This window comes from Streptomyces sp. A3M-1-3 (genome assembly GCF_024213665.1).
Classification (GTDB): Bacteria; Actinomycetota; Actinomycetes; order Streptomycetales; family Streptomycetaceae; genus Streptomyces.
This window is the reverse complement of the sequence record NZ_JANAVP010000025.1, coordinates 1-55,212: the sequence shown is the minus strand read 5'-3', so window position 1 is coordinate 55,212 and position 55,212 is coordinate 1. Positions and strand designations below refer to the sequence as shown.

Sequence of the window (55,212 nt, the reverse complement as noted above, 5' to 3'; positions counted from 1 at the left end):
TGCTCTGGCTGGCGGAGTACGACGGCGTGGACGCCGAGGACGCGGCCGAGGTGCTGACCCGGGAGGAGTCCACCTGGCTCTGGGTGGACACCGCCGCGGCCGTCGCCGACCACGGCGAGACCGAACTGCTGGTCCGCCACCTCGACTCCGCGGTGCAGGGCACGGTGCCCGCCCTGCTCGAGGAGGTACGGGCCATCGGCCACCCCCGCACGGTGCAGGTCCTGGTAGCCCTGGCCGCCGCCCACCCCGACCCGGCCCTGGCCAAGGCGGTCCGCCGGGCAGCATTCCAAGTCCACACCGGAGGAGCCTGACCCCCGCCGCCCCCGCCCGGTCCGCGCCGGTCCCGACCCGAAGCGCCCGGCTCCACGGGCCACGGCCTACCCGCCCCCGCCCCGGTCCCGCCTGCGTGGGTCCCGCCCGGTCCGCGCCGGCCCCGGCCCGAAGCGCCCCGGACTCCACCGGCCCGCCCGGAACCCGCCCGGCCCCGACCCGTCCCGTCCCGGCCCGCCCCGGCCGGTCTACGCCGCGCCCGGTGCGTATGTTCCGAAGCTCCAGATGTTGCCCTCCGGGTCCCGGCTCATGTAGTCCCGCGAGCCGTAGTCCTGGTCGGTGGGCTCCATCAGGATCTCCACTCCGTGCTCGACGGCCCGCTTGTGGTGCGCGTCGACGTCCTCCACCACCACGTACACCCCCGCCGGTCCGGCGTCCGCCATCGCCGTGTCGAAGACCCCGCCCTTGCCCTTGCTGCCCAGCATGACCATCCCGTTGCCGTAGGCCAGCTCGGCATGCAGCACGCTGCCGTCCTCGCCCTCGTACACCGCGACCTCGGTGAAGCCGAACGCCTCCGTCAACAGCTTGATCGCCGCCTTCGCGTCCGTGTAGACCAGTGTCGGACAGATGCTCGGTGCGCCTGCCATGTCGGTCACTCCCTCTCGTTTCGGACGTACGGATGTGATCCAGCACACAGTCTGGCAGGTGGGTCTGACAGTCACCGGAACGTGTCGCACTGCGCCATGTCACCCGTGCGGTAGCCGGTGTAGAACCACTGCTGGCGCTGCTGCGCCGAGCCGTGCGTCCAGTTCTCGGGCGTCACCCGGCCCTGGTACCTCTCCTGGATCCGGTCGTCGCCGACCGCGGCCGCCGCATCGAGTCCGTCCCGGATGTCGGCGTCCGTGAGCTGGGTGATCAGCGGCCGCCCGGACTCGTCCGGGGTGCGCGTCGCGTTGTGCGCCCAGACCCCGGCGTAGCAGTCCGCCTGCAGCTCCACCCGTACCGCGTTGCTGTACGCGCCCTGCCGCCCGTCCTGCGCCCTGCGGAGCGTGCCCATCAGGTTCTGCACATGGTGCCCGTACTCATGGGCCACCACATACGCCTGCGCGAACGGGCCGCCGCTCGAACCGAACTTGGTGCGCAGGTCGTTGAAGAACCCCAGGTCCAGATAGACCTTCCGGTCAACCGGGCAGTAGAAGGGGCCGACGGCCGAGGTGGCGGGGCCGCAGGCCGTGCCGACCCGGTCGGTGAAGAAGACCGTCTGCGCGCCGCTGTACTGCCCGTCGCGCCGGGCGAACTCCTGCCGCCAGTAGTCCTGCGCGCTGTTGACCACCCCGACGAGCCGGCAGTCTTCCCTGATGTTCGCGTCCTGCCCGGTACGGCATGCCTGCTGCACCTGGGCCGCGGAGGACGCGCTGGCATCCGGGTCGGAGTCGTCCGAGGACAGCCCGAGCTGTTCGGGGCCCACTCCGAAGAACAGGCCCAGGACGAGCGCGATGAGTCCGGCGATCCCGCCGCCGATGGTGGCCCGGCCGCCGGGGACGCGGCTGCCCCGCACATCCTGGACCTCGGAGGTGTCCAGGTTGGCGTCGTCGTCGAACTGCATGGCCCGCACCACCCTCGTGTTTCACTGCGGCGGCTACCCGCCATCCTCCGCCGAGTATCAACCTATTCATCCCGCTACGCCCTTGGGCTGGGGAGCGCCGGGCAGCGCCGGCCAGGGCTGAACGGGGGACGCGGCCGGCCGCGCCACGTGTCGGCACAGCTCCCCACCGCCGCCCCGGGCGGCCGCGGCTACGCTCTGCGCCTGATCCGTGGACCCGGCACCGAAAGGGGGAGCCTTGGCCGCTCTGCCGACCCCTCTGCCGACCGATGCGCCGGACAGCAGGACCCGGCGCGGGGCCCGTCTCGTCCTCTCCCTGGCGGCCGCCCTCCTCGCGCTCCCATTGGTGACCGCCGCCCACCACTCCCGCCCGGCGCCGTACGGCGACCACCTCACCGCGCACGGGCCGTCCGCCCGCGCGGCCGGCGAACCGCTGCTCCGCGCCGCGGGCGGCGCCGTCCAGGCGTACGGCCCGCACTCCGGGGCGCCCCGCTGGACGTACACCCGCGAGGGCCGCCGCCCGCTCGGCCTGCGGGCGGCCCCCGGCCACGCCTTCACCCTGTGGGACGACGGCATGGTCACCGACAGCGCCCGGGCCGGCGGCGGCGCGGTCCGCTGGCACCGCGCCGTCCCGACGAGCGCCCGCCGGCCGGCCGAAGCGCCCGCCCGGGCGGCCGACGCCCTCCAGCCGCTCGACCCGGCGTACCGGATGCTCGCCGTCGTCACCCCGCAGCGCATCGCCGCCTACCGCACCGCGGACGGCGATCTGCGCTGGGTGCTGCCGGCCCGGCGCGGCTGCGCCTTCGACCCGCACCGCTTCGCCCGCGCGGGAGGAGCGCTGCTGATCGCCCAGCCCTGCCGGGCGCAGGGCGTGCCCTGGACATCCGAGCTGGTCGCGCGGTGGACGACCTCGGCCGGATCACCCCGGACCGCAGACCACTGGGCAACGAGCTCCCCGGCCGCGCCACGAAAGCAGTTGCGAGCCCCCGGTAGACTGAGCCGTATGGCAAATCTCCTTGTGCATTAGCGGCGTCGAAGAATCTCCGCCCGCTCCCTTCCGCCGCCCATACCGCCCTGGAGTATTTCCGTGATCACCGCCACCGGCATCGAGCTGCGCGCCGGCGCCCGAATCCTGATCGAGTCCGCTTCCTTCCGTATCGCCAAGGGCGACCGCATCGGCCTCGTCGGCCGCAACGGAGCCGGCAAGACCACCCTCACCAAGTGCCTCGCGGGCGAGGGCATCCCCGCCGCCGGGGCCATCACCCGCTCCGGCGAGGTGGGGTATCTGCCGCAGGACCCGCGCACCGGGGACCTCGACACCCTCGCGCGTGACCGCATCCTCTCCGCCCGCGACCTGGACTCCGTCCTGCGCAAGATGCGCGAGAACGAGGAGCGGATGGCGAACGGCAAGGGCGCCACCCGCGAGCGGGCGATGAAGAAGTACGAGCGCCTGGAGACGGAGTTCCTGACCAAGGGCGGGTACTCCGCCGAGGCCGAGGCCGCCACCATCGCCGCCGCGCTCGGACTGCCCGACCGGGTGCTCGGACAGCCGCTCCATACGCTCTCCGGTGGTCAGCGCCGCCGCGTCGAGCTGGCCCGGATCCTCTTCTCGGACGCCGACACCCTGCTGCTCGACGAGCCGACCAACCACCTCGACGCCGACTCGATCGTCTGGCTGCGCGACTATCTGAAGAGCTACCGCGGCGGCTTCATCGTGATCTCCCACGATGTCGACCTCGTCGAGACCGTCGTCAACAAGGTCTTCTACCTGGACGCGAACCGGTCGCAGATCGACGTCTACAACATGGGCTGGAAGCTCTACCAGCAGCAGCGCGAGGCCGACGAGAAGCGGCGCAAGCGCGAGCGGCAGAACGCCGAGAAGAAGGCCGCCGCCCTCAACTCGCAGGCCGACAAGATGCGCGCCAAGGCGACCAAGACCGTCGCCGCGCAGAACATGGCCAAGCGGGCCGAGCGGCTGTTGTCCGGCCTGGATGCGGTACGGGTCTCCGACAAGGTCGCCAAGCTGCGCTTCCCCGAGCCCGCGCCCTGCGGCAAGACGCCGCTCACCGCCGAGGGCCTGTCGAAGTCGTACGGCTCGCTCGAAATCTTCACCGATGTGGATCTCGCCATCGACAAGGGCTCCCGCGTCGTCATCCTCGGCCTCAACGGCGCCGGCAAGACCACCCTGCTGCGACTGCTCGCGGGGGTCGAGAAGCCGGACACCGGTGAGGTGAGCCCGGGCCACGGGCTCAAGCTCGGTTACTACGCGCAGGAGCACGAGACGCTCGACCCGGACCGCACGGTCCTGGAGAACATGCGCTCCTCCGCGCCCGACCTCGACCTCGTCGAGGTCCGCAAGACGCTGGGCTCCTTCCTGTTCTCCGGCGACGACGTCGACAAGCCGGCGGGCGTGCTCTCCGGTGGTGAGAAGACCCGGCTGGCGCTGGCCACCCTGGTCGTCTCGTCCGCCAACGTGCTGCTGCTCGACGAGCCCACCAACAACCTCGACCCGGCCAGCCGCGAGGAGATCCTCGGCGCACTGCGCACCTACAAGGGCGCGGTCATCCTCGTCACCCACGACGAGGGCGCGGTCGAGGCGCTGGAGCCGGAACGGATCATCCTGCTGCCGGACGGGGTCGAGGACCTCTGGGGCGCCGACTACCGGGATCTGGTGGCCCTGGCCTGAGGCTCTTCGCCCCCGGTCCCTGCTCCCCCTGTTCCGCCCTGATCCATATCCCGCTGGATCATTCGGCTTATGCGTGATCCTTCATCTGAGTGAGTGTGTCTCGTACCACGGTGTGGCATACACCGATTCCGGCGTAGGCGGTGGCCGGGCGGCCCGGGCCGCCCGGCTGATCGTTTTGCCGGGCTGACCAGCCGATTCGTTCATGAACCCGACCTCCAGCGGTGTCGGACCTGGGCGGAATGGATGGTTCCGCTCGTGAGGGCCGGTCGCCCTCCGGCAAACCTTGTGGGACGGACCTTGCCGAATGGGTGGCCAGGAAGCCCGGGAGGGGTGATCATGAGAAGTCCAGAGCGCACTTCCCATGAGGAGGCACGGGTGGCCGAGACTCTGAAGAAGGGCAGCCGGGTGACCGGCGCCGCGCGCGACAAGCTCGCGGCAGACCTGAAGAAGAAGTACGACTCCGGGGCAAGTATCCGGGCACTGGCCGAGGAAACCGGCCGCTCGTATGGCTTCGTCCACCGGATGCTCAGTGAGTCCGGAGTCGCGCTGCGGGGACGCGGCGGTGCGACACGCGGCAAGAAGACAGTCACGGCCTGACCCCAGGTCGTCTTCCGTCGTTCCACCGGTTCGGTGGCCCCCGGTCGGTCGTGAGGTCGACCGGGTGGTTACTGTTGAGTAGCTTGAGTAGCTGACTGCTCTGAACCGGAGGCGCACATGGCTTCGCCCGACCACGTCCTCGTCCTCGACAAGGATGGCGTACAGCTCACCGTCGACGACTCCGTCGCCACGGTGACCCTGACCAACCCGGCCAAGCGCAACGCCCAGTCCCCCGCTCTCTGGCGGGCGTTGGCGGAAGCCGGGCGGGCGTTGCCGGGCAGCGTCCGGGTGGTCGTGCTGCGCGGAGAAGGCCAGTCCTTCTCCGCCGGACTCGACCGGCAGGCGTTCACGCCCGAGGGCTTCGACGGCGAGCCGTCGTTCCTCGACCTGGCGCGCGGCGCCGACGCTGAACTCGACGCGGTCATCGCCGAGTACCAGGAGGCGTTCACCTGGTGGCGGCGCAACGACCTCATCACCATCGCCGCCGTACAAGGGCACGCCATCGGCGCGGGCTTCCAGCTCGCCCTCGCCTGCGACCTGCGGGTCGTCGCCGAGGACGTGCAGTTCGCCATGCGTGAGACCAGCCTCGGCCTGGTCCCCGACCTCACCGGGACGCACCCCCTGCTGTCCCTGGTGGGGTACGCCTGCGCCCTGGAGATCTGCGCCACCGGCCGCTTCGTCCACGCGGCGGAGGCCGAGCGGATCGGCCTCGCCAACCTGGTCGTCCCCGTTACCGAACTCGACGGCGCGGTGCAGGACCTGACGTCGGCGCTGCTGGCCGCGCCGCGTGACGCGGTCGTCGAGACGAAGGCGCTGCTGCGCGGAGCGTCCGGCCGTACGTACGAGGACCAGCGCATCGCGGAGCGCGCCGCGCAGGCCCGCCGCCTCCGCGACCTCGCCGGCATCGCGGACTGAACGGCTCGCGACGCCGCACCACCGCTCTGCATCAACGCCCTACAGCAACGCGTTACACCACCGCCGTCACACCACCGCCGTGATGACGACCGTGACGGTCGGCCGGTCCTGCCGGTCGGCCGTCACCGCTGTGCGGACCGCCCTCGCCACGTCCAGCGCGCGGTGCTCCCGGGCCGTCGCCAGCTCGATGCGGATGTGCCCGCCCTCGTCATGGACGGGAGCGCCCAGTACGCCGGTCAGGGCGACCACGCCAGGGACCTGTGCCGCCGCCGTCGCGACGGCTCCTGCCGGCGGAAGGCCGGCAGCCTGCTCCTCCGGCGGCGGCACGGCTGCCGGTGCCTGATCCAGCAGCGCCGTCACCCGCAGGTCCACCTCCGTCACCACCAGCCCCAGGGCCTCCCGCGCCGCCGTGAACAGCGCCGCGCGCAGGGCGGCTGCCGTGACCGGCAACGGCGCGTCCGCCGTGGCCGCGAGCGCCGCCTCGATCCGCAGCGGACCGGGCGGGAGCGCGCCGGGCGGGGCCGGCACCGCGGGCTCACCCGCCCGGTCCGGATCGGCCAGGGCGATGCGCAGGGTGACCGGTCCGACCGCCGCTACCGAGGCGGCGGCCCGCCGCAGTACGGCGCCCGCCGCCCGTTCCGCCAGCCAGGCACCGTCCGCCGCCTCACCCAGGGGCAGCAGCCTGCCCAGGCCGAGACGCTCCCGCACTGCCCTTGCCCATCGGTCGGCCGTCATTGCTCCAGCTTGCCGTATCCCCGGCGCGCTGGCGGGCACGCGCGATTAACGTGGGCAATGGAGCCCATTCGTGCTTGGAAGGGACGAATAGCGATGACGGAAAGCGGACAGTCCGGCGGGGAGATCAAGAAGGCCGGCACCGGCACTACCCGAAGGGGCGGCGGAGATCCGGCGAGCCGCGGCCGTACCACCATCGCCGACGGCGTGGTGGAGAAGATCGCCGGCCTCGCAGCCCGGGAGGTCCTCGGGGTCCATGCGATGGGCAGCGGCATCTCCCGTACGTTCGGCGCGGTACGCGACCGGGTGCCCGGCGGGGCCAAGTCGGTCTCCCGAGGGGTGAAGGCCGAAGTCGGCGAGGTGCAGACGGCGCTCGACATCGAAATCGTCGTCGACTACGGCGTGGCGATCGCGGATGTCGCCCGTGCGGTACGTGAGAACGTCATCTCGGCGGTCGAGCGCATGACGGAACTCGAGGTCGTCGAGGTCAACATCGCGGTCAGCGATGTGAAGCTGCCGGACGAGGAAGAGGAAGAGCCGGAAACACGGCTGCAGTAGGACGGTGGATCGCTGGATCGCTAGATCCGTAGAGGAGCTCAGCATGAGCATGGCGGTGGTCGGCCTGGTGGCCGGCATGGCGCTCGGGTTCGCCGGATACTTCGGCGGCTTCGGGGCCTTTCTGCTGGTGGCGGCGCTCGGAGCCGTCGGCTTTGTCGTGGGCAGGTTCCTGGACGGGGACCTGGAACCCGGCGACTTCTTTCGCCCCCGCGAGCGTGACGACCGGCGGCGGTGACCCGCGTGACATCCTCGGGGCCGGTCGAGGCGGCTGAACGCGGGGCCACCCGGATCGCCGACCGGGTCGTCGCCAAGATCGCCGCGCAGGCGGCGCGGGAGGCGTTGGAGGCCGTTCCGGCGGAGGGCAGCCGGCCGCATGCGTCCGTCACCGTGCACCACGACATCGCCCGGGTGCGGATCAGTCTCGATCTCGACTACCCGTCCGACATCGGCGGCCAGTGCGCCTCGGTGCGTCGCCAAGTCTCCCAGCGGGTAAATGCGTTGGCGGGAATGGAGGTGCCCGAAGTGGCCGTCCAGGTAGAACGGCTGCACTCGGTGCACTCACGGGGCGCGGCCAAGGGGAGGATCCGATGAGTGCTCGATCGCCGGAGCTGGATCAGTCGGCCTCCGCCGCGGCGTACGACCCGGTGCCGGCTCCGGCCGAGGCCGGGGATGCCGACAAGGCGGGCCGGTTCTGGTCGGGGCGCAGGCTACCGGCCGGGCTGACCGCTCTGGTGGCGCTGGGCGCCGCGGGCCTGCTGCTCTACGACCTCGCGGCGGTACGGGCCGACCGCCCCGCGATGCGGTGGCGCCGGGTCCTCGCCCAGGAGCTCGCGGAGCGCCCGTTGGACGACGTCTGGGTGCTGGCGGGCGCGGCGGCGGCCGTCGCGCTCGGGGTGTGGCTGCTGGTGCTGGCGGTCACTGCGGGGCTGCGCCGCATCCTCCCGATGCGGCGCCGCAACGCCGACGTACGGGCCGGGCTGGACCGGGACGCGGCAGCAATGGTGCTGCGCGACCGGGCGATGGAGGTGTCCGGCGTCCAGGCGGTACGGGTACGGGTGCGGCGCTCGAAGGCAGCGGTCCGTGCCGTGTCCCACTTCCGTGAACTCGACGACGTACGCGCCGATCTGGACACGGTACTGGCCGCCGGCATCAGGGAACTCGGGCTCGCCCACCCCCCGGGGCTGTCCGTCCATGTCGGCCGGCCGGCGAAGAAGAGGTGATGCGGCGGTGCTGAGTACGGTCAACCGGGTGCTGCTCGGGCTGGTGGGACTGGTACTGATCGCGGTCGGCGGCGCGGTGCTGGCCGCCGGGTTCGGCCTCGGTGTGCCGTCCTGGTGGCCGTTCGACGGGCGCGACGACGTACTGCTGAGCCGCGCGGACCGGAACCGGTGGCGCGACGAAGGCTGGTGGTGGCCCGTGGTCCTGGCGGCCCTGGCCGTCTGCGTACTGCTTGCCCTGTGGTGGCTGCTGGCCCAGTTCCGGCGGTCGCGGCTGGCCGAGGTGCTGGTCGACAGCGGCGACGGGGAGGCGGCCCTGCTGCGGGGACGGGCACTGGAGGGCGTAGTGGCGAGCGAGGCGGAGGCGATGGACGGGGTGTCGCGCGCCCACGTCCATCTGCAGGGCCGCCGGAACGCGCCCACGACCCGGGTGAACCTCCTGCTCGAGCCCCACGCGGCCCCGGCGGAGACCCTGTCGAGCCTCACGGACGAGGCACTGGCCCACGCCCGGGACTCGGCGGGCCTGGCGGCCCTGCCGTCGGAGGTCCGCCTGAGGGCGGTAAAACACCGAGCGGAACGCGTGTCCTGACGGCGTTCGGCCGTCCCGGCCGAGGAGAGGTCCGCATCCCACCGGCCGCCGTCCGGCAATGCCTGCCTCGCCGTACACCCGCGGGCGTACTCGCGTCCCTGCCCGCCCCGGCGGGAAGCCCGCTCCAGCTCGGCAAGGCCCGGGGCTGGGCCACCTACGTCTCGCCGGTACGCCCGCCGGTGTGCCCGACTCTGCTCCGCGATGCCGGGGCCGGGCCAAGTGGGTCTCGTCGGCACGCGCGCCTGCGTGCCTGCTCCCGGCCGCAGGCCCTGGGGCTGCGTTTCTTCGGCGTCGAAGGTGGGCGTGCGGCGTTCGGGGCACGCCTGGCGGACGACTGATCCAGGGCCGCGGGCGGTGGCCTACGAGGGCCGACGCGGGGTCAGAAGCCGTGGCGGGCGCCGCCGTCCACCGGGAGCATGACTCCCGTCAGGTAGGACGCCGCCGGCGAGAGCAGGAACGCCGCCGTCCTGCCGAACTCCTCCGGGGTTCCGTACCGGCGCAGCGGGATGCGGGACTCGTTCGCCGCCCGGGCCGACTCCGCGTCGCCCGACAGCGCGTCGAGTTCCCGGACCCGGTCCGTGTCGATCCGGGCCGGCAGCAGACCGATCACCCGGACGCCGCGCGGGCCCAGCTCGTCCGCGAGCGACTTCGCGAAGCCGGCGAGACCCGGGCGCAGGCCGTTCGAGATGGTCAGGCCCGGGATGGGCTCGTGGACGGAGCCGGAGAGTACGAAGCCGATGACCCCGCCCTCGCCCAGCTCCGCCGCGGCCGCGCGGGCCAGCCGTACCGCGCCCAGGAACACCGACTCGAACGCCGCCTGCCACTGCTCGTCCGTGTTGTCGGCGGCGAAGCCGGGCGCCGGGCCGCCGACGCTGATGAGGATGCCGTCGAAGCGGCCGAACCGCTCGCGCGCGGTGCTGATCAGCCGTTGCGCGATCGCCGGGTCGGCGTTGTCGGCGGCCACGCCCAGCGCGCCCGGGCCGAGCCCGGCGGCGGCCTCCGCGGCGCCCTTCTCGTCCCGGCCGGTGATGATCACCTTCGCGCCCTCGGCGGCGAGCGCGGTCGCCGAGGCGTGGCCCAGCCCGCGGGTGGCTCCGGTGACGACGTAGACGCGGTCCCTCAGTCCAAGATCCATGGCCCTATCCTGCCGTCTCCTCCCGGTCGAGAGCGAGGGCGGTCCCCACCAGACCGATGTGGCTGAAGGCTTGCGGGTAGTTTCCGAGCTGCCGCCCCGAGAGCGGGTCGTACTCCTCGGCCAGCAGCCCGACATCGTTGCGCAGCGACAGCAGCCGCTCGAACACCTCGCGGGCCTCCTTCACCCGGCCGGTCATGCGCAGCGCGTCGGCCAGCCAGAACGAGCAGGCCAGAAAGGTGCCCTCGTCACCCGGCAGCCCGTCAACCGGCCTGCCCTCCGTGCTGTAGCGGCGGACGAGGCCGCCGTGGCCGAGTTCGTCGCGCACCGCGTCGATGGTCCCGATGACCCGCGGATCGTCCGGCGGCAGGAACCCGACCCGGGGGATGAGGAGGGTCGCCGCGTCCAGTTCCTCGGAGCCGTAGAACTGCGTAAAGGTGTTGCGGACCGGGTCGTAGCCCTTCTCGCACACCTCCCGGTGGACCTCGTCCCGCATCGCGCGCCACCGCCCGAGGCTGCCGCTGAGGCTCGGCTCGGCCTCCAGGGTGCGTACCGCGCGGTCCGCCGCCACCCACGCCATCACCTTGGAGTGCACGAAGTGGCGGCGCGGGCCTCGTACTTCCCACAGTCCCTCGTCCGGCTCGCGCCAGCTGTTCTCCAGGAAGCCGAGCAGGCTGACTTGCAGGTGCCAGGCATTCTTCTCCGCCACCAGGCCCGCACAGCGCGCCAGATGAAGGGAGTCGATGACCTCCCCGTACACGTCGAGCTGGAGCTGGTTGACGGCGGCGTTGCCGATCCGTACGGGGGCGGACGACTCGTACCCGCGCAGCCAGGGCAGCTCCGTCTCCGGCAGCCGCCGTTCGCCCGCGAGCCCGTACATGATCTGCAGGTCGGCGGGGTCGCCGGCGACCGCGCGCAGCAGCCAGTCCCGCCAGGCCGCGGCCTCGTCGAGATAGCCGGCGGAGAGCAGAGAGCCGAGGGTGAGGGTGGCGTCGCGCAGCCAGCAGTACCGGTAGTCCCAGTTGCGTACGCCGCCGATCTCCTCGGGCAGCGAGGTGGTGGGGGCGGCGACGATGCCGCCGGTGGGGGCGTACGTCAGGGCCTTGAGGGTGATCAGCGAGCGGAGGACGGCTTCGCGGTACGGACCCTGGTACCGGCATCGCCCGGACCACTCCTGCCAGTCCTCCAGGCTGTGCTGCAGCGCCTCGAAGGGGTCGACCAGGGCAGGGCGCGGCTCGTGAGAGGGGTGCCAGGTCAGGACGAACGCGACCCGCTCGCCCTCGGCGACGGTGAACGTGGAGTAGGTGGCGTTCCGCTTGCCCCAGGTCTTCACGGCCGGCTCGCTGCGCAGCCATACGGAGTCGGGTCCGGCGATCGCCACCCGGTGCCCGTCGGAGCGGCGCATCCACGGCACGATGCTGCCGTAGTCGAAGCGCAGCCGGAGCGTGCTGCGCATGGCGACCTCTCCGGAGAGTCCCTCGATGATCCGGACCACGTCGGGTGCGACGTCGCGCTGCGGCATGAGGTCGCTGACCTTGACGGCGCCGTGCTCGGTCTCCCAGATCGACTCCAGGACGAGTGAGTCGTCGGCGTACCCGCGACGGGTGCAGTTGCCCGCACCCTCCGGTGCGATCCGCCAGTGGCCGTTCTCCTGGTCGCCGAGCAGCGCGGCGAAGCAGGCGGCCGAGTCGAACCGGGGCAGGCACAGCCAGTCGACGGAACCGTCCCGGCCGACCAGGGCGGCGGTCTGGAGATCGCCGATCAGGGCGTAGTCCTCGATGCGTTGGGTCACGCGATCCGTGTTCCCGCAAGGCCGAGGGGCCAATCAGTCCGGCAGATCAGGCGGTGGCGGCGACCTCGGCCGGGTCGGCCGATTCGTCCGGGGTACCGGCGGCGGCGGCCCCGTCCTGCTTCTCGCGGCGGACCAGGATCAGCCAGCCGACGGGCACTCCGGCGGCGAAGAGCCACCACTGCACGGCGTATGCCATGTGGGCGCCGATGGAGTCGTGGTCGGGGGCCGGGACCGGTTCGGGGGAGTCTCCGGCGGGCTCGGGAGCGGTCTGCTCGAGGTAGCCGCCGAGCACCGGCCGGGACAGGGCCTTCGCCTGCTGCTCGCTGTTGATCAGCATGACCTGGCGGTCCGGCAGCCCCTTGAGGTCCTTGATTCCGCTGGCGCCCGTCGTCTCGTCGGCCTTCAGCCGGCCGGTCACCGTCAACTCGCCCCGCGGGGTGGGCGGCACCTCGGGGAACGCCTGCTGGTCGGAGGCGAACGGGATCCAGCCGCGGTTGACGAGGACCGCGCGACCGTCCTTCATCACCAGCGGCGTCAGGACATGGAAGCCGACCCGGTCGTCGGCGGAGGTCCGGCGGCGGACGACCACCTCGTGCGCGGTGTCGTACGTACCGGTGACGGTCACCCGGCGCCAGTAGTCGGCACGCGGAACGGTGTGGCCCGGGGAGGTCAGCTCGCCGGCCGGGACCGGCTTCGCGGCCAGATTGGCGGCGATCAGCTGGTTCTGTGCGACCCGGTGCTCGTGGCGGTGGAACTGCCAGAAGCCCAGCTCGACCATCACGGGGATGAGGACGAGTGCCAGGAGGGTGAGGATCACCCACTGCCGGGTCAACAGGAAGCGGTACACCCCATGACCGTACAACTCGGTCATGGGGTGCCCGGACGGAGGGGGTGGATCCGCGGTTTCAGACTTTGTCGACGATGCCCACCCTCCCCTCGGCGCGGGCGCAGTGGGCACCGCAGTAGAAGTGGCCCTCGGCCTCGACGCCCTGGCCGATGATCTGGACCTTGCAGTGCTCACACAGGGGCGCCATGCGGTGAATGGCGCAGGAGAAGCAGTCGAAGACGTGCACCGCGCCCTGCGCGTGCACCTCGAAGGACATGCCGTAGTCGTTTCCGCATACCTCGCAACGTGCCATGCGCCACAGGGTGCGGCGCACGGCGGCGGCGGGGCGAGCGGGTGGCTGGCGAGTCGTCGGGCAATCACCCGTCTGCCGGGGCCACGTCCCGCAGCAGCTGGGTGAAGGCCGCCTCGTCGACCACCGGGGTGGCGTACGACCTGGCCTTGACCGTCTTGGAGGTCGCGGAGCCGGGGTCGTTCGTGACCAGCAGACTGGTGAGCCGGGACACACTCGTGGCGATGTGCAGCCCCGCCTCGACCGCCCGGTCCTCCAGCAGCTCGCGGTCGACGGATGTGTCGCCGGAGAACGCCACCCGCATGCCCTGCTTCAGCGGCCTGCCCACCTCGTACCGCCCGGGGTTCGGGTAGGGGCAGGCCGGCCGCCTGCGGGAGGGTCGCCAGCTCATCGGCCGGTACGAGGCCTGGTATCCGACCCGGGGTGCGGCGGGCGCGTCCGACCACTCCGTCAGCGGCCGGCATTCCAGCAGCGGCAGCCGCACCCCGTCCCGCACAGCCGCGTGCAGGCTGGGCCGGAACGCCTCGGCGAGCACGCGCGCGTCGTCGAGGGCGTGGTGCGCGCGCTGCTGTACGACACCGAAGTGCGCGGCGAGCGACTCCAGCTTGTGGTTGGGCAGCGGCAGCCTGAGCTCCTTGGAGAGCGCGATCGTGCACAGCCGCTGCCGGACGGGGGCGGTCCGCTCGGCCCGTGCGTACTCCCGGGCGATCATCGACCAGTCGAACATGGCGTTGTGCGCGACGAGCACCCGGTCCGCGAGCCGCGTCGAGAACTCGTACGCGATGTCCTGGAAGAGCGGGGCGCCTTCGAGTACGTCGCTGGTGAGCCCGTGAATCCACACGGGACCCGGATCCCGCTCCGGGTTGACGAGCGTGTACCAGTGGTCCTCGACGTTGCCCTGCGCGTCGAGCCGGTAGACGGCAGCGGACACTATCCGGTCGTCGCGGGCGAGTCCGGTGGTCTCCACGTCAACGACCGCGTACCCCTGGGGGTACGCGGCCGGCCACGCTGCTGCGGTCGTACGGTCGTCGAGCATGGTCACAGAGAATACGGGCTGCGACTGACAGCCCAGGATCGGCCCGGGATCTCGCCGGCGATCGGCCGGCGATTCGGCCACGCCAGGGATGCCGGAAATGTCAGGGCGTCAGCAGCGAAGCCACCAACGCCCGTACGGAGAGGACGCGTCCCACAGTTCGCTCTCGCCCGGGGACTGGACGGGGGAGCGCTCGCGGTTCCGTTCGACCAGGATGAAACCGACAATCTGGAACTGGACGGCGCGTACGGCCTCGGCGGCGCGCGCCCCGCGCAGACCGGCGGCATGCACTTCGTGGACGAGCGCCTGCTGGGCCGGCAGGGCGCACCGAGGCCCGACGGTGGCGGAGATCGCCGAGCCGCTGACGGAGGTCCCGGCGGCCGCGACGAGCCCGGCGTTCGCCCCGGGGGGTTCGTCCGGGTGCGGTGACAGGTCCTGGCGGGGCGGCTGCGGGTCAGGCGAACGTGAGCCGCTCCGGCGGGATCAGCTCTGCGCCCTGCACGTTTGTGCCGCGTGAGATCTCTATCGTGAGCTGGTCCAATTCAGCCAAGGGGGACAGATCGAGGGGACCGCTGCAGTCGCTGAGATCAAGGCGGGTGAGCGCCGGCAGCGACCGAAGTGGGCCGAGTCCCCCGGTGAGCCTGCACCTGGTCAGGTAGATCCCGGTGACCTCCTGGTGGAGGAGCAGTGAATCGGGACGGAGAGCCGATTGATCGAGCAGCTGCAGCATTTTGAGCGGCGGCAGCGGCCTCTGCCGGGCCAGTTGCGCGTTCTGTTCGTCCCCGGTAATCGACAAGGTGGTGAGGTCAGGCCAGCGTTCGAGTCCGTCCAGGTCGATGAAACGAGCCCGTTGCCCCAAGCCAAGTGACGTCAGGCCCGCGTGTGCGGGAATGTCACCGACGCACCTGATGTCGGCCGCGAAGTCGATGGTCAGGCCTCTGAGCGTCGCGATCTCCGAGAGCGGGCTGAGGGACAGGCCGTCCCGTACGCGGGAGAGGTACAGGGAGCGCAGGGGAAGCGATGTCAATGGCCGGATGCCGCTCACCTCTGGGCAGTCGAAAATACCGAGGTGCGTCAGCCGTTGGAGTACCGCGAGCGGGGTCAGGTCGACGAGCCGCTTGTTCCTGTACAGCGTCAGCCGCTGCAAGTCCCGTTGCCTGGTGAGGCTGGGTGGAATCCCGTCTTCCCACGTGAGGTGCACGCCCTTGATGGCTCTGAGCTTGGTGAGAGAGCTGAGCTGTTCGGACGTGTGAATATGCAGGAACGCCTCACCCAGCGACGCTCCGGACAGCACAGCATCCGCGTACTCCGCCGTATCGAATCTGCCCCAGCCGTCGGACAGCTGGTAGCAGACCGGGAAACGCGTGTCCTCGCGGAAGCGGGCGATGACCGCCAGCGCCCGTGGACCACCGACCAGCGCCGCCGTCCGGACCGTGGCCGCCGCCTCGGCCTCCGGCAGGTCGGCCGGCTCTGGCAGTAGTTCGAGGACCAGCTCACCCACCTGGGCCAGATCCTCCGCCTGCGCGAGACTCCGTGGCGGCAGCAGTTCCGCCGTCCGGGCCTCCACCTCCGTCCGGATGGACGGATCCAGCTCCGGTGCGTGCTCCAGACACGCCGCGGCCAGCAGCACCAGGCGGTGGCGGTGGGTCTTGACCCGGTCCGCGCGACGCAGCAGCTGCTTGAGCAGCCGGGCTCGTTCATCCGGCCGCGCATGGCCGACCGCCATACGGACCACGTCGTCCCACTGGTCGTCGTGCGCGTTGCGGACCAGTACCCCGAAGTCCCGTGCCTCGACCGCCGCCTTGGCGCCGAGGTAGTCCTGGAACGTGCGGTGTACGAAGTTCACCGCGCCCCGGACGGGTTCGCGCAGCAGTCCGCTGCGGATCAGCAGATGCGAGAGGACCTGCCTCGCGCTGCCCTGTGCTCGCACCTGCGGCATCGCGTCGAGCCACTCGTCCACCATCTCGACGACATCCTCCCGGGCCGCCTCCGTCTGGCCGTTGCGGATCAGCCAGTACGCGAGGCGCTGCAGCAGCAGGGTCTGTTCGTCGCGGGTGAGGTAGACGCCTTCCACCCCGGTGATCTCCCGTTCCGTGTCCCGCCGTACGAGCAGCAGGTCGAGCGCGGCGTCGTACAGCTCCTTGCGCGCCCGCGGAAGCTGCATCCGCCGGTCGCGGTTCAGGGCGCACAGCAGCGCGCACATCAAGGGGTTGGTGGCGATCCGGCCGAGGTCCCGCCGGGACGTGACGGCCCGGGTGAGGGACGTTTGGTAGGTGTCGAGCTGTTCCCGTTCGGCCGGGGACAGGCACTCCCCGCGCGCCGTGTCGTGCCAGTGCGCGATGAACGCGCGGATGTCGTCCCGCTCCATCGGAAGTAAGGAGTGCGCGCCGAATCCCAGGCCCGCCAGCCACTCCTCCGGGACGGCCGACGGCCGGGTCGTGACCACGTAACGCGCCTTGGGGAAAGCGGTGATCAGGGACCGCAGCCACGCCTCGGTCCGGTTGCGCAACCGCTGTGGGACCTCGTCCACGCCATCGACGAGAACCAGGGCCCGGCCGCTGCTCAGCAGGCTCTCGGCCCAGCCGGCGGGCGCCGATCCGTGCAGCGGGACCCTGGCCGCCCGGAGGAAGTCCTCCGGCATCGGCAGCGCGTCGGGGGAGTTGAAGGAGCGCAGCCGCAGGACGAAGGGGACGCACAGGTTCCAGTCGGCCAGGTCCGGGCCGAAGCTGCGCCGGGCCGCGTTGAGCGCGATCCACTGCACGAGCGTGCTCTTGCCCGACCCCGCCGGACCGCGCAGCAGCAGCCGGCCGGCACCCGACAGCGCCTGCTCGGCCTTCACGGCGACCGTTCCGGTACGGGGGACGCCCATGCCCTCCTGGTGCGCACCGTCATCGCGGTCGCTGCTGACGGCGAGGCTTATGTACGCCGTGTCCAGCGGCCACTCGTTGCGTTCCCGGTTCAGCGTCAGCCCGAACAGCTCGAGGCGACCGTACGTCGCGGCGACGAAGTCCGCGTACTGCTGCTCGAAGCGCGCGGCCACCGACCCGGTCGGCGGTCCCAGCCGGTCCCGTACGTCCTCCAGCGCCCGCCCCAACTCCCCGGTCCGGCGTACGACTTCGACGTCCGCCCGGGCCGAGAACCCGGGCAGCGTCGTCACGTACTCCACGACGTGGCGGCAGCACAGCCCGGCCAGCTCCTCGAAGAGGGCCGTCCCGGCGTCGCTGAGACCGGCTGCCCTCGGGGCGCGGGCCAGCACCGCCGATGTCAGCCGGTCCGGGTCGAGGTCCTGGGCGAACAGGGCTTCCTGGTCCAGCACCCCGGTCGCCGTGAACGCGTCCCGTACCGCGTCGGCCGCCGCCAGCCGCTCGTACTCCGGCAGCCCGTCGGCCGCCACCGCCAGGCGGGCGGCGAGCCCCTCGGTCAGCCGGCCGAGCTCCTTGTCCCCCAGCTCCACCGGGCGCCGCCAGCGCGGCGCGGGGCGCTCCGGGTTCGCGACGAGTCCCGCGCCCGGCTGCCGGCTCAGCATCGGCTTGACCAGTGCGCCGACGACCGTCCCCGCGAGCCTCAGCAGAACCGCCTCGAACCCCTGCATCCGTATACCTCCCCCATCTGGACCCGACCGCCCAGTATCGGCGTCTCTCGCCGCCCATGCAGGCATAACCTCGGGTAACACTTCCCCGTACCGATAGGTAACAACCCCTGGCGCAGCCCCGGTCGCGCCCCTATGGTGCGGGCATGCCGAACCTGCCCGACGCCGTGCTGTGGTCGATACCGGCCTTCATCCTGCTCACCGTCCTGGAGATGGTGAGCTACCGGCTGTATCCCGACGAGGACGCCGCCGGATACGAGACGAAGGACGCCGCGACGAGCGTCGGCATGGGCCTCGGCAGTCTCGCCTTCGATCTGCTGTGGAAGATCCCGGTCGTCGCGATCTACACGGCGATCTACCAGCTCACCCCGCTGCGGGTCCCCGTCCTGTGGTGGACAATCCCGCTGATGCTGCTCGCGCAGGACTTCTTCTACTACTGGTCCCACCGCGGCCACCACGTCATCCGTGTCCTGTGGGCCTGCCACGTCGTCCACCATTCCAGCCAGAAGTTCAACCTCACCACCGCGCTCCGCCAGCCCTGGACCTCCCTGACCTCCTGGCCGTTCTACGTCCCGCTGATCGCGCTGGGCGTGCATCCGGCCGCGCTCGCGTTCTGCTCGTCCGTGAACCTCGTCTACCAGTTCTGGATCCACACCGAGCGGATCGACAAACTGCCGCGCCCCTTCGAGTACGTGCTGAACACCCCCTCCCACCACCGGGTCCACCACGCCTCCCAAGGCGGCTACCTGGACCGGAACTTCGGCGGGATCCTGATCCTCTGGGACCGGCTCTTCCGGTCCTTCGTCGCCGAGACCGAGCGGCCGGTCTTCGGCCTGACGAAGAACATCGGCACGTACAACCCGCTGCGCGTGGCCACCCACGAGTACGCCGCGATCGCCCGGGACGTACGGGCCGCCCGCAGCTGGCGCGAGCGCGCGGGCCGTGTCTTCGGCGGCCCCGGCTGGCCGCCGGCACCCCCGACGCCGCCCATGCCGCAACCCGCGCACGCGCCGCAGCCGGCAACGGAGAGCGCCGCATGACCGCGCACCAGCGGTAGCCGCCGGGTACCGGCCGGGGCGCACTGGCAGGGGCGGACGCGCAGGACAGGGGCAGCCGGGCGTACCGTATGCAGGTCACAAACGCCTAGCACCAAGGACCGCAACCATGCGCGCCACCGTCATCCACGCCCCGCACGACATCCGCGTGGAGGAGGTGCCGGATCCGAAGATCCAGCTGCCGACCGATGCGGTCCTCCGGGTCCTGCGCGCCTGCATCTGCGGCAGCGACCTCTGGGCGTACCGCGGCGAGGCCGCCCGGCAGCCCGGTCAGCGCATCGGGCACGAGTTCCTCGGCGTGATCGAGGAGACCGGTTCCGCGGTGTCCGGCTTCGCCGCCGGTGACCTGGTCGTCGCGCCGTTCATGTGGTCCGACGGCGTCTGCGACTTCTGCTCCGAGGGGCTCACCACGTCCTGCGAGCACGGTGGCTTCTGGGGCTCGGTCGGCTCCGACGGCGGCCAGGGCGAGGCCGTCCGCGTACCGCACGCCGACGGGACCCTGGTGAAGCTGCCCGCCGAGGCGGCCTCCGACGACCACCTGCTGACCGCCCTGCTCACCCTCTCCGACGTGATGGGCACCGGCCACCACGCGGCGCTCGGCGCGGGCGCCCGCCCCGGCGCCACGGTCGCCGTCGTCGGCGACGGCGCGGTCGGACTGTGCGGCGTACTGGCCGCCAAGCGGCTCGGCGCCGAGCGGATCATCGCGCTGGGCCGCCACCAGGTACGTACGGACATCGCCCGGCGCTTCGGCGCCACGGACGTCGTCGCCGAGCGCGGCGAGGCCGCGGTCGCCGTCGTCCGCGAGCTGACCGGCGGTCAGGGCGCGCACGCCGTCATCGAGGCGGTCGGCACCGAGCAGTCGATGCGTACGGCCGTCGAGATCACCCGCGACGGCGGGGCGATCGGCTTCGTCGGCGTGCCGCACGGCAGCGGCACCGGCCTCGACCTCGGCGTGATGTTCGACCGGAACATCGCCCTGCGCGGCGGGGTCGCACCCGTCCGCACCTACATCCCGCAGCTGCTGCCCGACATCCTGGACGGCCGCATCGACCCTTCGCCCGTGTTCGACCTCACCGTCGGCCTCGAAGGGGTGCCGGACGGCTACAAGGCCATGGACGAGCGCACCGCCCTGAAGGTCCTCGTCCAGCCGTGACAACTGGCGTAGCCAGCAGAAGGGGCCGGGCCGGGAAGACCCGCCCGGCCCCTGCGTACGCGCTACTTCAACGAGGTGGGCTCTACTACTTGACGGCGTCCAGGGCGTTGACGATGCCGTAGCCGTAGAAACCGTTGACGCGCTTGGGTCCCTCGCAGGTGGCGTCCTCGACGCCGTTGCCGTCCGGGTCGTACAGCTCGGTCGGGCAACCGGGGTTGTCCGCCTGTGCCTTGAGCAGTGCCTGCAGCGCCTCGGGACCGGCCCACGGGTGGGTGCTCTTGAGGAGCGCCGCGACGCCGGCGGCGTGCGGGCTCGCCATCGAGGTGCCCTGCAGGTACGCGTAGGCGTTGTTGGGCATGGTGGACAGGATGCGCCCGTTCTTCGCCGGGGTGTCCGGGATCTGGTACTTGTCTCCGCCGGGTGCGGCAATGTCGGCGACACCGCGGCCGTAGCTGGAGTAGTACGACTTCAGGTTCTGCACGCCGGTCGCGGTGACCGTGACCACGCCGGGCAGCTGCGTCGGGATGTCCCAGCACTCCGAGGGGTCGATCGTGCGCTCGACCGGGGTGGTGTCGTCGGGGCTGGAGTCGTCGACGATCGCGTCCGAGGCCAGGTCGTGGTTGGAGTTGCCGGCCGACGCGAGGTGCAGAGTGCCCTTGCGCTGCGCGTACTTCGAGGCCCGGTTGACCGCGTCGACAATGGCTGCCTGGTCGGGGTCGTCGAGGCAGTTGTAGAGCCAGGGGTCGATGTAGTAGCTGTTGTTCGTGATCTCGACGCCGTGGTCGGCGGCGAAGACGAACGCGCAGACCACGCTCTCCGGGAAGAAGAGGCTCGTCTCCGGGTCGCTCACCTTGATCGAGGAGACCTGGACCCCGGGAGCCACACCGGCCACGCCGACACCGTTGCGGGCGGCAGCGATCTCGCCCGCGACATGCGTGCCGTGGTAGTCGCCGGTGGTGTACGGGCGCCAGGCACCCTCACTCGTATCCGCGACGCCGCCCACACAGTTGGCCGACTGGCTCTTGGAGAAGTTGGCCGTGAGGTCCGGGTGCGTGTCGTCGACGCCGGTGTCGATCACGGCGACGGTGACGTTCTTGCTGCCCGGGTTGATCTTGGCGGCCTTGTCCGCGCCGATGGCGCGCAGGTCCCACTGGTCCGCCTCGAGCGGCTCGGTGTCCGGCGCGGCGGCGGTGGTGGTGGCCGTGGTGGCCTTGCCACCGTCGACGTACTCCGGAGCGCCCATCTCGGTGGTGCCCGCGGCCTTGAGCGGCGCGGTACGGGTCGCACCCGCGGTCTGCACACCCCGGACGGTGCGTATCTGCTGGGCGAAGGCGGGGTTCGTCGAGTGGACGACGATCACGCCGATCTTTTCGTGGGCGACGACGACGGTGCCGCCGGCCTTGGCTATCGCCTTCTTGACGGACGCGATCGTGCGGTGGTCCGTCTTGGTGTTGACCACGTACGAGAGCTTGGGACCGTCCGTGGCCACCGCCGCAGGGGTGTCCTGCGTTTCGGCCGATGCGGTGCCCGGAAGGAAACCGAGCGACGCGGTCAGCGCCAGGCCGACCGGTACCGCGAGGGCACGACGGCGTCTGGTGCGTGGCTGAGCCATAGGTTCTCCACATCATCGGTGACAGCCGTCCACACACGGTTGCGCATGGACGGGTACATGACGAGTGAAGCTAGCGCCGATCTTCCCGCAGCAGCAACGAATTCCGAAAGAAAAATCGGTTGTTGAACCGTCCCGTGATCCGGCCCGTGCCGTTGACAGGGGGAGTTGCACCATCACACCCCCGACGGAGGTCGACTTGTCCCGTCCCACAGCACCCGCGTCGCAAGGAGAGCCCGTGGCCACCGATGCAGCGCCGCCGCCCGTAGGCGGTACGGCCATCAGTCCCGCAGCACCCACGACGGCACAGTTCGTCGAGATGCAGGAGAGCGCGGAGTTCGGCGAACTGCGCCGCTCCTACCGCTCCTTCGCCTTCCCCCTGACCGTGGCCTTTATCACCTGGTATCTGCTGTATGTCCTGCTGTCCAACTACGCGGGCGGCTTCATGGGCACCAAACTCTTCGGCAACATCAACGTCGCGCTGGTCTTCGGTCTGGCCCAGTTCGCCACCACGTTCCTCATCGCGTGGTTCTACGCGCGGCATGCTGCCGCGAAGCTCGACCCGAAGGCCGAAGCGATCAAGTCCCGTATGGAGGCCGGAGAATGAGCGCTACGTTCCACCTCGCCGCGGCGGGCGCCGGCGAGCACCGGCCGCTGATCATCACCCTCTTCGGGCTGTTCGTCGTCGCGACCCTCATCATCACCGTATGGGCCGGCCGGCAGACCAAGGACGCCGCCGACTTCTACGCCGGCGGCCGCCAGTTCACCGGCTTCCAGAACGGTCTCGCGATCTCCGGCGACTACATGTCCGCCGCGTCCTTCCTCGGTATCGCCGGAGCCATCGCCCTCTTCGGCTACGACGGCTTCCTCTACTCCATCGGCTTCCTGGTCGCCTGGCTGGTCGCCCTGCTGCTCGTCGCCGAACCGCTGCGCAACTCCGGCCGGTACACGATGGGTGACGTCCTCGCGTACCGGATGCGGCAGCGCCCCGTCCGTACCGCGGCGGGCACCTCCACCATCGTGGTGTCGATCTTCTACCTGCTCGCGCAGATGGCGGGCGCAGGCGTACTGGTCTCCCTGCTGCTGGGCATCACCAGCGACGGCGGCAAGGTCGCCATCGTCGCCCTGGTCGGCGTCCTGATGATTCTCTACGTGACCATCGGCGGTATGAAGGGCACCACTTGGGTCCAGATGGTCAAGGCCGTGCTCCTTATCGCGGGCACGCTGCTCATCACCATCCTGGTGCTGCTGAAGTTCAACTTCAACGTCTCCGACCTGCTGGGCAAGGCGGCGGAGAACAGCGGCGCGGGCGCGTCGTTCCTCGAGCCCGGCCTCAAGTACGGCGTCAGCGCGACCTCGAAGCTGGACTTCATCTCCCTCGGCATCGCCCTCGTACTGGGCACCGCGGGCCTCCCGCACATCCTCATCCGCTTCTACACCGTCCCCACGGCCAAGGCCGCCCGTAAGTCGGTGAACTGGGCGATCGGCATCATCGGTGCCTTCTACCTGATGACCATCGCGCTCGGCTTCGGCGCCGCCGCGCTGCTGAACCGCGAGGACATCATCGCCTCCAACAAGGCGGGCAACACCGCGGCCCCGCTGCTCGCCCAGGCCATCGGCGGCGGCCCCGACTCCGCGGGCGGCGCGATCCTGCTCGCCGTCATCTCCGCGGTCGCCTTCGCCACCATCCTCGCGGTGGTCGCCGGCCTGACCCTGGCCTCCTCGTCGTCGTTCGCCCACGACCTGTACGTCAACGTCATCCGCAGGGGCAAGACCACGACCGAGCAGGAAGAGGTCCGCGCGGCCCGTTGGGCCACGGTCTTCATCGGCGCCGCCGCCATCGCACTGGGCGCCCTCGCCCGCGACCTCAACGTCGCCGGCCTGGTTGCCCTCGCCTTCGCGGTGGCCGCCTCGGCGAACCTGCCGACGATCCTCTACAGCCTGTTCTGGAAGAAGTTCACGACCCAGGGCGCGCTGTGGTCCATCTACGGCGGCCTGATCTCGTCCGTGGTGCTGGTGCTCTTCTCGCCGGTCGTCTCCGGCAAGCCCACCTCGATGTTCAAGGACGCCGACTTCTACTGGTTCCCGCTGGAGAACCCGGGGCTCGTCTCCATCCCGCTGGGCTTCCTGCTCGGCTGGTTGGGCACCGTCCTCACCAAGGAGGAGGCCGACAAGGGGAAATACGCGGAGCTGGAGGTCCGCTCCCTCACCGGAACGGGAGCCCACTGAGCCTACTGAGCCCACTGATCCCGCACAGGCGTATGCGGTGCGTGACCGCTGTCGGCCGCGTCGTAGAGTCCTACGACGCGGCCGCGTCGCGTCTCGTTCTTTCCGGGACCCCTTCATGTCACAGGCGTCGCGTAGGCTCGAAATCAACTTTCGCAAGACTACTGATCCGGACAGGGGAGGGGGCCCTCAGTGCTCATCGACACCTACGGCCGAGTGGCCACTGACCTGCGAGTGTCGCTCACGGACCGCTGCAATCTGCGGTGCACGTACTGCATGCCGGAAGAGGGCCTGCAGTGGCTCGCGAAGCCGGATCTGCTCACCGACGACGAGATGGTCCGCCTCATCCGCATCGCCGTGACCGACCTCGGGGTCGACGAGGTCCGCTTCACCGGCGGTGAGCCGCTGCTGCGTCCCGGTCTGGTCGGCATCGTCGAGCGGTGCGCCGCGCTGGAGCCGCGCCCCCAGATGTCGCTGACCACCAACGGCATTGGGCTCAAGCGCACCGCGACCGCCCTGAAGGCCGCCGGCCTGGACCGGGTCAATGTCTCGCTGGACACGCTGCGCCCCGACGTCTTCAAGACGCTGACCCGCCGCGACCGGCACCACGACGTCCTGGACGGGATGGCGGCGGCCCGCGAGGCCGGCCTCAGCCCGGTCAAGGTCAATGCGGTACTCATGCCCGGCCTCAACGACGACGAGGCCCCCGACCTGCTCGCCTGGGCCGTCGAGAACGACTACGAGATGCGCTTCATCGAGCAGATGCCGCTCGACGCGCAGCACGGCTGGAAGCGCGACGGCATGATCACCGCCGGTGACATCCTGGAATCGCTGCGCACCCGTTTCGCGCTCACCCCCGAAGGCGACGACGAGCGCGGTTCCGCGCCGGCCGAGCGCTGGCTCGTCGACGGCGGCCCGCACCGCGTCGGTGTCATCGCCTCGGTCACCCGGCCGTTCTGCCGGGCCTGCGACCGGACCCGCCTCACCGCCGACGGGCAGGTGCGTACGTGCCTGTTCGCCCGGGAGGAGTCCGACCTGCGCGGCGCGCTGCGCTCCGGCGCCCCCGACGAGGAGATCGCCCGCCTCTGGAAGCTGGCGATGTGGGGCAAGAAGGCCGGATCCGGTCTGGACGACCCGTCCTTCCTGCAGCCCGACCGCCCGATGTCGGCGATCGGCGGCTAGGGGGCCCTAGCGATCGGCGGCTGACGCCTCCCATTCCTCGAGCGTCACCACGTCCTTCAGGAATCCGCGCAGCCCGAGGAACTGCGACAGGTACTCGCGGTGCTCCTCGCAGGCCAGCCAGGTCTTGCGGCGTTCCGGCGTGTGCAGCTTCGGGTTGTTCCAGGCGAGCACCCAGACGGCGTAGGCGCGGCAGCCCTTGGCGGAGCACATCGTGGGGGCTTCGGGGGAGGGTCCAGGGGAGTTCACGGTCTCAACCCTAGGTCAGACAAAGGCGACGCCGAGCAGCCACGGGGGGAGCTGCCCGGCGTCGGTCCGTCGCTCCGACGGGGGATGCGGAGCGCGTACGAAGTATGTCACGCAGGACCGGGTCGAGTGCACTGGAACTGCATGATTGATCTGAGCTTTTCTTGAGCTTTGCGGACGGTGGCGAATCAGTTCCGGTCGCGTGACCGGTTCTCCCCGTCCGCCGCCCCGGCTTCCGCCGCCCCGGCTTCCGCCGGAGGTTCCGGCTCGCCCACCGGAGCCGGTCCCAGCGCCGGATGCACCGGCGGCGGGATGAAGGTTGACGGCAGCGAGGGTGCGTTCTCGCGGCCGGCGTTGGCGATCACGACAGCGATGTACGGGAGGACGAGGCCGATCACCAGGGCCACGACCGCCACATGCCGTTCCACGTTCCACAGCACCGCCGCGAGGACGACCGACACCGTCCGTACGGACATGGAAATCACATACCGGCGCTGCCGGCCGCGCACATCGTCGACAAGACCCTGCCGCGCACCGGTGATCCGGAAGACCTCGGCATCGTTATGCTTCCGCATCACGTTCCACCACCCGATTTCCGCGCCGGACGCTCCCCGGTCCGGACCCGTTCCACGGTACGCCTCGCCTCCGCCGCATTCGAGAGCGGGGCCCGCCTCACCTGGGCCGACCGGACCGGCCGTACCGCTTATGGAGCCGTCCGACATGCGACGTACGCGCTGTCGGCCGAAACTGGGCGCACATGCGCAGATCGCGCCGCGTCAGGAGGCGACATGAGTTGGTTGTGGGCCATCATCGTGGGTCTGGTACTCGGACTGATAGCCAAGGCCATCCTTCCGGGCAAGCAGCAGATCCCCCTCTGGCTGACGGTGATCTTCGGAATTCTGGGCAGCATCCTCGGCAATGCCGTCGCCGCCTGGATCGGGGTGGCAGACACCAAGGGCATCGACTGGATTCGCCACCTTCTGCAGCTGGCCGGAGCCGTGGCCATCGTCGCGGTCGGCGACATGCTCTGGGCCTCGATGAAGGGGCGCAGGAGAACAAGAGCCTGAACCGCGGAAGCGGCCGGTACGCAGTCGTACCGGCCGCTTCGCTGTGCCCAGAGCCCGGGCTACTGCGCGGACTGCCCGGCGACCTCGATCGCGGCAAGGTTCTTCTTGCCCCGGCGGAGCACCAGCCAGCGCCCGTGCAGCAGGTCCTCCTGGACCGGCACGGCGTCCTCGTCGGTCACCTTCACGTTGTTCACGTAGGCGCCGCCCTCCTTCACGGTCCGGCGGGCCGCGGACTTGCTGGGCGTCAGGCCGACCTCGGCGAACAGGTCCACCACGGAAGCCAGTCCGCCGACCGTGGCGTGCGGCAGCTCGGCGAGTGCCGCGCGCAGCGTCGGCTCATCGAGCCCGGACAGCTCACCCTGGCCGAAGAGAGCCTTCGAGGCGGCGACGACCGCCTCGCACTGCTCGGCGCCGTGCACCAGCGTCGTCAGCTCCTCGGCCAGCGCCCGCTGTGCGGCGCGGGCCTGCGGACGCTCCTCGGTCAGCTTCTCCAGCTCCTCGATCTCCTCGCGCGACTTGAAGCTGAGGATGCGCGTGTACGTGGAGATGTCCCGGTCGTCCACGTTCAGCCAGAACTGGTAGAACGCGTACGGCGTGGTCATCTCAGGGTCGAGCCAGACCGCCCCGCCCTCGGTCTTGCCGAACTTGGTGCCGTCCGCCTTGACCATCAGCGGCGTCGCGAGCGCGTGCACGTTCGCGTGCGGCTCCAGGCGGTGGATCAGGTCCATACCCGCGGTGAGGTTGCCCCACTGGTCGCTGCCGCCCTGCTGCAAAGTGCAGTCGTACCGCCGGTACAGCTCCAGGAAGTCCATGCCCTGCAGCAGCTGGTAGCTGAACTCGGTGTAGCTGATGCCCTGGTCGGACTCCAGCCGGCGGGCGACCGAGTCCTTGGTCAGCATCTTGTTCACGCGGAAGTGCTTGCCGATGTCCCGCAGGAACTCGATGGCGGACATCCCCGCCGTCCAGTCCAGGTTGTTGACCATCACGGCCGCGTTCTCGCCCTCGAAGGACAGGAACGGCTCGATCTGGGCCCGCAGCCGCTGGACCCAGCCGGCCACCGTCTCGGGGTCGTTCAGCGTGCGCTCGGCGGTCGGCCGGGGGTCACCGATCTGGCCGGTCGCACCGCCCACCAGCGCGAGCGGCCGGTGACCGGCCTGCTGAAGCCGACGGACGGTAAGAACCTGCACCAGATGCCCCACGTGCAGGCTGGCCGCCGTGGGGTCGAAGCCGCAATAGAACGTGACGGGACCGTCCGCGAGAGCCTTGCGCAATGCGTCCTCGTCAGTGGACAGGGCGAACAGCCCGCGCCACTTCAGCTCGTCGACGATGTCCGTCACGGTCCTGGGTCTCCTTGAACGAAATGAACGATATGAGCGATGTGAACGATGTCGGTTGATCCCCGTCAGTCTAGGCGGGTCACACCCCCTGGCTGACCGAGCTCATATTGAAGTCCGGGATGCGCAGCGCGGGCATCGCGGCCCGGGTGAACCAGTCGCTCCACTCGCGCGGCAGCGTCCTCTCGGTACGGCCGGCCTCCGAGGCCCGCGACAGCAGGTCGACGGGCGACTCGTTGAACCGGAAGTTGTTCACCTCGCCGACGACCTCGCCGTTCTCGACGAGATAGACGCCGTCCCGGGTCAGTCCGGTGAGCAGCAGCGTGGCCGGGTCCACCTCGCGGATGTACCAGAGGCAGGTCAGCAGCAAGCCGCGCTCGGTGCCGGAGACCATCTCCTCGGTCGAACGCTCGCCGCCCGCGTCCAGCACCAGATTCCCGATCGAGGGCGCCACCGGCAGCCCGGTCAGGCCGGCGCTGTGCCGGGTGGTGAGCAGGTGCGTGAGCTTGCCGTCCCGTACCCAGTCGGTCGCCGACAAGGGCAGGCCGTTGTCGAACACCGACGCGTCGTCTCCCGAGCTGTGCGCGATCACGAACGGCGCGGACTCCAGGCCCGGCTCGTTCGGGTCACTGCGCAGCGTCAGCGGCAGCTCCGACAGGGTCTCGCCGACCCGTGTGCCGCCGCCGGGCTTGGAGAAGACGGTACGGCCCTCGGCGGCGTCCCGGGCCGCGGACGACCACAGCTGGTAGATCAGCAGGTCGGCCACGGCGGTCGGCGGCAGCAGCGTCTCGTACCGGCCGGCGGGCAGGTCGATCCGGCGCTCGGCCCAGCGCAGTCGCTGCGCCAGCTCCGCGTCCAGCGCCGCCGGGTCGACGTCCTTGAAGTCGCGGGTGGAGCGGCCGGCCCAGGCCGAGCGCGTGCGGTCCGGTGACTTGGCGTTGAGCTCCAGGGTCCCGGTCGGCTGGTCGTGCCGCAGTCGCAGCCCGGTGGACGTACCGAGGTAGGTCGACACGAGCTCGTGGTTGGCGAAGCCGTACAGCTCACGTCCGCCCTCGCGGGCCCGGGCGAACGATTCGCCGAGCGCCGGCGCGAAGTCCGCGAAGACCGCGGAGGAGGTCTCGGCGGGGGCGTCGGTGAAATCGGGCGCGGCGGGTACCCCGGTGACCAGCGGCTGGGCGTCCTCGGCCGGACCAGCCCCACGGGCGGCGGCCTCGGCCGCCCGGACCAGCGGCTCCAGGTCGCCGGCGGTGACGGCCGACCGGGAGACGACCCCGGAGGCGGTGCCCTCCTTGCCGTCGACGGTCGCGATGACGGTGAGGGTGCGGCCGCGCGTAACTCCGTTGGTGGTCAGGGCGTTGCCCGCCCAGCGCAGATTGGCGGTGGAGTGCTCGTCGGCGATGACGACACAGCCATCGGCGCGGGACAGCGCAAGGGCCCGCTCGACGACCTCGTGCGGCTTGGTCGTTCGGCTCATCGTCCGGCCTCCTGCGTGGTGTTGAGGCTGTGCTGTCCCGGGTGTCGGCCCCCGGACCCCCGGCCGGGGGCCGTGGTCGCTGAGCTGGTCTGCGAGGTCGCCGCGCTCATCGTCCCGCCTCCTGCGTGGTGTTGAGGATGTTGACGCCGCGGAACAGGGCCGACGGGCAGCCGTGGGAGACCGAGGCCACCTGGCCCGGCTGCGCCTTGCCGCAGTTGAAGGCTCCGCCCAGGACGTACGTCTGCGGCCCGCCGACCGACTCCATCGAGCCCCAGAAGTCGGTGGTCGTCGCCTGGTACGCCACATCGCGCAGCTGGCCGGCCAGCCTGCCGTTCTCGATCCGGAAGAAGCGCTGCCCGGTGAACTGGAAGTTGTAGCGCTGCATGTCGATCGACCAGGACCGGTCGCCCACCACATAGATGCCGCGCTCGACACCCCCGATCAGATCCTCCGTGGACAGCCCGCCCGGATCCGGCCGCAACGACACGTTCGCCATCCGCTGCACCGGCACATGGCCCGGCGAGTCCGCGTAGGCGCAGCCGTTCGACCGGCCCAGGCCCGTCAGCTTCGCGATCCGCCGGTCCAGCTGGTAGCCGACGAGCGTGCCGTCCTTGACCAGGTCCCAGGACTGCGCCTGGACGCCCTCGTCGTCGTACCCGACCGTCGCCAGCCCGTGTTCCGCAGTCCGGTCACCCGTCACGTTCATGATCGACGAGCCGTACGCCAGCTTGCCGAGCTGATCGAAGGTCGCGAAGGAGGTCCCGGCGTACGCCGCCTCGTAGCCCAGCGCCCGGTCCAGCTCGGTCGCGTGGCCGATCGACTCATGGATGGTGAGCCAGAGGTTCGACGGGTCGACGACCAGGTCGTACGTACCGGACTCGACGCTCGGCGCGCGCATCTTCTCCGCCAGCAGGGACGGGATCTGCTCCAGTTCCGCGTCCCAGTCCCAGCCGGTGCCGGTCAGGTACTCCCAGCCGCGCCCGGCCGGCGGCGCGAGGGTCCGCATGGAGTCGAACTCGCCCGAGTTCGCGTCCACCGCGACCGCGGTGAGCTGGGGATTCAGCCGTACGCGCTGCTGTGTGGTGACGGTGCCGGCCGTGTCCGCGTAGAACTTGTTCTCGTGGACGGTCATCAGCGAGGCGTCGACGTGCGCCACCCCCTCCGCCGCCAGCAGCCGCGCGCTCCAGTCCGTGAGCAGCGCCGACTTCTCCTCGTCCGGCACCTCGAACGGGTTGATCTCGTACGCGGAGATCCAGGTCTGCTCCGCGTGCACGGGCTCGTCCGCGAGCTCGACCCGCTCGTCGGAGCCCGCCGCGGCGATCACCTTCGCCGAGAGCTTGGCCATCGCCACCGCCTGGCCCGCCACCCGGGCCGCCGCGTCCATCGTCAGGTCCACGCCGGAGGCGAACCCCCAGCTCCCGCCGTGCACCACACGCACCGCATACCCGAGATCGGTCGTGTCCGAGGAGCCCGAAGGCTTGGCGTCGCGCAGCCGCCACGAGGCACTGCGGACCCGTTCGAGGCGGAAGTCGGCATGCTCGGCGCCCAGCGCGCGGGCGCGGGCGAGCGCCGCGTCGGCGAGCGCCCGCAGCGGCAGCGCCGTGAACGCTTCGTCGATGGAATGAGGCACGGATGTCTCCCTGTCGTCGAGACCGGTCGCCCCGATCATGTCGCGCCGGAGCGCTGCTTGCCTACACGTTTCTGTAGGGATCCGACAGTGACCGTCGCAAGGCGCTGTCAGGGGTGGATTCTCCGTAAGGCGGACAGGACCGATAGGTTTTCCGTGAACCAGACCGCTATGGAAAGGGTGATCCGTTGAGCCGCTCGGTTCTCGTCACCGGAGGTAACCGGGGCATCGGCCTCGCCATCGCCCGCGCTTTCGCCGACGCCGGCGACAAGGTCGCGATCACGTACCGGTCCGGCGAGCCGCCGGCAGGCTTCCTCGCGGTCAAGTGCGACATCACCGACTCCGAGCAGGTGGAACAGGCCTACAAGGAGATCGAGGAGAAGCACGGTCCGGTGGAGGTGCTGGTCGCCAACGCCGGCGTCACCAGGGACCAGTTGCTGATGCGGATGTCCGAGGAGGACTTCACCGCGGTCCTGGACACCAACCTCACGGGCACCTTCCGGGTCGTCAAGCGCGCCAACCGCGGCATGCTGCGCGCCAAGAAGGGCCGCGTCGTCCTCATCTCCTCGGTGGTCGGCCTGCTCGGCTCGGCGGGCCAGGCGAACTACGCCGCGTCCAAGGCGGGTCTGGTCGGGTTCGCGCGCTCCCTCGCCCGTGAGCTCGGCTCGCGCAACATCACCTTCAACGTCGTGGCACCCGGCTTTGTCGACACCGACATGACGAAGGTGCTCACCGACGAGCAGCGCGCGGGCATCGTCGCCAACGTGCCGCTCGGTCGTTACGCGCAGCCGGAGGAGATCGCCGCCACGGTGCGGTTCCTCGCCTCCGACGACGCCTCGTACATCACCGGAGCCGTCATTCCCGTTGACGGCGGATTGGGCATGGGTCACTGAACGCCATGAGCGGAATTCTCGACGGCAAGCGCATCTTGATCACGGGTGTGCTGATGGAGTCCTCCATTGCCTTCCACACCGCCAAGCTGGCCCAGGAACAGGGCGCCGAGGTCATCCTGACCGCGTTCCCCCGGCCCACGCTGACCGAGCGCATCGCCAGGAAGCTCCCCAAGCCGGCCAAGGTCATCGAGCTGGACGTCACGAACGCCGAGCACCTGGACCGGCTGGCGGACCTGGTCCGTGAGGAGCTCGGCAGCCTGGACGGCGTCGTCCACTCCATCGGCTTCGCCCCGCAGGACGCGCTCGGCGGCAACTTCCTCAACACGCCGTTCGAGTCGGTCTCCACGGCGATGCACGTCTCGGCGTTCTCGCTGAAGTCGCTCACGATGGCCTGCCTGCCGCTGATGCAGGAGGGCGGCGCGGTGGTCGGCCTGACCTTCGACGCGCAGTTCGCGTGGCCGCAGTACGACTGGATGGGCCCGGCCAAGGCCGCGCTGGAGGCCACCTCCCGGTACCTCGCCCGCGACCTCGGCAAGCAGAACATCCGCTGCAACCTGGTCTCGGCCGGCCCGATCGGCTCCATGGCCGCCAAGTCCATTCCGGGCTTCTCGGAGCTCGCGGACGTGTGGAACCACCGCTCCCCGCTGGAGTGGAACATGGCCGACCCGGACCCGGCCGGCCGCGGAGTGGTGGCCCTGCTCTCGGACTGGTTCCCGAAGACGACGGGCGAGATCGTCCACGTCGACGGCGGCGTACACATGATGGGCGCCTAGCCACCCACTCGCCGGACGGAGTCCGGCGCAGCCGTCTCGAAGCCCGGGAGGCCCCTCGGGGCCGAGCGGTGCGAGGGCGGCGTCGGGAAGTGGTCGGCGGCGTGCACATGATGGGCCTAGCCACCCACTCGCCGGACGGACCCGTACCCACCTCAGCGGCCGCGTGCTGTCAGCCTTCGGGCGGACGGTGCGCGGCCGCTGTGCGTGCGTTCCCCGAGTCGAAAAGCCCGGCAACTCCCTGCAAACTGGTCGAACCGGGGTCTTCCCGGCGTCCTGCGGGGAGGAGGTGCGGGTGTGCGCCCGAGGCGGAGCCGAGCGGCATACCTGCTGCTGACCTCAGTCGTCCTGTCCGGTCTCCTGGTACCGGCCACCACCACCGCGCAAGCCGATCCCACCGCAGAATCCCGCGGCGCCGCTCCCGCTCCTGCCCCCGCACCCGCCCCCGAGCCGCCACGCTTCGGCGCCGAATGCCGTACGACGATCGACGGCTCACACGTCAGCGCCTTCTGCCACAACCCCTACCCCGAGACCGACCTCGTCCGGCTGCACGTCGAATGCGACCGCTGGTGGGACATCGACGGGGACAGCGCACCCGTGACCGTCGGCCCGGCCGGCTACGCCGAGCTGTCCGACCGCTGCTGGAAAGAGGTCCGCGCGGTGTGGATCAGTCACCAGCACCCTGAGGCGCCCTCAGGCACATGAACGGATAGCCCGCGGCCTCGCTCGCGGCGGTGTCCGCGTCGCCGCGCCGGATCGCTTCCACCAGCCGGGAGTGGTCCATATGGGCCTCCGGGCGCAGATCCTGGCCGACGTCCTCCCGCAGCCACTCGCGCATCAGGTCGCCCAGGTCGGCGTAGAGCTCGGTCAGCACCTCGTTGTGCGAGGCGGCCACCACCGCCAGGTGCAGCGTCGCGTCCGCCGCCACGAACAGCTCCGCGTCACCCGTGGCCCACGCCGCCTCGCGGCGCGCGAGCAGCGTGTCCAGCTGCTTCAGGTCCTTCTCGGTACGCCGCTGGGCCGCCAGCCGGGCCGCCGAGGACTCCAGCGTGGCGCGCAGCTCGGCGATGTGACGCGGGTCCGCGCCGGCGAACCGGCGGTGCATCACCCCGGCCAGCTCACTGGTGGCGATGACGTACGTGCCCGAGCCCTGCCGGATGTCCAGCAGCCCGTTGTGCGCGAGCGCGCGGACCGCCTCGCGGACGGTGTTGCGCGCCACCCCCAGCTGCTCCACCAGCTCGGGTTCGGTGGGGATGCGCGACCCGACCGGCCACTCGCCCGAGGTGATCTGGTTGCGCAGCTCGGCGATCACCTGATCGGCGAGCGCGGAACGCCGGGGAGAGGACAGCGGCATGGTGCTCCTTCGTGTGCGTGGATTGGACAACCAATCATCCCATGATTCTATGATGGATCCATGGCCGACGACACCGACAACCCACCCGTCCAAACCCTGAGCCGCACTGCCGACTCTCGTACGGGCCCCCGTACCCACCCCCGTTCAGCCCCGGCCGCCCCACCCGTCTCTCCCGCCTGGCCGGCCGCGCTCCTCCTCGTCGGCATCGTCCTGGCCGCCCTCAATCTCCGCCCCGCCATCACCAGCCTCGGCGTGCTCCTGGAGGAGACGCGGACCGGACTCGGGATGAGCGGCACAGTCGCCGGACTCCTCACCTCCGTACCCCCGCTCTGCTTCGCCGTCTTCGGCATCACCGCACCCCGGCTCGCCCGCCGGTTCGGACCCGCGGCGATCCTCTGCGCCGGTATGGCCGCCATCACCGCCGGCCTGGTGATCCGCCCGTTCGCCGGCGGCACCGCGGGCTTCCTGGCCGCCAGCGCCTTCGCCCTCGCGGGCATCGCGCTCAGCAACGTCCTGATGCCGGTCGTCATCAAGCGCTGGTTCCCGGACCGCGTCGGCACCATGACCGGGCTCTACTCCATGGCGCTGGCACTGGGCACCTCCGTCGCGGCCGCCGCGACCGTGCCCATGACCAAGGCGCTGGGCGGCAGTTGGCGCACCGGCCTCGCCGTGTGGGCCGTGCTCGCCGCTCTCGCCCTCCTGGCCTGGCTGCCGATGGCCCGCGAGCGCCGCACCGCGGAGCGCCGCACCGCAGCGGCCGGCGCGACCGCCGCCGCACGCCACCAGGACCCGGACGCCCCGGCCGTACGTATCACCCGCAGCCGCACCGCGTGGGCGCTGGCCTGCTTCTTCGGCCTCCAGGCCACCGCCGCGTACATCACCATGGGCTGGATGCCGCAGATCTTCCGCGACGCCGGAGTCCCGGCGGGCACCGCCGGTGTGCTGCTGGCCGTGACGATGGTGATGGGCGTCCCGCTCGCCTTCGTCATCCCCCGGCTGGCCGCCCGGATGAGGAACCAGGGCCTGCTCGTCGTCGCCCTCGGCCTCTTCGGCCTCAGCGGATACGCGGGCCTGTACTTCGCCCCCGCGGCCGGCGCCTGGGTGTGGGCGCTCCTCCTCGGCGTCTCCAACTGCGCCTTCCCGCTCGCCATCACCATGATCGGGATGCGCGCCCGTTCCGGCCCGGGCGTGGTCCGGCTGTCCGCCTTCGCGCAGAGCACCGGCTACCTGATCTCCATCCCCGGACCGCTGGTCATCGGTGCGCTCTACCAGCACAGCGGCGGCTGGGACCTGCCCATCGCGCTGATGGCGGGCCTGATGCTGCCGCAGATCGCGGTTGGCGTACTGGCCGGGCGGGACCGCACGATCGAGGACGAATGCGGCATGCGAGACTGACCGCATGCCTGTGCTCGACCCGAATCCCCAGAACGGCCAGAAGAAACTGCTCATCGTGCTCGGCGCGATGCTGGCCATCACCGTGATCATCGGAATCGTCGCGTCCATCGCCTCCCCCTGAATGCCGCGACAGCGCGGGGGTGGGGCTGGCCCCACCATCCCCTAGGGGGCCAGGGTCAGGGTCAAGTGGGTGGATCACCGGATGGGAACCGCCCGCGCCGATCCGTAGGTTCGAGGTACACCAACCGAAGACCCACGGAGGCGGCCATGTCGGACCTTACGCACACCCGGTCCGTCCCCCCTGCCGCCCGCGGCGGCGTCGAGGTGCGGCTGCCGTGGTGGGCGGTCGCCCTGCCCGCGATCGCCTTCGTCGTACTGCTCCTGCTCATCGCGGGACCGGGCGAGGCACACGCCGCGACCGGCGACCCGGCCGTCGCGGAACTGCTCGAGCGCATCCAGCAGACGCTCTCGGACTAGACCGCCCAGCCGTTCACCCCTGGCGGGACAAGCCGTTCAACACCCTGCGCCCCGTGGCTCAATTCATGCGAAGCTGGGATGCATGAGCGTCGATACACCCCGCAGGATCGCCCTACTCCGGCATGCGAAAGCCGACTGGCCGCAGGTGTCCGACCATGAGCGGCCACTCGCGGAGCGCGGCCGCAAGGACGCCCCCGCCGCCGGCCTCCGGCTGGCCGAGACCGGCATCACCTTCGATCTGGCCCTCTGCTCGACCGCCGCCCGGACCCGCGAGACCTGGAAGCTCGCCGTCCAGAACCTGCCGCACCGGCCCAAGACGGTGTACGAGGAGCGGCTGTACGAGGCATCCCTGGGCGAGCTGATCGCGCTGCTCAACGAGACCCCGGACCAGGTGCAGGACCTGCTCGTCATCGGCCACAACCCCGGTATGCACGCGCTCGCCGACGCTCTCACCGGCCGGGCGGAGGGCGATGCGCTGACCCGGATGACCCGGCGCGGCTTCCCGACCTCGGCGCTCGCCGTCATCGGCTTCAACGGCTCCTGGAAGTCCGTGGAACACGGGGTCGGCACGCTGCTGGAGTTCTGGGCACCGGACAAGTAACTCCCCGTCTCCTCCGCCCCTTTACGCCCAAGGGCCCCGGCACCATACGGATGCCGGGGCCCTCAGCGGTGCGTCTGGGGTCTGGGGTCTGGTGCCCGGTCGGCCGGTCACTCCACGTCCGCGGCCTCGACCTCCTCGCGGGTGATGCCCAGCAGATAGAGCACGGCGTCCAGGAAGGGCACGTTCACCGCGGTGTGCGCGGCCTCGCGTACCACCGGCTTGGCGTTGAAGGCGACGCCCAGACCGGCCGCGTTGAGCATGTCCAGGTCGTTGGCGCCGTCGCCGATGGCCACGGTCTGCGCCAGCGGGACGCCCGCCTCCGCGGCGAAGCTGCGCAGCAGCCGGGCCTTGCCCGCGCGGTCCACCACATCGCCGACCACGCGCCCGGTGAGTGTCCCGTCGACGATCTCCAGGGTGTTCGCCGAGGCGAAGTCCAGCCCCAGCCGGTCCTTCAGATCATCCGTGACCTGGGTGAAACCGCCCGATACGACACCGACTTGGTAGCCGAGGCGCTTGAGCGTACGGATCAGCGTCCGGGCGCCCGGGGTGAGCCGCACCTCGGCCCGTACCTTGTCCACCACCGACGCGTCGAGACCGGCCAGCAGGGCCACGCGCGCGTGCAGCGACTGCTCGAAGTCCAGCTCACCGCGCATCGCCTGCGCGGTGACGTCGGCGACCTTGTCCTCGCAGCCCGCGTGCGCCGCGAAGAGTTCGATCACCTCGTCCTGGATGAGGGTCGAGTCCACGTCCATGACCACCAGCCGCTGCGCACGGCGGTGCAGTCCGGCCGATACGACGGCGACATCGACCCCGATCTCGGCGGCCTCGGTCGCCAGGGCGGTCCTGAGCGGCTCCGTCTCCGCACCGGAGACCGCGAACTCGACGGCGGTGACGGGATACTTCGCCAGCCGGAAGATACGGTCGATGTTGCCGCCGGTGGCGGTGATGCGCGCGGCGATCGCGGCGGTCGACTCGGCGGTGAGCGGGTGCCCGAGCACGGTCACGTGTGAGCGCCCACTGCCGCGGGGGCGGTTGTCGCCCGTGCCGGAGATGATCTCGGCCTGCAGCTTGAGCGACTCGGCCCAGCTGTGCACGGTGGCGCGCATGTCGCCCTCGGTGGTGCCGCCGGCGCTGGGCACGGTGACGAGCGCGCACAGCACGATGCGCCCCCGGGTGACTACCTGCTCGATGTCGATGACATCGACCGCGTAGGCGGCGAGGGTGTCGAACAGTCCGGCGGTGATCCCGGGACGGTCCTTGCCGAAGATCTTGACGAGGAGAGTGGGGAACTCGGAGGTCTGCGATGCGCTCATGGTGATCCCACCGTATAGGGAGCCCTCCGCCCCAGGCCCCCCCGTCCCGCCCACCGGACGGTGCCCGGCGGGGCCGGAGCCGAAGTGTTCCCCGAACCCACCCCTCCCCGAAACCGGGAGTCAAGCCTCCGGCCCCTGCCCCCGGCTGCCTCCAGGGGCCGGGGCGCGGGGAGTGGGCCGTCCCGTACCCGGCTCAGGGGCGGTCGGAGGGTGGGCCCGGCGGGGGAGGCGGGGGCAGGGGTGGGCCGGTGACCGTTGGTGCCCCGTACCAGGCGTCCGCCGACCGCAGGTACGGGTTCGTCTCGTCATGGGACGGCCGGTAGCCGGGCGACGGCGTGTACGGGCCCAGGTCCGGGTACGCACGGTCGCCCCGGGCAGGCGGCGCGACCCGCCCCCCGGCCGCCCCCGACGCGCAGGCGAGCACCGCACCCAGCCCCCCGGCCCCCGCCCCCCACACCGCACCGAGCAGCAGCGCCGTCCCCGCGCTCCCGTGCAGCTCGATTCCGGCGCCGAACGCGTCGACGCCGAGCACCGACAGCGAGGCACCGGCGGAAACACCCGTCAACCACACCAGCAGCGGCAGCGCCACCGCGGCCACCACCCCGAGCCGCAGCGCGCACCGCCCCGCGAACCCGGCCGCGCCCAGCCCCGCCGGCCTGGGCGTACGTACCGCCGTCAGCACGCCCGCGTACAGCATCAGCAGCGCCATCGCGACGGCGAGCAGCCAGACCCGGCCGTCGAGTTCGGCGAGCCGGCCCACCGTGACCGGCTGCTGCGCCGAGACCCGCAGCAGCTCGTCCAGCGGATCGGGCAGCAGCTTCGCCAGCTCGCCCGTGGCCGCGCCGTCCCACGGCACGAAGAGCCCGAGCGGGATAGCGAGCCACACCCCGTTCGGCGCGCCGAGCAGCGCGGCGCCCGCGATCCGCTGCGGGTTGTCGTCGCCGACGGCGGCGTACGCGGCCGCCGCCAGCCCGGCGAGGACCGCCACCAGCACCACACTCACCAGCGCCGACACGGCCGGTCGCACCACCCGGTGCAGCACCTCCCAGCCGCGCGGCAGCGGCGCGCGGCGGGACGCGAGCAGCGCGATGGCCAGGACCCCGAGCACCCAGCCGGCCCCGCCGGCCAGCGACTCCCCGGCGTTGACGGTGAAGCCCACCGAGGCCTCGGCCTGCACGAGATCGCCCAGCCGGTCCGGCAGCAGACCGCCGATGTCCCCGAGCCCGTCGGGGAGGCTGTCCGCTATGCCGTCCGGCAGCAGGCCGCCCCCGTCCGGCAGCTCACCCAGGCCGAGCGCACCGCCGTCGATGGTGATGACGTCGTGGCCCACCCACGCCAGCCCACCCACCATCGCCACGAACAGCGCGGCCACCGCCCCCACCCGGGCGGCGAGTTCGCCCCCGGAGATCACAACTCCCGTGCCCCGCAAGGACCTCAGGAAGATGAGCGCGAGCACCAGCGCCCCGACCAGCCCCACCCCCAGTGGCGCGATATCGATCGCGGTGTGCGCCTCCGCCCCTTCGAGGCCGAACGCGGACACATCGCCCGACGGGCTGACCGAACCCCCAACTGCCAGCGCCACCACGGCCGCGGCCATCGGACCCAGCGATCCGGCGGAGTCCGCGCCGAGCAGATGCAGCCCGAGCGCGGCAATGCAGGCCATCGCAATCAGCGCCCAGCTCACGGCGGCGACCGCGGCGACGACCACATCACCCCAGCGAATGCCCGCACTCTGCTTCGCACCCATGAGGACCCCCCGATCTCTGCTGGGTATGCCCCGGTTAGCCGCATTCGCGCATGATCCGTACGCACTCATGGGCGCTTACTACTCTCCGGGGGTGTTTCGGCGGAGTCAACGGCGCCCCGGTACGCGGTCTTCACACGGCCCGACTTTCAGTTTGGGGACCGGGCCTGAAATAGTTCCCCACGATGTTCACCATCCCTAGACTCCCTCTGATGGGGGTACCTCGGGGGACAACTAGTGGGGCATGGAGTGCCGGAACTCGTACTGGAATTGAACGGAAGGACCTGGACGCTCGATCCGTCCAGGTCGTACACCCTCGGACGCGATCCGCAGGGCGACATGGTCATCGACGACGCCAGGGTCTCCTGGCGGCACGCCACCATCAGCTGGGGCGGCCGGAGCTGGGTCATTGAGGACCACGGCAGCACCAACGGCACGTATGTACAGGGCCAGCGGATCCATCAGATGGAGATCGGCCCCGGCTCGGCCGTCCATCTCGGCAACGCCACCGACGGGCCGCGGCTGAGCCTGTCCGGTGCGGCGGCGGGGGCCTCCGTACCCACCGCGCAGAGCGCGGCGGCCCAACAGGCCCAGCAGGGCTGGGCGGGCCAGGGCCAGGCACAGGCCCAGGCACAAGCCCCTCAGCACCATGCCCCGCAGCAGGGCTGGCAGCAGACGCCGCAGCAGGCACAGGTCCCGCACCAGCAGGGCCCGGCCGACCAGTACGTCCAACAGGCCCCCGGACCCGGCGGCGTCGCGGGGGCCCCGCCGGTGTACGGAGACCGCAGCCCGACCACGTTCCACCAGCTGGCCCTCGGCCGGGTGATGCGCATCGGCCGTGCCCTCGAGAACGAGCTGGTCGTCTCCGACCTCCAGGTCTCGCGCCACCACGCCGAGTTCCGCGCGACGCCCGACGGCCGTTTCGAGATCCACGACCTCGGCAGCCACAACGGCACGTATGTCAACGGTCAGCCGCTCGCCAAGGCAGGCAGCGCGCTGCTGGGCCCGAACGACATCGTGGGCGTCGGCCACTCGACCTTCCGCCTGGTCGGCGACCGGCTCGAGGAGTTCGTCGACACCGGCGAGGTCTCCTTCTCCGCGCGCCATCTGACGGTGACGGTCGACGGCGGCAAGCAGATCCTCAAGGACGTCTCGTTCGGCGTTCCGGAGAAGTCGCTGATCGCGGTCATCGGCCCGTCCGGCTCCGGCAAGTCGACGCTGCTGAAGGCGCTCACCGGCTACCGCCCCGCCAACCAGGGCGATGTCCTCTACGACAACCGCAACCTGTACAAGCAGTTCGCCGAGCTGCGCCAGCGCATCGGTCTGGTCCCGCAGGACGACATCCTGCACAAGGAGCTGACCGTCCGCACCGCGCTCAAGTACGCGGCCAAGCTCCGCTTCCCCGGTGACACCGCCGAGGCCGAGCGCACCGCCCGTATCGACGAGGTACTGCGCGAACTCAAGCTCGACATCCACAAGGACAAGAAGATCACCTCGCTCTCGGGTGGTCAGCGCAAGCGCGTGTCCGTGGCCCTGGAGCTGCTCACCAAGCCGTCTCTGATCTTCCTGGACGAGCCGACCTCCGGCCTCGACCCGGGCATGGACCGCGATGTCATGCAGCTGCTCCGCGGCCTCGCGGACGACGGCCGTACGGTCCTGGTGGTCACCCACTCCGTCGCCGAGCTCGCCATCTGCGACAAGCTCCTGGTGATGGCGCCGGGCGGTTCGGTCGCCTACTTCGGCCCGCCGGAGGAAGCGCTCAACTTCTTCGGCTATACGACGTGGGCAGACGTCTTCTCGGCCTTCGAGAACTACCGCGACTACGACTGGTCGGGCCGCTGGCGCGGCTCGCAGCACTACCAGATGTACGCCGCGGACATCGACGCGGTTGCGCCGCAGTCCGTACACATGCCACCCGCGCAGCAGATGCGCCCGCCGAAGCCGCAGGGCTGGGGATCACAGCTGTTCACGCTGATCCGCCGCTATGTGTCGGTCATCGCCTCGGACAAGGGCTTCATGGCGCTGACGGTGCTCCTGCCGGCGGTCCTCGGCACGGTTGCCACACTCATCCCCGCCGACTACGGGCTCGGCTTCGGCCCGGGGTCGAACCGCACCAACGGCGACGGCGCCACCGTGCTGCTGATCCTCGCCGTGGGCGCCTGTTTCTCCGGCGCGGCCAACTCCGTACGAGAGTTGATCAAGGAGCGGGTCATCTACGAGCGCGAACGGGCCACCGGTCTGTCGCGTTCGGCGTATCTGATGTCCAAGGTCATCGTCCTCGGACTGATCACGGTAATCCAGGGTGCCATCATCGGCGGCATCGGCTTCGGGCTGAACGAGGCTCCCGACGAGGGCGTACTCCTCGGGGAAGCCACCAGGATCGAGCTCACGCTCCCGATCATGGCCCTCGGATTCACCTCGATGATGTTCGGTCTGATCATCTCCTCGCTGGTGAAGACCGCGGAGAAGACCATGCCGCTGCTGGTGATGTTCGCGATCGTCCAGGTCGTCTTCACCGGCTGCCTCTTCACGCTGCACGGTGCGCCCGGCGTCGACCAGCTCTCCTGGCTGATGCCCTCCCGCTGGGCGGTCGCCGCGGCGGGCACCACGGCCTCGCTGAACATCCTGTTCCCCAACCGCGACGACCCGACCAACACCGACCCGCTCTGGGACCACGAGCTGAGCCAGTGGCTCTTCGACATGGGTGTGCTGATCGGCATCGGCGTGATCTGCGGTGTCGTCGTGGCGCGCCTGCTGCGCCGCCACGAGCCCGAGGTCATGCGCAAGTAGCGGACCCGGACATGCCCGAAGGGCGGCACCCCCACACGGGGTGCCGCCCTTCTGCCGTTCTCAAGGTGTCCGGTCGAGCCGGTCTCGTGTCGGCTCAGTAGGCGCCGTTCACGTTGTCCATGGAGCCGTAACGGTCGGCCGCGTAGTTGCAGGCGGCGACGATGTTGGCGACCGGGTCGTACAGGTCCTTCTTGGTGCCCTTGACGTGGTAGGTGTCGAAGGTCGGCTGGATCACCTGGAGCAGGCCCTTGGAGGGGATGCCGTTGATGGCGTTGATGTCCCAGTTGTTGATGGCGCGCGGGTTACCGCTGGACTCGCGAATGATGTTGCGGTGGATCCCCTCGTACGAACCGGGGATGCCTTCCTTCTTCATGATGCTCATGGCCTCGCGAATCCAGCCGTCCAGGTTGTTGGCGTAGACGGGCTTGCGCGCGGCGGCACGGCTGGCGGCCTGCTCCTTGGCGCGCTTCTTCGCGGCGGCTTCGGCCTTCGCCTTGGCGGCGGCCTTCGCCTTCGCCTCGGCCAGTGCCTTCGCCTTGGCGGCGGCCTCGGCCTTGGCCTGGGCGGCGGCCTTGTCGGCGGCGGCCTTCGCGGCCTTCGCCTGCAGGTTCGCGGCGACGTGCTGCTTGGTCAGGTTCTTGTGCACCGTCTCGGCCTGCAGGCTGGTCTTCGCCGAGGTCCAGGCCACCGGGGCAGCGGCGGCGCTCAGCGCGGCGGGCTCCGTGTGGGCGGCGGACGCCGACGCCGGGACGAGCGTGAAACCGAGGGCAGCGGCGCTGACGGCGGCGACGCCGGCGATCGACAGCTTGTGCTTCTTGGTCAGACGACTCAGGCCGGAAATGCGGGACTCAGACATGCGGAACAACCTCTTCGAATAGCGGGGGCCGCAGGCAAACACCGCGGGTTCGAATCCGCGGCGCTGTGCGACGGCAGCCATTCTTAGCGGCAGCAAAATCCTGTGGCAAAGGTGTGACGTACGATCCCGCTTAGTGGATCAGGGGCTCCAGGAAAGTCCCGATCACCGGCCCCAACACCGCCCAAATCGCCTTTATCTCTCCACTACACAGCTTCGTAAGTGATCTGCGTCCTATGCGCGGGCTCACATCGCGCGAGCATCAGTCTCACCAAGAGTTGCGTCAGCAATTCGTACGGTGAGTGCCCGCATTCGGCAGGATGAGATGGACGTCGCCGAACTCGTGCCAGAGATAGAGATGGCGTACGGCCTCGGCATAACTGCGGCACACCGCCGCTCGGCCCGCGATCGCCTCGAGCATCAGCAGATGCGACGCCTCCGGCTCGTGCAGGCCGGTCAGCAGCCCGTCCACCGCACGGACCCCGCGCCCCGGTGTGATCACCAGATCCGTCCAGCCGCCCGCCGCCCGCACCACCCCGTCCGCGCCGGTCGCCGACTCCAGCGCCCGGACCGCCGTCGTCCCCACCGCGACCACCCGGCCTCCGCCCGCCCGCGCGGCATTGACCAGCCAAGCCGTGGCGGCGGACACCTCGAAGCGCTCCGGGTACGGCGGCTCGTGCGCCTCCGCGGACGCCACCCCCGCGTGCAGAGCGAGCGGAGCGAACTGCACCCCCCGGCGCACCAGCTCCGCGACCAGTTCCGGGGTGAAGGGCCGCCCGGCGCTCGGCATCTCCGCCGATGCCGAGGCGGCGCCGGCGCCGTCCCCGGAGGGCAGCGCGAACACCGTCTGGTACGCGGACAACGGCTGGTCCCGCTCCGTGTACGCGTACCGGATGGGCCGCCCGTACCGGTGCAGCAGAGCCGGCACGTCGCCGGTGGACACCCTGGCCCACCACAGCCGCGACCCTCCCCCGGGGGCCAGCGGCTCCTCCAGTACGAGATGCGCGCCCCCCGGTAGCCGCACCACGGCCCCCGCCGGGCCACCGGTCCGCGGCCCCGTGGTGCCCCGGCCGTCCGGCTCACGCAGCTCCACCGCCCAGCGCCCGTCGTCCGCCCGCGTCGAGAAGTGCACCACCAGGCGCTGCGGGCCCAGCCTGGCATTGACCGCGGCGGGCAGCGTGGCGGAGGTGTTCACCACAAGTACGTCACCGGCCCTCAGCTGCCCCGGCAGCTCCCGGAACGCGTGGTGCGACACCTCCGTCCCACGCGAGACCAGCATCCGTACCGCGTCCCGCCCGAGCCCCGGCCGGCGCTGCTCCACGGGCACCCGCGCCGACAGCGCCTCCGGCACCCGCAGCGCCTCGAACCCCGGCCTCACCGTCCCGCCCCCGTCTCCAGCAGCGCCGACGCCGTGTACCGCCCGCTGGGCGGCCGCTCGTCCAGCAGCCGCAGGAACGCGGGCGCCACCTCCTCGGGCAGCGGGACGCCCGCCAGGTCCTCGTCCGGTTCCGCCGCGGCCAGCATGGCCGTACGCATCCCACCCGGATCGACCCACCACACCCGCAGGCCCGGCTCCTCCACCGCGAGTACGGCCGACAGCTGGTCGACGGCCGCCTTCGTGGCCCCGTACGCGCCCCAGGTCGCGTACGCCTCCACCCCGGCGTCCGAGGTCACATTGACCACCGCCCCGCCCGGCGCCTGGCGCAGCAGCGGCAGAGCCTCCTGAAGCAGCCCCAGTGGGGCCACCACATTGGCCTCCAGCGCCGCCCGGAACCCGTCCAGCGGATGCCGGTCCAGCGGGACCAGCGGCTCGGCTCCCAGGATCCCGGCGTTGTTCACCAGCAGATCCGCCCCGCCCAGCTCCCGCGCCGCCGTCACCAGCTCCGCCCGGTGCCCGCCGGCCGTCACATCCCCCGCGAGCGCCACCACACGCGTCCCGTACTTCTCCAGCTCCCGCGCGGCCTCCTCCAGCGGCCCGGCCGTCCTGGCGCCCAGCACCAGGTCCCAGCCCCGCCCGGCCAGCGCCTCGGCGAGCGCGCGGCCCAGTCCCCGGGAAGCCCCCGTAATGATCGCCACAGCCATGACATCCGCCCCTCGTCGACACGTACGCCTTTCCTGGCCCCAACCTAGGAACCCCGTCCCCGCCCCCGCCTCAGCCGCCGGCCGCACCGTGCAAGGCCCTTTGCCCTAGGCCCTCCGGCCTAGGAGGCGGCCGCCCCCGGCCCGATACGGGAAGACAGAAGCCGCCGGTACGGTGAGCCCATGAGCCATGGCCCCCGCTCCGGCCTCTCCGCGGTGAGCACCGCGCTGCTCGCCATGAGCCGACATCTCGAGGTACGCGACGTCCTCAAGACGATCGTCGCCTCGGCCCGCGAACTGCTGGACGCCGAATACGCTGCCCTCGGCGTGCCCGACGACCACGGCGGCTTCGCCCAGTTCGTGGTGGACGGCGTCAGCGACGAACAGTGGAAGGCCATCGGCCCGCTGCCCCGCCAGCACGGCATCCTCGCGGCGATGCTCCACGACGCCACCCCGGAGCGCCTCGCCGACGTACGCGAGGACCCGCGCTTCGAGGGCTGGCCGTCCGCGCACCCCGACATGTCCGACTTCCTCGGCCTGCCCATCCGGGACGGCGACGAGGTCATGGGTGCGCTGTTCCTCGCCAACAAGCGCTGCCCCAAACCGGCCGGCGGCTGTGGCTTCACCCAGGACGACGAGGACGTGCTCGGCATCCTCGCCCAGCACGCGGCCATCGCCCTCACCAATGCCCGGCTGTACGAGCGCAGCCGCGAGCTCACCATCGCGGAGGAACGTTCCCGCCTGGCCCACGAACTGCACGACGCGGTGAGCCAGAAGCTCTTCTCACTGCGCCTGACCGCCCAGGCGGCGGCCGCCCTCGTCGACCGGGACCCCGCCCGCGCCAAGGGCGAACTCCAGCAGGTGGCGGCGCTGGCCGCCGAGGCGGCCGACGAGCTGCGCGCCGCTGTGGTCGAGCTGCGGCCCGCAGCCCTCGACGACGACGGCCTGGTCGCCACCCTCCGTACCCAGATCCAGGTCCTCGACCGCGCCCACACCGCCCACGTCACCTTCGACAGCGCCGGGGTACGCGCCCTGCCCGCCGCCCAGGAGGAGGCCCTGCTCCGGGTCTCCCAGGAGGCCCTGCACAACGCGCTGCGGCACTCCGGAGCCGGCAGGGTCGAGGTGACCCTCACCCGCCGCGACCACGGTGCGCTCCTCCGAATCTCCGACGACGGGCAGGGCTTCGACCCGAGGACCGTACGGCGGGCCGGACGCCATCTGGGCCTCGTCTCGATGCGGGACCGGGCGAGCGGCGTGGGCGGCAGCCTCACGGTGGAATCGGCGCCCGGCAAGGGCACCACGATCGAGATGGAGGTCCCCGGTGGCTGAGAAGACCATCAAGGTCCTACTGGTCGACGACCACCAGGTGGTCCGCCGTGGCCTGCGCACCTTCCTGGAGGTGCAGGACGACATCGAGGTCGTGGGCGAGGCGTCCGACGGCGCCGAGGGGGTCGCCCGCGCCGAGGAGCTGCGTCCCGACGTCGTGCTCATGGACATCAAGATGCCCGGCACCGACGGCATCGAGGCACTACGGAAGCTGCGCGAGCTGGCGAACCCGGCGCGGGTGCTGATCGTCACCAGCTTCACCGAGCAGCGCACGGTCGTTCCCGCCCTGCGCGCGGGCGCGTCGGGGTACGTCTACAAGGACGTCGACCCGGACGCGCTGGCGGGGGCCATCCGCTCGGTCCACGCCGGCCATGTACTCCTTCAGCCGGAGGTGGCGGGCGCGCTGCTGTCCCAGGAGGGGAGCAACGGCGGCACGGGCCGGGGTACCACCCTCACCGAGCGGGAACGCGAAGTGCTCGGCCTGATCGCCGACGGCCGCTCCAACCGGGAGATCGCCCGGGCCCTGGTCCTGTCCGAGAAGACCGTCAAGACCCACGTCTCGAACATCCTGATGAAACTGGACCTGTCCGACCGGACGCAGGCGGCGCTCTGGGCCGTACGGCATGGGGTTACGGGCTGAAGCGGACCGTCTTCTTCCGGACGAAGATTCATACTGTCGGGTGTATGTCCCCCACACGGCGCATCCTGATCGGCTCCCGGCCGTTCTCCATGGCGTGCTGCGGCGGCTGGCCGCAGCGATTAGCCAGGAGGATTTAAGAAGTGAAGAACCTCAAGAAGGCCGCTGCCATCACCATGATCGCGGGCGGCCTGGTCGCCGCCGGTGCGGGTGCTGCCTCCGCCACCGACGGTGGCGCCCACGCCCACGGCGAGGCCGTCCACTCGCCCGGCGTCGCCTCCGGCAACGTGGTACAGGCCCCGATCCACGTGCCGGTGAACGTGGTGGGCAACTCCGTGAACGTGATCGGCCTGCTCAACCCGGCCTTCGGCAACACGGGCACCAACAACTGACCAAGCAAGCCCAGCGCAGACCACCGGCCCCCCAGGCTCCCTGGGGGGCCGAGGCCGTAGGCGCCGGGCACACGGCAGCAGCGGAACGCGGGCCCCACGTCCCGCCCCCGCGGCCAGCGGGGCTGCCGACGGCGGCCGCCACCCGCGGGAAGCGTCCACTTCTCGCCCCCGCCGAACGGGCGGGCGGGTGGGAAAGCACCCGCGCGCAGCGCGGGGAAGCCACCCACCGGGCCGCACCGGGGAACCCGCCCCGCACGGGTCCGCACCCGCACGGGAACCCGCCCCGCACGGGGGAACCGCCGCGGGTCAGCGCACCCCCCGCTCCCGGTCCTCCACATACGCGTTGTACGCCGCCACCTGCGCCCGCCGCGCCACCCGCTCCACCGGACGCAACGCCTCCGCCCGCGCCGCGATCTCCGCCGCACTCACCGCCCCGCCGTGCCCGTTCTCGTACGCCACCGAGATCAGCAGCCCGACCCGCTGGGCAAGCTCCAACACCCGCACCGCCCGCGGCGGATACCCAGGAGCCAGCACCCCCCGGCCGGAGGACCGCCCCGCCCGCGCCCGGTACGCGTCGATCGCCGCCTCCGCCACCGGCCCCGACCCGGCCACGTCAAGCCGGGTCAGTACCTCCGTCGCGTCCCGCAGCGCCTCCGCGAGCTCCCGCTCCGCCTCCCAGAGCGAGGGCACGTCCGCCGGCGGAGCCTCCCGTACCGGCAGGCAGTGCCAGACGACCTCCACATGCAGATCGCCCTCGGGTCCCACCTCGTACACCTCCGGTACGAGCCCGAGCGCCGCACCCACCGCGACTACCGCCTCCTCCGCCTCCAGCGCCCGCGCGTTGAACTCCGGCGGCCCGCTGAGCCCCAGCGGATGCCCCGGCGCGGGCAGCGCCACCCGCAGGCCGGTCACCCCCAGCGCCCGCAGCCGCCCCAGGGCGAGCGTGAGTCCGACCGGTCCGGGCTCGCCGGGGAGCCCCTCGACCCGGTGCACGGCGTCCTCCCCGACGATGGAGAGCACGGCGTCATCCGGCGACACAGATCCGGCCAACAGGGCATTCCCCCATGCGGCCAGCCGTCCTGAACGTGGTTCCGAGAGCATGGACCCACCCTAAGGACTTGCGCGCGGCCGGACCCAGGCAGTGACCTAAGCACTGGCCTGACGAAGGGACGGCGCGAGACGTGGCGTAGGTTTTCCCCGGGGGCTGCGCCCACAGGCGCACGCGACATCCGAGACTGCAATGGGAGACAACGCGCTCATGAGCGATGTACTGGAGCTGGTGGACGTATCCGTGGTCCGCGAGGGCCGGGCTCTGGTGGACCAGGTCTCCTGGTCGGTCAAGGAGGGGGAGCGCTGGGTGATCCTCGGCCCCAACGGCGCCGGCAAGACCACCCTGCTCAATGTCGCGTCCAGCTACCTCTTCCCGTCCAGCGGCACCGCCATCATCCTCGGCGACCGGCTCGGCAAGGTGGACGTCTTCGAGCTGCGTCCGCGCATCGGCATGGCCGGCATCGCGATGGCCGACAAGCTGCCGAAGCGGCAGACCGTACTTCAGACAGTCCTCACCGCCGCCTACGGCATGACCGCCACCTGGCAGGAGAGCTACGAGGACGTCGACGAGCAGCGCGCCCGCGCCTTCCTCGACCGCCTCGGCATGACCGAGTACCTCGACCGGAAGTTCGGCACGCTCTCGGAGGGCGAGCGCAAGCGCACCCTCATCGCCCGCGCGCTGATGACCGACCCCGAACTGCTGCTCCTCGACGAGCCGGCCGCCGGCCTCGACCTCGGCGGCCGCGAGGACCTGGTCCGCCGCCTCGGCCGCCTGGCCCGCGACCCGTACGCCCCCTCGATGGCCATGGTCACGCACCACGTCGAGGAGATCGCCCCCGGCTTCACCCACGTCCTGATGATCCGTCAGGGCAAGGTCGTCGCCGCCGGACCGCTCGAACTCGAACTGACCTCCCGCAACCTCTCCCGCTGCTTCGGCCTGCCGCTCGTCGTCGAGCAGAACGGCGACCGCTGGACCGCGCAGGGACTTCCGCTCGGCTGACACCTGCCCGTAGCCGTCCGATGACCTCAACTCGCCCCCTGTCCCGACCGGGACCGGCGCACCTAACATGACCATGTGGAAATCGACGCATGGGTGTGGTGGCTGATCGCAGCTGTCGGACTGGGCATCCCGCTCGTCCTCACCGCGATGCCCGAGTTCGGCATGTTCTCCGCCGGGGCCGTAGCCGCCGCGGCCGTCGCGGGCCTCGGCAGCGGCATCGTGACCCAGGTGCTCGTCTTCGCGGCGGTGTCCGTCGCGCTGATCGCGGTCGTACGTCCGATCGCAAACCGGCACCGCGCCCGCCCCCAACATGCCACCGGCGTCGAGGCGTTGAAGGGCAGATCCGCCGTCGTACTGGAACGGGTCGACGGCAGCGGCGGCCGCATCAAGCTCGCCGGTGAGGTCTGGTCCGCACGCTCCCTCGACACGGACAGCAGCTTCGAACCGGGCCAGCAGGTCGATGTCGTCGAGATCGACGGCGCGACCGCAGTCGTCATGTGACCGAACGCCCCACGGCACGGCCCGAGTTCTGCGAAACTCGATCTTCGGGCCTTCTGGGTTCACTCTCTCGAAGCATGAAGGGCACGGGAAACACGATGCAGCCGATCATCATCGTCCTGGTCATTCTGGTGGTGCTGGTCTTCATCGCCCTGATCAAGACGATCCAGGTCATCCCGCAGGCCAGCGCCGCCATCGTCGAGCGCTTCGGGCGCTACACGCGCACCCTCAACGCGGGCCTGAACATCGTCGTCCCGTTCATCGACTCGATCCGCAACCGCATCGACCTGCGCGAACAGGTCGTCCCGTTCCCGCCCCAGCCGGTGATCACCCAGGACAACCTCGTCGTCAACATCGACACGGTCATCTACTACCAGGTGACCGACGCCCGCGCCGCGACCTACGAGGTCGCCAGCTATATCCAGGCGATCGAGCAGCTGACCGTCACCACGCTCCGCAACATCATCGGCGGCATGGACCTGGAACGGACCCTCACCTCCCGCGAGGAGATCAACGCGGCCCTGCGCGGAGTCCTCGACGAGGCCACCGGCAAGTGGGGCATCCGCGTCAACCGCGTCGAGCTCAAGGCGATCGAGCCGCCCACCTCCATCCAGGACTCGATGGAGAAGCAGATGCGCGCCGACCGCGACAAGCGCGCCGCGATCCTCACCGCGGAAGGCATCCGGCAGTCGGCCATCCTCACCGCCGAGGGCGAAAAGCAGTCCGTCATCCTCCGGGCCGAGGGTGAGGCCAAGGCGGCCGCCCTGCGCGCGGAGGGCGAGGCCCAGGCCATCCGTACTGTCTTCGAATCCATCCACGCCGGCGACGCGGACCAGAAGCTGCTCGCCTACCAGTACCTCCAGATGCTTCCCAAGATCGCCGAGGGCGACGCGAACAAGCTCTGGATCGTGCCCAGCGAGATCGGCGACGCGCTCAAGGGGCTCAGTGGAGCCATGGGCAACTTCGGGCCCATGGGCGGCGGCGGAGGCGGCGGTGGCGGCGCTACGATCGGCCGCCAGGCCACCGGCACCGAGCGCCGCGAACAACCCCCCATCGACTGACGACCAGGCACCCTTCATGCATGATCAGTGAGGCCCCTCGACCTTCATGGCGGGGAGGCATCTCACTGACGTGAAGGAGATGGCGTTGTCCATCTGGGAACTGCTCGCGGTGTTCGCGGCCGGCATCTGCGCCGGCACCATCAACACCATCGTCGGCTCCGGCACTCTGATCACCTTCCCGGTGCTCCTCGCCACCGGCCTGCCGCCGATCACCGCCAACGTCTCCAACTCCCTCGGCCTGGTGCCCGGTTCGATCAGCGGCGCCATCGGCTACCGCAAAGAACTGCGCGGCCAGTGGCCCCGCGTGCTCCGCCTCGGCATCACCGCCCTCATCGGCGGCCTGGCCGGCGCCATCCTGCTGCTCGCGCTCCCCTCGAACGCCTTCGACACGATCGTCCCCGTCCTGATCGCCCTCGCCCTGGTCCTCGTCATCGCACAGCCACGGCTCTCCCGGGCGATCCAGCGCCGCCGTGCCCGCAGGGAGGCGGACACCCACCCGCACGGCGGCCCCGTCCTCCACGCAGGGCTTCTGCTCTCCAGCGCGTACGGCGGCTACTTCGGCGCGGCGCAGGGCGTCCTCTACCTCTCCCTGATGGGCCTGCTGCTCGAGGACGACCTCCAGCGCATCAACGCCGTCAAGAACGTCCTCGGCGCGATCGTCAACGGCGTCGCCGCCGTCTTCTTCCTCTTCGTCGCCGAATTCGACTGGACCGCGGTCCTGCTGATCGCCGTCGGCTCGGCACTGGGCGGCCAGCTCGGCGCAAAGGTCGGCCGCCGCCTGCCACCGGCGGCGCTGCGCGCGGTGATCGTGGCGGTCGGCATCGTCGCGATCATCCAACTCGTGCTGAGGTGAAAACGACGAGGCCCGCCTCCAACGGAAGGCGGGCCTCACCCGTACGACTTCGTACTACGAGGAGTACGCGGACACGCGGACCACGCGGGCTATGCGGACTGCGCGAGCCACTCCGGCAGAGCCCCCCGGTCACCCGCACCGAGCGCCAGCAGCATCGCATCGGCGGGCGTCGGCACGAACGGCCTCCGGAGCAGCGGCATGCCCGCCTGCTCCGGAGTACGGTCCGCTTTGCGGTGATTGTCCTCCGCGCATGAAGCGACCGTGTTCAGCCAGGTGTCCTGACCGCCCTGAGCCCGCGGCACCACGTGGTCCACAGTCGAGGCCCGCCTCCCGCAGTACGCGCACCGGTGCTGGTCCCGTACCAGCACACCCCGCCTCGACCACGCAGCGTGTCTTCGAAACGGCACCCGTACGTACCGGCAGAGCCGGATCACCCGGGGCACCGGAAGATCGACGGCCGCGGCGCGCATACGGAGACCGGGGTGCGACTGCTCGACAACGGCCTTGTCCTGCAGGACAAGCACCACCGCGCGGTTGAGTGTCACCGTCGACAGCGGCTCGAAGCTCGCATTCAGTACCAGCGTGTCCCGCATATCGCCCACCTCCCGTGTGCCGGCCCCACCCCTGTTGGCGGGCTTGGGCTTGGATCAACTCTGGCCGGGCGCGCCGAGATGGACAACGCAATATCTCTGCCTCCCCGGGCCCGCCCCCCGGACCCCCGGCATAAAAATTGCCCTGCCCTGATCTCTCCAAGACCAGGGCAGGGCAAACAACCGACGAACGTTCACCTGCCGGCAGGCGACTCGTACTCGCCGATCAGCTGTGCGCGCGCGAGGCTGTGGAAGCGCAGATTGAAACCGACGGCCGCGGGCGAGGTGTCCTCGTCCGGACCCAGCTTCTGCTGATCCACGGCGTACACCGTGAACACATAGCGGTGCCGCTCGCCGCGCGGCGGCGCGGCCCCGCCGAAGTCCTTCGTCCCGTAGTCGTTCCGTGCATGGACCGCGCCGTCGGGCAGCCCCTCGAACTTCCCGCTCCCCGCACCCGCCGGCAGCTCGGTGACGGAAGCGGGGATGTCGAAGAGCACCCAGTGCCAGAACCCGCTGCCCGTGGGCGCATCGGGATCGAAGCAGGTCACGGCGAAGCTCTTCGTCCCCGCCGGGAACCCCTCCCACCGCAGCTGCGGCGAGACGTTTCCGCCCGACTTCGCCTGCGCGTGCCCCAGGCCGGCCCCCGGCGCAAGATCCTCGCTCACCACAGTGAACGACGGCACCGGCGGCAGGTGGTCATGGGGGAGCGGCGGCCTCTTGAGCTCGGACACGACGGAACCTCCTGATCGCGGGAATGGCTACAAACCGGAGCCTAGGTGCCTAGGCCCAGTTCCGCTTGCCACCCACAGCGGCGAGCCACTGGTTGAGGTAGGCGGCCCAGTCGGTGTCCTGGAAGGAGTTCAGCCCGACCTTGAACGCCCGGTACGAGTCGCTGCCCTCCGAGAAGAGCCCCGGCTTCTTGTCCATCTCCAGCACGACGTCCATCTCACGGTCGTCGGCGACGAAGGTGACCTCGACCTGGTTCAGCCCGCGGTACTGCTGCGGCGGCACGAACTCGATCTCCTGGTAGAAGGGGAGCCGCTGACGCGTACCGCGGATGTGCCCTCGCTCCATGTCCGCACTCCTGAAGCGGAAGCCCAGCTGCCCGAACGCGTCCAGGATCGCCTGCTGCGCCGGCAGCGGGTGCACATTGATCGGGTCCAGGTCACCCGCGTCGATCGCACGCGCGATCTCCAGCTCGGTCGTCACCCCGATGTTCATCCCGGGCAGCTGGTGCCCTGCCAAGCTCGTGACCGGCGTCTCCCACGGAATCTCCAGCCCGAACGGCACGACGTGCACCGCCCCCGCCTTCACCTCGACGGCACCACCAAGACGCTGCTTGGTGAACTCGATGTCCTGCTTGACCTCCTGGTCACCGCCCTCGACCTCGACACGCGCCTGCAGACCGACGGAGAGCCCCTCGATCTGCTGGTCCACCGACCCGCCCTGGATACGCACCTCGCCCTGGACGACACCACCGGGTACGACATTGGCCTCGGTCAGCACCGTCTCCACCGACGCGCCACCGGCACCCATGCTCGCAAGCAGCCTCTTGAAGCCCATGCGTCTCTCCCCATCACTCGATCCTGACCTCTACAAACGCGGAACCCACCCGCCCGGTTCCGCGCCCTCACCCTGGCAAACCGGGTGACCGCTGACCACCTACCCGTACGCACCGGTTCCAGTACGCTCGTACGGATGATCGCGAGCCCCGACCGTACGCCCCTCACCCACGACTTCTTCGACCGCCCGGTCCTTGAGGTCGCCCCCGATCTCCTCGGCCGCACCCTGGTGCGCACGACACCCGACGGCCCGATCGAACTCCGCATCACAGAGGTAGAGGCATACGACGGCCCCGGCGACCCCGGCTCCCACGCCTTCCGTGGCCGGACTCCGCGCAACGCGGTGATGTTCGGGCCCCCGGGCCACGCCTACGTCTACTTCACGTACGGCATGTGGCACTGCCTGAACATGGTGTGCGGGCCCGAGGGCACGGCGAGCGGTGTGCTGCTGCGCGCGGGCGAGGTGACACTCGGCCACGAACTGGCGCGCAAACGTCGACTCTCGGCCCGCAATGACAAGGAACTGGCCAAAGGCCCGGCGCGGCTCGCGACAGCCCTCGGCGTGGACCGCACCCTCGACGGAACGGACGTCTGCGCCGGCCCGGGCGCCCCGCTGTACATCCTCCGCGGTACCCCGGTACTCCCTGACCTGGTGAGGAGCGGCCCACGCACCGGGGTGGGCGGCGACGGAGCCCACCACCCCTGGCGCTTCTGGCTTTCTGACGACCCCACAGTCAGCCGCTACAGAGCCCACGTACCGAGGCGCCGGGCAACTTGACTCGGCTCCCGAGGACGCCTAACGTAGCCCAAGCCGCTTGAAACGGGCACTGCTGTCGGTACAGCCCATCGGGCCGGACCAGAGGCAACCCGAAGCAGCCAACCACTACCTAACGATTCACCCTGGCGGGGATGAATTCGGCATGCCTGAATTCTGACTCACCGGCTCGATTATGAGCAGCAAGGGAAATCCGCTAACGTAGTGAAAACGCCGAAAGGCAAAAGACCCTCCAAGGGCCACCGGAAACAGAATCCAAACCGGAAACGGCAAGGAAAATGATCTGGTAAGCTTGGAAACACAGAAGGGAAGCGCCCGGAGGGCCCCGTGAAAAGGGACCGAAGGAAGCGTCCGTTCCTTGAGAACTCAACAGCGTGCCA

The 55,212-nt window shown here is 70.7% G+C and carries 57 protein-coding genes and 1 pseudogene (1 of these 58 only partly in view); 32 read left to right on the top strand and 26 right to left on the bottom strand.

What is annotated here, in order from left to right:
- Positions 1 to 311, top strand: partial view of a hypothetical protein gene (locus tag NLX86_RS25285; RefSeq protein ID WP_254374082.1) — the 3' end only. The gene continues 1,093 nt to the left of window position 1, outside the view; the window shows 311 of its 1,404 coding nt (coding positions 1,094–1,404); its start codon lies beyond the left edge, outside the window; its stop codon occupies positions 309 to 311.
- A gap of 207 nt (positions 312 to 518) precedes the next feature.
- Here the strand turns inward: NLX86_RS25285 and NLX86_RS25280 are convergent, their stop codons facing one another.
- The gene (locus NLX86_RS25280; protein WP_254374081.1) at positions 519 to 917 is read right to left on the bottom strand and encodes a VOC family protein; all 399 of its coding nucleotides are present in this window, start codon (positions 915 to 917) and stop codon (positions 519 to 521) included.
- Positions 918 to 988: 71 nt separating this feature from the next.
- The gene (locus NLX86_RS25275) at positions 989 to 1,876 is read right to left on the bottom strand and encodes a neutral zinc metallopeptidase (protein ID WP_254374080.1); all 888 of its coding nucleotides are present in this window, start codon (positions 1,874 to 1,876) and stop codon (positions 989 to 991) included.
- Between the two features lie 235 nt (positions 1,877 to 2,111).
- Between NLX86_RS25275 and NLX86_RS25270 the strand changes: the two genes are divergently transcribed.
- The 4 genes from NLX86_RS25270 (at position 2,112) to NLX86_RS25255 (ending at position 6,071) form a co-directional block, all read left to right on the top strand.
- Positions 2,112 to 2,900, top strand: a complete 789-nt coding sequence (locus tag NLX86_RS25270) for a hypothetical protein (RefSeq protein ID WP_254374079.1) — start codon at positions 2,112 to 2,114, stop codon at positions 2,898 to 2,900.
- 60 nt (positions 2,901 to 2,960) lie between these two features.
- A complete protein-coding gene (locus tag NLX86_RS25265; protein WP_254374078.1) occupies positions 2,961 to 4,559 on the top strand; it encodes an ABC-F family ATP-binding cassette domain-containing protein in 1,599 nt (532 codons plus the stop codon).
- Positions 4,560 to 4,934: 375 nt separating this feature from the next.
- Positions 4,935 to 5,156: a helix-turn-helix domain-containing protein gene (locus NLX86_RS25260; RefSeq protein ID WP_254374077.1), complete on the top strand. Its 222-nt coding sequence runs from the start codon at positions 4,935 to 4,937 to the stop codon at positions 5,154 to 5,156.
- 117 nt (positions 5,157 to 5,273) lie between these two features.
- Positions 5,274 to 6,071 (top strand): enoyl-CoA hydratase/isomerase family protein, encoded by a 798-nt coding sequence (locus tag NLX86_RS25255; protein ID WP_254374076.1) that lies wholly within the window; start codon positions 5,274 to 5,276, stop codon positions 6,069 to 6,071.
- Between the two features lie 66 nt (positions 6,072 to 6,137).
- On the opposite strand, the gene NLX86_RS25250 is transcribed toward NLX86_RS25255, so the two are convergent.
- Positions 6,138 to 6,806, bottom strand: a complete 669-nt coding sequence (locus tag NLX86_RS25250) for a hypothetical protein (RefSeq protein ID WP_254374075.1) — start codon at positions 6,804 to 6,806, stop codon at positions 6,138 to 6,140.
- Between the two features lie 93 nt (positions 6,807 to 6,899).
- Here NLX86_RS25250 and NLX86_RS25245 point away from each other — a divergent pair, with 93 nt between their 5' ends.
- The 5 genes from NLX86_RS25245 to amaP are packed head-to-tail and all read left to right on the top strand — an operon-like array spanning position 6,900 to position 9,167.
- Entirely contained in the window at positions 6,900 to 7,361 is a 462-nt protein-coding gene (locus NLX86_RS25245) for an Asp23/Gls24 family envelope stress response protein (protein ID WP_254374074.1), read from the top strand.
- 43 nt (positions 7,362 to 7,404) lie between these two features.
- The gene (locus NLX86_RS25240) at positions 7,405 to 7,596 is read left to right on the top strand and encodes a hypothetical protein (RefSeq protein WP_254374073.1); all 192 of its coding nucleotides are present in this window, start codon (positions 7,405 to 7,407) and stop codon (positions 7,594 to 7,596) included.
- Positions 7,593 to 7,952, top strand: coding sequence for an alkaline shock response membrane anchor protein AmaP (locus NLX86_RS25235; RefSeq protein WP_254374072.1), 360 nt, complete (start codon positions 7,593 to 7,595; stop codon positions 7,950 to 7,952). The genes NLX86_RS25240 and NLX86_RS25235 overlap by 4 nt, the downstream gene beginning before the upstream one ends.
- Entirely contained in the window at positions 7,949 to 8,581 is a 633-nt protein-coding gene (locus NLX86_RS25230; protein ID WP_254374071.1) for a DUF6286 domain-containing protein, read from the top strand. Before NLX86_RS25235 ends, NLX86_RS25230 begins: the two co-directional genes overlap by 4 nt.
- Before the next feature lie 7 nt (positions 8,582 to 8,588).
- Positions 8,589 to 9,167, top strand: coding sequence for an alkaline shock response membrane anchor protein AmaP (gene amaP / locus NLX86_RS25225; protein WP_254374070.1), 579 nt, complete (start codon positions 8,589 to 8,591; stop codon positions 9,165 to 9,167).
- Between the two features lie 379 nt (positions 9,168 to 9,546).
- Here the strand turns inward: amaP and NLX86_RS25220 are convergent, their stop codons facing one another.
- The 7 genes and pseudogenes from NLX86_RS25220 to NLX86_RS25190 form a co-directional block, all read right to left on the bottom strand.
- Complete coding sequence (locus NLX86_RS25220; RefSeq protein WP_254374069.1) at positions 9,547 to 10,302, bottom strand: SDR family oxidoreductase; 756 nt, start codon at positions 10,300 to 10,302, stop codon at positions 9,547 to 9,549.
- A gap of 4 nt (positions 10,303 to 10,306) precedes the next feature.
- Positions 10,307 to 12,091: a glycoside hydrolase family 15 protein gene (locus tag NLX86_RS25215; RefSeq protein ID WP_254374068.1), complete on the bottom strand. Its 1,785-nt coding sequence runs from the start codon at positions 12,089 to 12,091 to the stop codon at positions 10,307 to 10,309.
- 46 nt (positions 12,092 to 12,137) lie between these two features.
- On the bottom strand, positions 12,138 to 12,938 hold the full coding sequence (locus NLX86_RS25210; protein ID WP_254374128.1) for an SURF1 family protein: 801 nt from the start codon (positions 12,936 to 12,938) through the stop codon (positions 12,138 to 12,140).
- Between the two features lie 58 nt (positions 12,939 to 12,996).
- Positions 12,997 to 13,230: a hypothetical protein gene (locus NLX86_RS25205; RefSeq protein ID WP_254374067.1), complete on the bottom strand. Its 234-nt coding sequence runs from the start codon at positions 13,228 to 13,230 to the stop codon at positions 12,997 to 12,999.
- A gap of 64 nt (positions 13,231 to 13,294) precedes the next feature.
- Positions 13,295 to 14,269: a DEDDh family exonuclease gene (locus NLX86_RS25200; protein WP_254374066.1), complete on the bottom strand. Its 975-nt coding sequence runs from the start codon at positions 14,267 to 14,269 to the stop codon at positions 13,295 to 13,297.
- A 138-nt stretch (positions 14,270 to 14,407) separates the two neighbouring features.
- Positions 14,408 to 14,590, bottom strand: a pseudogene (locus tag NLX86_RS25195) (TetR/AcrR family transcriptional regulator); the annotation flags it as partial.
- 124 nt (positions 14,591 to 14,714) lie between these two features.
- Entirely contained in the window at positions 14,715 to 17,852 is a 3,138-nt protein-coding gene (locus NLX86_RS25190; RefSeq protein ID WP_254374065.1) for an NACHT domain-containing NTPase, read from the bottom strand.
- A gap of 143 nt (positions 17,853 to 17,995) precedes the next feature.
- Here NLX86_RS25190 and NLX86_RS25185 point away from each other — a divergent pair, with 143 nt between their 5' ends.
- Both NLX86_RS25185 and NLX86_RS25180 read left to right on the top strand, forming a co-directional pair.
- On the top strand, positions 17,996 to 18,889 hold the full coding sequence (locus tag NLX86_RS25185; protein WP_254374064.1) for a sterol desaturase family protein: 894 nt from the start codon (positions 17,996 to 17,998) through the stop codon (positions 18,887 to 18,889).
- Between the two features lie 124 nt (positions 18,890 to 19,013).
- Entirely contained in the window at positions 19,014 to 20,057 is a 1,044-nt protein-coding gene (locus NLX86_RS25180; RefSeq protein WP_302061736.1) for a zinc-dependent alcohol dehydrogenase family protein, read from the top strand.
- Between the two features lie 85 nt (positions 20,058 to 20,142).
- On the opposite strand, the gene NLX86_RS25175 is transcribed toward NLX86_RS25180, so the two are convergent.
- The gene (locus NLX86_RS25175; RefSeq protein ID WP_254374063.1) at positions 20,143 to 21,669 is read right to left on the bottom strand and encodes a S8 family serine peptidase; all 1,527 of its coding nucleotides are present in this window, start codon (positions 21,667 to 21,669) and stop codon (positions 20,143 to 20,145) included.
- Positions 21,670 to 21,904: 235 nt separating this feature from the next.
- Between NLX86_RS25175 and NLX86_RS25170 the strand changes: the two genes are divergently transcribed.
- From NLX86_RS25170 to moaA, 3 genes are all read left to right on the top strand, one after another.
- Entirely contained in the window at positions 21,905 to 22,273 is a 369-nt protein-coding gene (locus NLX86_RS25170; protein WP_254374062.1) for a DUF485 domain-containing protein, read from the top strand.
- Positions 22,270 to 23,895 carry a cation acetate symporter gene (locus NLX86_RS25165; protein WP_254374061.1) on the top strand — a complete coding sequence of 542 codons (1,626 nt, stop codon included), beginning with the start codon at positions 22,270 to 22,272 and terminating at the stop codon, positions 23,893 to 23,895. The genes NLX86_RS25170 and NLX86_RS25165 overlap by 4 nt, the downstream gene beginning before the upstream one ends.
- Positions 23,896 to 24,084: 189 nt before the next feature.
- Complete coding sequence (gene moaA, locus NLX86_RS25160; protein ID WP_254374060.1) at positions 24,085 to 25,074, top strand: GTP 3',8-cyclase MoaA; 990 nt, start codon at positions 24,085 to 24,087, stop codon at positions 25,072 to 25,074.
- A gap of 6 nt (positions 25,075 to 25,080) precedes the next feature.
- Here the strand turns inward: moaA and NLX86_RS25155 are convergent, their stop codons facing one another.
- Together NLX86_RS25155 and NLX86_RS25150 are read right to left on the bottom strand one after the other, a co-directional pair.
- Positions 25,081 to 25,284 carry a hypothetical protein gene (locus NLX86_RS25155; protein WP_254374126.1) on the bottom strand — a complete coding sequence of 68 codons (204 nt, stop codon included), beginning with the start codon at positions 25,282 to 25,284 and terminating at the stop codon, positions 25,081 to 25,083.
- A 221-nt stretch (positions 25,285 to 25,505) separates the two neighbouring features.
- Entirely contained in the window at positions 25,506 to 25,892 is a 387-nt protein-coding gene (locus NLX86_RS25150; protein WP_254374059.1) for a DUF3099 domain-containing protein, read from the bottom strand.
- 213 nt (positions 25,893 to 26,105) lie between these two features.
- On the opposite strand from NLX86_RS25150, the gene NLX86_RS25145 reads away from it, so the two are divergent.
- Complete coding sequence (locus NLX86_RS25145) at positions 26,106 to 26,384, top strand: GlsB/YeaQ/YmgE family stress response membrane protein (RefSeq protein WP_254374058.1); 279 nt, start codon at positions 26,106 to 26,108, stop codon at positions 26,382 to 26,384.
- Between the two features lie 59 nt (positions 26,385 to 26,443).
- On the opposite strand, the gene tyrS is transcribed toward NLX86_RS25145, so the two are convergent.
- From tyrS to NLX86_RS25130, 3 genes are all read right to left on the bottom strand, one after another.
- A complete protein-coding gene (tyrS, locus tag NLX86_RS25140) occupies positions 26,444 to 27,721 on the bottom strand; it encodes a tyrosine--tRNA ligase (protein WP_254374057.1) in 1,278 nt (425 codons plus the stop codon).
- Between the two features lie 79 nt (positions 27,722 to 27,800).
- Entirely contained in the window at positions 27,801 to 29,192 is a 1,392-nt protein-coding gene (locus tag NLX86_RS25135) for a metallopeptidase TldD-related protein (RefSeq protein ID WP_254374056.1), read from the bottom strand.
- A 106-nt stretch (positions 29,193 to 29,298) separates the two neighbouring features.
- The gene (locus NLX86_RS25130) at positions 29,299 to 30,861 is read right to left on the bottom strand and encodes a TldD/PmbA family protein (protein ID WP_302061734.1); all 1,563 of its coding nucleotides are present in this window, start codon (positions 30,859 to 30,861) and stop codon (positions 29,299 to 29,301) included.
- Positions 30,862 to 31,007: 146 nt separating this feature from the next.
- Here NLX86_RS25130 and fabG point away from each other — a divergent pair, with 146 nt between their 5' ends.
- The 3 genes from fabG to NLX86_RS25115 all read left to right on the top strand — a co-directional run bounded on the left by fabG (position 31,008) and on the right by NLX86_RS25115 (position 33,187).
- Positions 31,008 to 31,712 (top strand): 3-oxoacyl-[acyl-carrier-protein] reductase, encoded by a 705-nt coding sequence (gene fabG / locus NLX86_RS25125; RefSeq protein ID WP_254374054.1) that lies wholly within the window; start codon positions 31,008 to 31,010, stop codon positions 31,710 to 31,712.
- 5 nt (positions 31,713 to 31,717) lie between these two features.
- A complete protein-coding gene (gene fabI, locus NLX86_RS25120) occupies positions 31,718 to 32,485 on the top strand; it encodes an enoyl-ACP reductase FabI (RefSeq protein WP_254374053.1) in 768 nt (255 codons plus the stop codon).
- A 294-nt stretch (positions 32,486 to 32,779) separates the two neighbouring features.
- Complete coding sequence (locus tag NLX86_RS25115; protein WP_254374052.1) at positions 32,780 to 33,187, top strand: hypothetical protein; 408 nt, start codon at positions 32,780 to 32,782, stop codon at positions 33,185 to 33,187.
- Here NLX86_RS25115 and NLX86_RS25110 read toward each other — a convergent pair.
- Positions 33,150 to 33,836, bottom strand: a complete 687-nt coding sequence (locus NLX86_RS25110; RefSeq protein WP_254374051.1) for a FadR/GntR family transcriptional regulator — start codon at positions 33,834 to 33,836, stop codon at positions 33,150 to 33,152. The two genes, NLX86_RS25115 and NLX86_RS25110, sit on opposite strands and share 38 nt — an antisense overlap.
- A 60-nt stretch (positions 33,837 to 33,896) precedes the next feature.
- On the opposite strand from NLX86_RS25110, the gene NLX86_RS25105 reads away from it, so the two are divergent.
- The 4 genes from NLX86_RS25105 (at position 33,897) to NLX86_RS25090 (ending at position 36,309) form a co-directional block, all read left to right on the top strand.
- Positions 33,897 to 35,231, top strand: coding sequence for an MFS transporter (locus NLX86_RS25105; RefSeq protein ID WP_254374050.1), 1,335 nt, complete (start codon positions 33,897 to 33,899; stop codon positions 35,229 to 35,231).
- 4 nt (positions 35,232 to 35,235) lie between these two features.
- The gene (locus NLX86_RS25100; RefSeq protein ID WP_254374049.1) at positions 35,236 to 35,352 is read left to right on the top strand and encodes an SGM_5486 family transporter-associated protein; all 117 of its coding nucleotides are present in this window, start codon (positions 35,236 to 35,238) and stop codon (positions 35,350 to 35,352) included.
- Positions 35,353 to 35,498: 146 nt separating this feature from the next.
- On the top strand, positions 35,499 to 35,708 hold the full coding sequence (locus NLX86_RS25095; protein ID WP_254374048.1) for a hypothetical protein: 210 nt from the start codon (positions 35,499 to 35,501) through the stop codon (positions 35,706 to 35,708).
- Between the two features lie 82 nt (positions 35,709 to 35,790).
- Complete coding sequence (locus NLX86_RS25090; RefSeq protein ID WP_254374047.1) at positions 35,791 to 36,309, top strand: histidine phosphatase family protein; 519 nt, start codon at positions 35,791 to 35,793, stop codon at positions 36,307 to 36,309.
- 107 nt (positions 36,310 to 36,416) lie between these two features.
- Here the strand turns inward: NLX86_RS25090 and serB are convergent, their stop codons facing one another.
- The gene (gene serB / locus NLX86_RS25085) at positions 36,417 to 37,622 is read right to left on the bottom strand and encodes a phosphoserine phosphatase SerB (RefSeq protein WP_254374046.1); all 1,206 of its coding nucleotides are present in this window, start codon (positions 37,620 to 37,622) and stop codon (positions 36,417 to 36,419) included.
- A 193-nt stretch (positions 37,623 to 37,815) separates the two neighbouring features.
- A complete protein-coding gene (locus tag NLX86_RS25080) occupies positions 37,816 to 39,369 on the bottom strand; it encodes a streptophobe family protein (RefSeq protein ID WP_254374045.1) in 1,554 nt (517 codons plus the stop codon).
- A 234-nt stretch (positions 39,370 to 39,603) separates the two neighbouring features.
- On the opposite strand from NLX86_RS25080, the gene NLX86_RS25075 reads away from it, so the two are divergent.
- On the top strand, positions 39,604 to 42,156 hold the full coding sequence (locus NLX86_RS25075) for an FHA domain-containing protein (RefSeq protein ID WP_254374044.1): 2,553 nt from the start codon (positions 39,604 to 39,606) through the stop codon (positions 42,154 to 42,156).
- A gap of 94 nt (positions 42,157 to 42,250) precedes the next feature.
- Here the strand turns inward: NLX86_RS25075 and NLX86_RS25070 are convergent, their stop codons facing one another.
- The 3 genes from NLX86_RS25070 to NLX86_RS25060 form a co-directional block, all read right to left on the bottom strand.
- On the bottom strand, positions 42,251 to 43,012 hold the full coding sequence (locus NLX86_RS25070; RefSeq protein ID WP_254374043.1) for a transglycosylase SLT domain-containing protein: 762 nt from the start codon (positions 43,010 to 43,012) through the stop codon (positions 42,251 to 42,253).
- 280 nt (positions 43,013 to 43,292) lie between these two features.
- The gene (locus NLX86_RS25065; protein ID WP_254374042.1) at positions 43,293 to 44,387 is read right to left on the bottom strand and encodes an S-adenosylmethionine:tRNA ribosyltransferase-isomerase; all 1,095 of its coding nucleotides are present in this window, start codon (positions 44,385 to 44,387) and stop codon (positions 43,293 to 43,295) included.
- On the bottom strand, positions 44,384 to 45,091 hold the full coding sequence (locus tag NLX86_RS25060; protein WP_254374041.1) for an SDR family oxidoreductase: 708 nt from the start codon (positions 45,089 to 45,091) through the stop codon (positions 44,384 to 44,386). The genes NLX86_RS25065 and NLX86_RS25060 overlap by 4 nt, the downstream gene beginning before the upstream one ends.
- A 180-nt stretch (positions 45,092 to 45,271) precedes the next feature.
- Here NLX86_RS25060 and NLX86_RS25055 point away from each other — a divergent pair, with 180 nt between their 5' ends.
- The 3 genes from NLX86_RS25055 (at position 45,272) to NLX86_RS25045 (ending at position 47,443) form a co-directional block, all read left to right on the top strand.
- Complete coding sequence (locus NLX86_RS25055; protein WP_254374040.1) at positions 45,272 to 46,417, top strand: GAF domain-containing sensor histidine kinase; 1,146 nt, start codon at positions 45,272 to 45,274, stop codon at positions 46,415 to 46,417.
- Entirely contained in the window at positions 46,410 to 47,054 is a 645-nt protein-coding gene (locus tag NLX86_RS25050; RefSeq protein WP_254374039.1) for a response regulator transcription factor, read from the top strand. The genes NLX86_RS25055 and NLX86_RS25050 overlap by 8 nt, the downstream gene beginning before the upstream one ends.
- 140 nt (positions 47,055 to 47,194) lie before the next feature.
- Positions 47,195 to 47,443 carry a chaplin gene (locus NLX86_RS25045; protein ID WP_254374038.1) on the top strand — a complete coding sequence of 83 codons (249 nt, stop codon included), beginning with the start codon at positions 47,195 to 47,197 and terminating at the stop codon, positions 47,441 to 47,443.
- Between the two features lie 306 nt (positions 47,444 to 47,749).
- Here NLX86_RS25045 and NLX86_RS25040 read toward each other — a convergent pair whose 3' ends face one another.
- Positions 47,750 to 48,544, bottom strand: coding sequence for a hypothetical protein (locus tag NLX86_RS25040; protein ID WP_254374037.1), 795 nt, complete (start codon positions 48,542 to 48,544; stop codon positions 47,750 to 47,752).
- Between the two features lie 157 nt (positions 48,545 to 48,701).
- Here NLX86_RS25040 and NLX86_RS25035 point away from each other — a divergent pair, with 157 nt between their 5' ends.
- The 4 genes from NLX86_RS25035 (at position 48,702) to NLX86_RS25020 (ending at position 51,905) form a co-directional block, all read left to right on the top strand.
- Entirely contained in the window at positions 48,702 to 49,493 is a 792-nt protein-coding gene (locus NLX86_RS25035; RefSeq protein WP_254374036.1) for an ABC transporter ATP-binding protein, read from the top strand.
- A 75-nt stretch (positions 49,494 to 49,568) separates the two neighbouring features.
- Positions 49,569 to 49,994, top strand: a complete 426-nt coding sequence (locus NLX86_RS25030; protein ID WP_254374035.1) for an NfeD family protein — start codon at positions 49,569 to 49,571, stop codon at positions 49,992 to 49,994.
- 95 nt (positions 49,995 to 50,089) lie between these two features.
- A complete protein-coding gene (locus NLX86_RS25025) occupies positions 50,090 to 51,052 on the top strand; it encodes an SPFH domain-containing protein (RefSeq protein ID WP_254374125.1) in 963 nt (320 codons plus the stop codon).
- A gap of 85 nt (positions 51,053 to 51,137) precedes the next feature.
- Positions 51,138 to 51,905: a sulfite exporter TauE/SafE family protein gene (locus NLX86_RS25020; protein ID WP_254374034.1), complete on the top strand. Its 768-nt coding sequence runs from the start codon at positions 51,138 to 51,140 to the stop codon at positions 51,903 to 51,905.
- An 89-nt stretch (positions 51,906 to 51,994) separates the two neighbouring features.
- Here NLX86_RS25020 and NLX86_RS25015 read toward each other — a convergent pair whose 3' ends face one another.
- The 3 genes from NLX86_RS25015 to NLX86_RS25005 form a co-directional block, all read right to left on the bottom strand.
- Positions 51,995 to 52,498: an HNH endonuclease gene (locus NLX86_RS25015; protein ID WP_254374033.1), complete on the bottom strand. Its 504-nt coding sequence runs from the start codon at positions 52,496 to 52,498 to the stop codon at positions 51,995 to 51,997.
- A gap of 191 nt (positions 52,499 to 52,689) precedes the next feature.
- Entirely contained in the window at positions 52,690 to 53,226 is a 537-nt protein-coding gene (locus NLX86_RS25010; protein ID WP_254374032.1) for a YbhB/YbcL family Raf kinase inhibitor-like protein, read from the bottom strand.
- Positions 53,227 to 53,275: 49 nt separating this feature from the next.
- A complete protein-coding gene (locus NLX86_RS25005) occupies positions 53,276 to 54,058 on the bottom strand; it encodes a sporulation protein (RefSeq protein WP_254374031.1) in 783 nt (260 codons plus the stop codon).
- Between the two features lie 135 nt (positions 54,059 to 54,193).
- Here NLX86_RS25005 and NLX86_RS25000 point away from each other — a divergent pair, with 135 nt between their 5' ends.
- The gene (locus NLX86_RS25000) at positions 54,194 to 54,835 is read left to right on the top strand and encodes a DNA-3-methyladenine glycosylase (protein ID WP_254374030.1); all 642 of its coding nucleotides are present in this window, start codon (positions 54,194 to 54,196) and stop codon (positions 54,833 to 54,835) included.
- Positions 54,836 to 55,212 lie beyond the last annotated feature (377 nt).

Excerpts from the sequence above, each read along its gene's own strand:
- NLX86_RS25280 (WP_254374081.1), bottom strand. The coding sequence starts at position 917 with ATGGCAGGCGCACCGAGCATCTGTCCGACACTGGTCTACACGGACGCG.
- NLX86_RS25275 (WP_254374080.1), bottom strand. The coding sequence starts at position 1,876 with ATGCAGTTCGACGACGACGCCAACCTGGACACCTCCGAGGTCCAGGAT.
- NLX86_RS25255 (WP_254374076.1), top strand. The coding sequence starts at position 5,274 with ATGGCTTCGCCCGACCACGTCCTCGTCCTCGACAAGGATGGCGTACAG.
- NLX86_RS25250 (WP_254374075.1), bottom strand. The coding sequence starts at position 6,806 with ATGACGGCCGACCGATGGGCAAGGGCAGTGCGGGAGCGTCTCGGCCTG.
- NLX86_RS25245 (WP_254374074.1), top strand. The coding sequence starts at position 6,900 with ATGACGGAAAGCGGACAGTCCGGCGGGGAGATCAAGAAGGCCGGCACC.
- NLX86_RS25240 (WP_254374073.1), top strand. The coding sequence starts at position 7,405 with ATGAGCATGGCGGTGGTCGGCCTGGTGGCCGGCATGGCGCTCGGGTTC.
- NLX86_RS25230 (WP_254374071.1), top strand. The coding sequence starts at position 7,949 with ATGAGTGCTCGATCGCCGGAGCTGGATCAGTCGGCCTCCGCCGCGGCG.
- NLX86_RS25220 (WP_254374069.1), bottom strand. The coding sequence starts at position 10,302 with ATGGATCTTGGACTGAGGGACCGCGTCTACGTCGTCACCGGAGCCACC.
- NLX86_RS25205 (WP_254374067.1), bottom strand. The coding sequence starts at position 13,230 with ATGGCACGTTGCGAGGTATGCGGAAACGACTACGGCATGTCCTTCGAG.
- NLX86_RS25190 (WP_254374065.1), bottom strand. The coding sequence starts at position 17,852 with ATGCAGGGGTTCGAGGCGGTTCTGCTGAGGCTCGCGGGGACGGTCGTC.
- NLX86_RS25185 (WP_254374064.1), top strand. The coding sequence starts at position 17,996 with ATGCCGAACCTGCCCGACGCCGTGCTGTGGTCGATACCGGCCTTCATC.
- NLX86_RS25180 (WP_302061736.1), top strand. The coding sequence starts at position 19,014 with ATGCGCGCCACCGTCATCCACGCCCCGCACGACATCCGCGTGGAGGAG.
- NLX86_RS25175 (WP_254374063.1), bottom strand. The coding sequence starts at position 21,669 with ATGGCTCAGCCACGCACCAGACGCCGTCGTGCCCTCGCGGTACCGGTC.
- NLX86_RS25165 (WP_254374061.1), top strand. The coding sequence starts at position 22,270 with ATGAGCGCTACGTTCCACCTCGCCGCGGCGGGCGCCGGCGAGCACCGG.
- NLX86_RS25155 (WP_254374126.1), bottom strand. The coding sequence starts at position 25,284 with ATGTGCTCCGCCAAGGGCTGCCGCGCCTACGCCGTCTGGGTGCTCGCC.
- NLX86_RS25150 (WP_254374059.1), bottom strand. The coding sequence starts at position 25,892 with ATGCGGAAGCATAACGATGCCGAGGTCTTCCGGATCACCGGTGCGCGG.
- NLX86_RS25145 (WP_254374058.1), top strand. The coding sequence starts at position 26,106 with ATGAGTTGGTTGTGGGCCATCATCGTGGGTCTGGTACTCGGACTGATA.
- NLX86_RS25135 (WP_254374056.1), bottom strand. The coding sequence starts at position 29,192 with ATGAGCCGAACGACCAAGCCGCACGAGGTCGTCGAGCGGGCCCTTGCG.
- NLX86_RS25130 (WP_302061734.1), bottom strand. The coding sequence starts at position 30,861 with ATGATCGGGGCGACCGGTCTCGACGACAGGGAGACATCCGTGCCTCAT.
- fabI (WP_254374053.1), top strand. The coding sequence starts at position 31,718 with ATGAGCGGAATTCTCGACGGCAAGCGCATCTTGATCACGGGTGTGCTG.
- NLX86_RS25110 (WP_254374051.1), bottom strand. The coding sequence starts at position 33,836 with ATGCCGCTGTCCTCTCCCCGGCGTTCCGCGCTCGCCGATCAGGTGATC.
- NLX86_RS25105 (WP_254374050.1), top strand. The coding sequence starts at position 33,897 with ATGGCCGACGACACCGACAACCCACCCGTCCAAACCCTGAGCCGCACT.
- NLX86_RS25100 (WP_254374049.1), top strand. The coding sequence starts at position 35,236 with ATGCCTGTGCTCGACCCGAATCCCCAGAACGGCCAGAAGAAACTGCTC.
- NLX86_RS25095 (WP_254374048.1), top strand. The coding sequence starts at position 35,499 with ATGTCGGACCTTACGCACACCCGGTCCGTCCCCCCTGCCGCCCGCGGC.
- NLX86_RS25090 (WP_254374047.1), top strand. The coding sequence starts at position 35,791 with ATGAGCGTCGATACACCCCGCAGGATCGCCCTACTCCGGCATGCGAAA.
- serB (WP_254374046.1), bottom strand. The coding sequence starts at position 37,622 with ATGAGCGCATCGCAGACCTCCGAGTTCCCCACTCTCCTCGTCAAGATC.
- NLX86_RS25080 (WP_254374045.1), bottom strand. The coding sequence starts at position 39,369 with ATGGGTGCGAAGCAGAGTGCGGGCATTCGCTGGGGTGATGTGGTCGTC.
- NLX86_RS25070 (WP_254374043.1), bottom strand. The coding sequence starts at position 43,012 with ATGTCTGAGTCCCGCATTTCCGGCCTGAGTCGTCTGACCAAGAAGCAC.
- NLX86_RS25060 (WP_254374041.1), bottom strand. The coding sequence starts at position 45,091 with ATGGCTGTGGCGATCATTACGGGGGCTTCCCGGGGACTGGGCCGCGCG.
- NLX86_RS25055 (WP_254374040.1), top strand. The coding sequence starts at position 45,272 with ATGAGCCATGGCCCCCGCTCCGGCCTCTCCGCGGTGAGCACCGCGCTG.
- NLX86_RS25040 (WP_254374037.1), bottom strand. The coding sequence starts at position 48,544 with ATGCTCTCGGAACCACGTTCAGGACGGCTGGCCGCATGGGGGAATGCC.
- NLX86_RS25035 (WP_254374036.1), top strand. The coding sequence starts at position 48,702 with ATGAGCGATGTACTGGAGCTGGTGGACGTATCCGTGGTCCGCGAGGGC.
- NLX86_RS25025 (WP_254374125.1), top strand. The coding sequence starts at position 50,090 with ATGCAGCCGATCATCATCGTCCTGGTCATTCTGGTGGTGCTGGTCTTC.
- NLX86_RS25015 (WP_254374033.1), bottom strand. The coding sequence starts at position 52,498 with ATGCGGGACACGCTGGTACTGAATGCGAGCTTCGAGCCGCTGTCGACG.
- NLX86_RS25005 (WP_254374031.1), bottom strand. The coding sequence starts at position 54,058 with ATGGGCTTCAAGAGGCTGCTTGCGAGCATGGGTGCCGGTGGCGCGTCG.
- NLX86_RS25000 (WP_254374030.1), top strand. The coding sequence starts at position 54,194 with ATGATCGCGAGCCCCGACCGTACGCCCCTCACCCACGACTTCTTCGAC.